This is a genomic window from Salegentibacter chungangensis (genome assembly GCF_042678405.1).
GTDB lineage: Bacteria > Bacteroidota > Bacteroidia > Flavobacteriales > Flavobacteriaceae > Salegentibacter_A > Salegentibacter_A chungangensis.
In genome coordinates this window covers 806447-864117 of the sequence record NZ_JBHTLI010000001.1, presented here as the reverse complement: position 1 = coordinate 864117, position 57671 = coordinate 806447, and the positions used below count along the sequence as shown (strand labels likewise).

The following is a 57671-nucleotide window of genomic DNA, read 5'->3' as shown; positions in this document are numbered from 1 at the left end:
TTCTTCAAGCCTTGAATCTTTAATTTTGGGTCCATTATTGGAAATAATCATTAATCCATCCGCATAATCAATTACTATTTCCGGTTTTTCCTGAGACCTCAACCAATAGATGGCGTTATTAATAACGTTAACGAACACAGGAAGAATTACGGACTCAAAAGAAAATATTTGGGAATCCAAAAAAGACTGTGTAGTAGTAAATTTTATCTTTTCATCCCTAAATGATTCCTCAAAGAAATTATTTAAATACTCTTTTATTTCATCCCCGCTTATATATCTTTTTGTTCTTCTAGATCTTCTATAGAGTGGATTTAAAGATTGATATTTTGTATCTAAATGCTCAAACGAGTTTTTTAAATATTTAAAATGTTTACGAGCATCTTTGGAATCCTTTAAATAAGTTGAAATTTCAGAAATAGATGTATTAAGCTGACTATACATTGAGTTCAGCTCATGATTAATGATTTCTACAGCAATCCCCAATTGAGCAAGATCTTTAAAGTCTCCCAATTCTTGTAAAGCTTTTTCATATCTATCTTTATAAAACCCAATCAATGCATCATCATCAATTTCAAAGTTCATTCTGAGAAGATGATCTGATTTCGCATCCAATAAATTTTGATATTTTCGACGTAAATCATTAAAAGCGGTTTCCAAATTGAATAAACTATCTTGAATATTTTTTCGAGATACCTTTTTAGGGAGATTGTTTTCATATACCTCAAAAAGCATTTCACTATAACTATTTTGAGTAGAAATAAATTCCTTATCAATATGATCGAAGGCTTTTTTTAGATTCTGCTTACTATTTTCAGTTATTTCACTAAGAAGGTCTTTATAACTCTCAAACTTATTTCTATATTCTTCTAGTAATTTCCCCTCCTCTATTCTTCCTAAAGCATTAGTCCTTAATGAATCTACATCTTCCAAATTTTTACCAAAATCATCATAAAGCTCTTCAAGTTTTTCAAATTTCTCTCTTTCCCTTGAATTCATCTTGAACCTTTTTGGTTCTTGGGGTTTAGTGTTTCTGAATTCGGCAATAAGTTGATCAATTTTTCTAAATTCCGCTTTTATATTCTGGTAAGGAACTTCTGCAGAATTTAATGTTTGATCTAAAGAAGATGAAACATCACTCAATTCTTTTTTTATCGATTTTAATTTCTCGGGTAAATTCTGGAGGTACTGTTTGAATTTTTTTCTTTCCTTTTTTACTAGTTCTTGTTCCTCTTTTTCTGAAGCTTTTAAATCCTTTAGTTTTTCAAGCTGACTCTTCTTTATAGGTTGATTTGCATCTGTTTGAAAATATTCCTTAGCTAAGTCAAGAAATAATCCTTGAAGATGAATTTTAAAATCTCTAAAGGCAGAATTATTTATGAAACCTTCCCTTCCTGCCTTATCCTTTAATTTCCAGTTTTTTTGACGAGTTAAACCTATATAACCAAACATTCTTCGGTAACTAAAAAAATAAAACCCAGCACTTTTGGATCTTCTTTCTTCAAATTGTAGAAAATCATTATTTGGCCTTCCATAAGGTAAAACTCTTAAATCATCTCTGTAGATATATAAACCTCCAAAAGATCTTAATTTATCGTCATAATATTTAAAAACTTCATCTTCTAGAATCGATTGGTTTTTTCCTGGAACATAGCCTAATTTAATTTTAAATGATCCGTAAGAGGTTTTTTGATTAGCTGGTTTATTCGGGCGATATTTATAGTCTGAAATTGTTTCATTATAAATTCTTATGTTACCAGTAAAAGTTCCATATTCATCAACTTTACCATCAATTAAGTGATCACAATTATCAAAATCATCGTTTGAAAAAAAGGCATTGCTACTTATAAAATCTCTTGATCCAGTTTTATCCTTAATAAGAAATGAGGTTGATATAGGCGCATCTTCAACTTTATATTTAAATTCATTGTAAAACCCTACAAGTCCTGTTCTAATATCTTCTACAGTCTCAATATCTTCGTCATCAGCATTATTTCTTTTATCACTCCAATTTTTTAATAACTGGAATTGCTCATCAGGCTCAAAAATTATGAATTTAGTCCCATGAATATTTTCTTTATCCCCCAATAAGGGTTCTACCAACTCTTCTCTAAAAAAATTTGGCAATTCTATGCTTCCAGTACTTTGGACGATTGATTTTTTTAGATCAATCTGATCAACCCAAAGCTCATCCTTTCTTTTCTGCTCCTCTTTGTCGTCCGAATAGAAATTTGATAGAAATTCCTCTTTAAGTAGTTTTAACTCAGTTAGAAAATCCTCCTTTTTATCAATTGAAGCAAGAGGAATAACAACATCTTCCAAAAATAAATTATAGTTTTCCAATATTCTCCAGTCAAAATATAAGGCTTGTAATGGATGTCCTTTTTTCTTACTGAGCATTAGCATTGGTGAACCTAGATAAGAAACAGACAGCCTGCCTATACCCTTTTCTCCCATTACAGGCCGAGGAGCTTTCCATAGAGTTTCTTCTCCCTTTTCGATTTTTGTATCTCTAGATTTGAAATCGGTTCCTAGTATTAGCCACTTATTTTGAATATCGGATCGAGACATTCCCTTTCCATCATCAGCAATGGTCAGAAAAGGGCTGGTAACGTCTTCATAACCTTGAGTATATAAAACAGAGTTTAAGTTATCAGCATATGCATCATAGCCATTTTTCCAAAGTTCACTTATAGCTGTAGGCAAATCCGCAATTTGTCCTTTTCCTAATAAATCAACTGCTCTTGCTTTGGTTCTAAACTGCATTCAAATGATTTTGTTTTATGGATAATCCAATTCTTTTGGAGTATTCAGGAGGGACGGCATTTCCTATAATTCTTGCTGTATCTGCTATAGTTGTAGTTCTAAAATTGTAATCTCGAGGAAATGTTTGTAATACGGCTCCTTCTCTTAAAGACAAAGCTCTATCTTCTTCCGGATGTGCAAATCTACCGCAGCTAATACTAAAAAATTTTGTTGTAATAGTAGAAGAAGGTTTATCCCAACGTAATCTTCCAAAGGTGTCTCGAAAACTATTATCTTTTCCTATAAAGCAATCCAATTGTAGTTCCGGGTCATCGGCGAAATCAAAACGGTTACCCCCATCATGTCTAACTCTGCGAACTCTCCTTAAATTCAGATCATTTAAACCGGCTGTCGTATTCATATAATCTTTAGGATCCTTATGTCCAGCACATAGTATGGGAAAGCCATTATCGGGACCTATAAATTCTCTTAAAGTAGGATTGGTTTTGCAAGCCTCCGGTTCAATAACCTTTCTATTAACACGATTGGCAATTAAGGTAAATCTTTTTCTAGATTGAGGCACACCATATTCATTAACATTATGAACATTAGCATGCACTTTATAACCATTCTTTTTCAACCAGTTTATAAAACCGGATAATTTACTCTTCTTTTTGTTTTTTAAAATTCCAGGAACATTTTCAACCACGACATATCCAGGATTGAAATGCTTTACAAAACGATGGAATTCGGTAAGAAGGTTTTTAGTTTTTTCAGCTTTCTCCTTATCTGTTCTTATAGTACTCCAGAACTGACAAGGGGTACAGCCAATCAAAATTAAATCGTCATCATCCTTTTTTAAGCCTTTTTCTTTTAACTGTTCTTCAAGTTCCTGTTCTTTCAATTCAAAAACATCAGCTTCTATGAATTCAGCATTTATATTAGCTTCATAGGTTTCTTTGCATTTCGGATCATTGTCGATCCCAGCTAATATGTCGACCCCAGCTGTTTGCATTCCGTAACTCATTCCACCTCCGGAACAAAAAAAATCAACTGCTTTTAGTCTTCTGTTATTAGTATTCACTTATGATTTGGATAGTTTTTTAAAAATCAAAAATATAAATATAAACTTACAATCTGCTTATTCAAGCTTCTATTAGTCTCAAATCCTAAAAATATCCTTTGTAAGATACAGGAGTATATTGACAAATATTTTGGAGCCCTCCATTTTTAGTAAAGACTTTCGGTTGTTTTTCAAAATCAAAGATTCGATACAAATAATAGTTCATTGAATTTCTATTCGAAAATTCAAATTCATTTTTTGAAAAGAAAAAAGGAGTCTTTATCCCCAATTTGGTAGTTTTCACTTCTATGTATTTATCTTCTCCATTAACGGTCTTGGATAATATATCAAATCCGGCTCCATCGCCTTCATCTTTTGAAATCCATCTTATTTTATCTGCCAGGTCTTTTTTCCCTTGTCTAGTTAGATCCCATTTTTCATAGTTACAAACTAACTCTTCCCCTAAATACCCTAATTTGGCATTATATTGTTCTCGTTTCAAATAGTTTATTTTTATAGGCCTTTTTGTATAGTGAGAAATCGGTTCTTTAACCTCTTCATATTCCGGCGGTGGTACTAACATTTTATCAAAATCCGGATTTTTGTTTAATGGTGTATGTCTGTCAGCGTAGTCTTTAAATGTATTTTCGATTTTAACTTCTCCTCGAAGGTATTCAATAACTTTCTCATCGAGAAGTTGCTGATAGTTTTGCCTTGGCAAATATCCTTTTATATAGGGCAATCCTAAGTTCATTAGTGCCGCGCTTATATTTTGATGTTTGAACTCAATAGCACCTTCGGATCGCGCTGGTAATAAAGGAAGTAAACTTCGGCGATATTCGGTTTTGCTATATGGCTGATTAATTAAATCCTTTTTCAGCATTTCGAAATAAACGGGAATTATCAGATCAACTTCCGATTCCGACCAGTGGCTCATAGGCTAAGCTTTGAAAAATAAATTTAGTCAAAAAAAATCCTAATCACCAAATCCACTTTTTAACACTCCTCTCTCCTCTTCCTATTCAATAATTTTCTAATTTTGGAATATATCCAATTAAAAGGAATTATTCCAAATAATGAATACTACAAAGTCTATAATTCATCTGGATCTGGATGCTTTTTTTGTCTCGGCAGAGAGGCGTGAAGACTCCCGGCTAAAAGACAAACCGCTTATTGTGGGCGGGCTTGGCGACCGCGGGGTGGTAGCCGCCTGCAGCTATGAGACCCGCACTCACGGGGTGCGCTCGGGAATGGCGATGAAAGTGGCCCGGCAGCTCTGTCCGCAGGCCATCGTCATTAAGGGGGATGCCTCTACCTACACCAGGCTCTCCCACGAGGTGACCGAGATCATCAGGGAACGGGTCCCTATTTTTGAAAAGGCCAGTGTCGATGAGTTTTACGCCGATCTTACCGGGATGGACAGGTTCTTCGGGATCAATAAATTCGCCCTCGAACTTCAGGAGCATATTGTAAGGGAGACGCGGCTGCCTATTTCCTTCGGACTTTCCCAAAACAAGATCGTCTCGAAGATCGCCACCGGAGAAGGGAAGCCCAACGCCCAAAAGATCATCGTGGCGGGTACCGAAAGAGGTTTCCTTGCCCCGCTCACGGTGAACAAGATCCCTATGATCGGGACCAAGACCTTTCAGAAACTGCTGAACCTGGGGGTGAGAAGAATAGAGACCATTCAGAAAATGCCGGTGGAAGTGCTGGAGAACGTACTGGGTAAGAACGGGCGCACCATCTGGAAAAGGGCTCACGGGATAGATAATCCGCCTATCATCCCTTTTCACGAACGGAAATCGGTCTCTACCGAGCGTACCTTTAACCGGGATACCATAGATATGCTGCGGCTGCACGCCACCCTGGTAGCGATGGCCGAAAGTCTGGCCTACCAGCTGCGCCGGGGCAATAAGCTTACCTCGGTGGTGAGCGTAAAGATCAGGTATTCCGATTTCCAGACCCAAAGCAAACAGGCAAAGATCCCGTACACCAGCGCCGATCATATCCTGATCCCCAAGGTGGAAGAACTTTTTAAACAGCTCTACAGCCGCCGGCTGCTCATAAGGCTGATAGGAGTGCGTTTCAGCGGACTCGTGGGCGGGCATTACCAGATCAACCTCTTTGATGATTCTGAAGAGATGCTGAACCTCTACAATTCGCTGGATAAGATCAAGAACCGTTTTGGCGAGCATAGTGTGATGCGTGCGGTAACGCTGGGCACCAAGACCATAGGGCGGATGGGAAATCCCTTTAACGGGGAGCCGCCAATAGTACTGGCACACAGGAAACAGTAAACAGTTAGCAATGAGCAGTGGTCAATAAACAATTAACCGGATAAGTTCAGGGTGACGAAAACGAGCTCCTTCCCGGCATTATCAGGGGTGAAAGTATTGAAATTAAAAAAGAGATGTATCTAAACTGCCACACTTACTACTCTTTGCGCTACGGAACCTTTCCGGCAGCAGAGCTGTGCAGCCTTGCGAAAGAGAACGGGGTAGACCGTTTCGCGATCACCGATATCAACAATACCTCGGCCTGCCTGGAATTCATCAGGATCACCAAAAAGACCTCCATCCGCCCGCTGGTGGGGACAGACTTCAGGAATGGCGTCCATCAGCAATATGTGGGAATCGCCAAAAACAACAGGGGCTTCAGAAACCTCAATGAGCACCTTTCCAAACATCTGCATAGCGGAAAGAAGTTTGACGCCGATGCTCCTCCCCTTTTGGATTGCTTCATCATTTATCCGTTTAAGGAAGTAAGCCTCCGGAAAAAGACCAATTTTGGCAGCAATGAGTTTATAGGCGTTTCCGCAGAAGATCTTCGTAAACTAAAATTCTCAACATACCGGAAACTGCGGGACAAACTGGTGGTGCTGCAACCCGTGAGTTTCAGGAATAAAAGAGATTATAATGCCCATCGCCTGCTTCGGGCCATAGATAACAACACCCTGCTCAGTAAGCTTCCGGAAAGCGAACAGGGATCTTTTGCGCATAAAATGCTGCATATCGACAAGCTGAAAGAAGAGTTCCGGGAGTTTCCCCACATCCTCAGCAACACACAAGAGCTGATGGATGCCTGCCACACAGACTTTGAGTTCGGCAAAGGCCGGAACCGGAATTTAAAGGTACTTTCTGAAAATGAAGAGAATGACATAAAAAGGCTTAAACAGCTTTGCGCTGACAATCTGCCCAAACGTTACCCGAAAGCCGGGAAAAAGGTACGGGAACGTATAGATAAGGAACTTTCGGCCATCATCAGCCTTGGTTTTGTGTCTTATTTCCTTATCAACTATGAGATCATCAGCTATGCAAGGTCACAAAACTATCCCTTTGTAGGCCGGGGAAGCGGTGCCAACTCCATTATCGCTTACATCATAGGCATCACCAATGTAGATCCCATAGAGCTCGATCTTTATTTTGAACGCTTTATAAACGCCAACAGGAAATCCCCTCCCGATTTTGATATCGATTTTTCCTGGAAAGACCGCAACGATGTGACCAGGTATATTTTCGAGACCTACAAAAACACGGCGCTTATGGGTACCTATGTCACCTTTAAACGCAAAGCGGTTGCCCGGGAACTGGGAAAGGTATTCGGACTGCCCAAAGAGAATATCGACAAGCTTTCAGCCGGGTTCTTTCGTTATGAAGACCTGGACCACCTGGAGAAACTGGTGCTGCAGTACAGCAGGCTCATCGAGGGGTTCCCCAATTACCTGAGCGTGCATTCGGGAGGGATCCTGATCCTTAATGACTCGGTGTTCAACTATGCCGGGACTTTTCTTCCGCCTAAAGGATTTCAAACCATACAGATAGATATGAATATCGCGGAAGAGGTGGGCATCCATAAATTCGATATTCTTGCCCAGCGCGGACTCTCCAAAATAACCGATACCATAGCGCTAATTAAGCAGAATCAGCCCGGTGCTGAAGTCGAGGATATTGAAAACATACGGGCCTTCAAGGAAGATCCCGGCATCAACAATTTGCTGAAAACGGGGGACTGTATGGGCGTTTTCTATGTGGAATCGCCGGCAATGCGCGGGCTGCTCACCAAACTGCAAACCGATAATTATATGAACCTGGTTGCGGCAAGTTCTATTATCCGCCCCGGCATTTCCAGCGGCGGAATGAAGGAGGAGTATATAAAGCGCCACCGCGACCCCGAACGCCGGAAGCAGGCCCATCCCGTGATGTATGAAATTATGCCCGACACCTACGGCGTGATGGTCTATCAGGAAGATGTGATGAAGGTCGCGCACCGGTTCGCAGATTTAAGCTTTGATGACGCCGATGTGTTGAGGCGGGGAATGAGCGGGAAGAAGACTTCCGGGAACCAGATGCAAAAGATCGAAGATAAGTTCAGGGAAAACTGTCGGAAAAAGGGCTATCCCGAACCGCTTATCACCGAAGTCTGGGACCAGATCTCTTCTTTTGCGGGCTATGCCTTCCCCAAGGGGCATTCAGCCTCTTATGCCGTGGAAAGCTACCAGAGCCTGTACCTTAAAAAATATTTCCCCTTAGAATTTATGGTGGCGGCACTCAATAACGGGGGTGGATTTTATAATGTGGAGACCTATATCCAGGAGATCAGGCATTGCGGCGGGAAGATCCACGCGCCCTGTATCAATAAAAGCGACCACCCCAATATGATCTATGGCAGGGATGTTTACCTTGGCCTGGGCTATCTGAAAGAGCTGGAAGCCAGAGTGATTCAACAGATCCTGGAAAACCGGCAGTTCTTCGGGCCCTTCAGTTCTTTAGACGATTTTCTGGACCGCATTTATATCTCTATAGAGCAGCTGAGCATCCTCCTTAGGATAAACGCTTTCAGGTTTACCGGGCTGGACAAATATCATTTGCTCTGGAAGGCTTCTTTCAGGCTGAACAAAAGCAAGCCAAAAACCAACCAGGCGGTGCTTTTTAAGACCCCACAGCGGGATTTTGAACTCCCCGAATTCGAATTCTCAAAACTGGTGGAGGCCTACGACCAGATGGAGCTCCTGGGCTTCCCCCTATGCAGCCATTTCGACCTGTTGAAAGAACCGATGAAAGACTCGGTGAAGGCCAGGGATCTTAAAGAACACATCGGGAAAGATGTGGAGATCTACGGGAACCTCATCACCGCCAAAAAGACCGGGACGGTGAATAATAAGTATATGTATTTCGGGACTTTTTATGATGCGGAAGGCGAGATCTTTGACACCGTACATTTCCCTTATGTAGCCGAAAAATATCCGTTAAGGAGCAAAGGAATTTACCTGTGTCACGGCACGGTGGTGAACGATCTTGATTATATATCCATCAGCATTAAATGGATCTCAAGGCAGCATACCTCGGAAGACCCGCGCCTGGCGGAGCCTGGATTCAAAATGAAAAATGCAGAATAATTATTCGGCCTTGATCACGATAGGCATCTTGAAAACCGTAGATACCGGGATCCCTCTCTTGCTGGCCGGATAGATCTTTGGAAGCGAATCTATGCTTTGTTTAAGCCATATTTTAATGTCAGGCAACTGCCTGGTCACCGTAGAGTCTACCTTAACCGAATCGATCACCGGCCGGCCCTCTTTACTGATCTCCAGGTAAAGATAAAGCGTATCGTCTATGCTCTCGGTCACCACGGGTTGCTGGGCAGCCAGGTAAGCATAAATATTCTCGGCCACCTTGGTCGCAAAACAATCTTTAGCAGCGGGAAGTTCTGTTTCGTTCTTGCAATCTTCAAAAGCAGGATATTCATCTACTTCTTTCCAGTTCAGGGATTTTGACTCCTGGTCGAAAACTTCTTCTGAAGATATTTTTTTTGTCTCAAAATTGCAGGAAGCAAGCAGCAATACTAAAACAGGAAGTAGAATTTTTTTCATTCATTCGGGACTTTCGGTCTCCAAAAATAGTGAAATTAAGCAGCTTAGGAAAAAAAGTGGAAATTAAAAGAAAGACCCGCGGCTAATTCTCAGTAAAGGAATTGCGAAGAGGTGAAAAAGCAAAAGCCGAAGTCCAGGCTTCGGCTTTAAGTACGGCGATAAATAGTAAATTCAGTAAATAATTCTACTCGCCATTTTTAAACACGATTGGTAAACTGTACATAACGCTTACCTTCTGGCCGTTCTGCTCGCCGGGCTGCATTTGCGGTAAAGCGTTAACCACCCTTTCCGCCTCTTCTGCCAGCTGAGGAACGGCAGCCCGCGATGCCAAATCCGTAATATTACCCTGTTCGTCTATCCTGAATTTTACAACCACCCTGTTCACTCCGGGCTTTGCATAAGCTTTCATTCCTTTAACATCAAAATTGCTGTTCACGAATCCTGAAATTTTATCGCTCATACATTTCTTTTGAGCCTCATTGGATTTCAGTTGTTCACAACCGGGAAACAATGGCACCTGGTCTATGGCCGCAAAAGGAAATGCCCCGTTATCCATCTGCTGCACAGGGGCCGGTGGTGGTGCCGGCTCTGCACCCCTAAGGATCTTATCTTCCAGGCTGTTCATCTCCTCGTTCACCATTTCCTTATAGTATTCCTTCTGTTCTTCAGAGAAGTCGGCCCGGCTGTCTATAGAGTTTATCAGGTTCTCATACTGATCACTCTGCGAAGAATTTTCAGGCTCCTGAACCGGCTTTTCTTCAGAACAGGCCACGTAGGTGAGCATAATGAGCATCACCGGTACGAGGATAAGGTACTTGAATTTTGAAATTGCTTTGGATCTTGATTTTTGTAACATAAGTATTCGTTTTTTGATTAATGAATGATTAAAAAATTGATTGATGAATGAAATATTCCGGGTACTGAAGCTTGTATTCAGCAATTGCTGAAAATAAGCCTTCTTCTCGGTGGTCTTTACCACATCGGCATCGGCGATGAACTCGTGCACCGTGGCAATTCGTGACTGGTAGAGATACACCAGCGGGTTGAACCAGAAAATTATCTTCAGAACCTCAAAATAGACCAGGTCCAGGCTGTGTTTTTGCCTTACGTGCACCATTTCGTGAGAGAGGATCTGCCTGGCTTCTTCTTCTCCCAGCTGGTCCCCCAGGAAAACGGTATTATAAAAGGTACAGGCTATTCGGGAAGACGGAATCCTGACGATCCTGACCTGCTTCCCTTCGGCATTTTTGCCAAGACTAAAAAGCTTCTTTAAGCCGAGGTATTTTCTGAAGAAAAAGAGCAAACTCACAAAAAAACCTGCCGTATAGACACCCAGCCATAAACTGAAGGGAAAGCCTGTAGGCTCTCCTGTTCCGGCAACCGGTTCCATTGCCTGCCCCAGGTAAACTGTGGGCAGCATTACCCGGGTATCTTCCGGCACCATAGTTCCCAGGCTTTCAAATTTTAGCAGGGGTAACAGCATTGCCAGAACCGGGGTGACCAGTAAATACCAACGGTTGTAACTAAAAAAAGTCTCTTTTTTCAAAAGCAGCTCATAGATGAGCAAGAACCCCAGCTGAAATAAGATGAAATGTAAAATATACTGTAGCATTACGAATCTTTTTTGTTGATCTCCTTCAGGATGGCTTCAAGATCTTTGGTATCCATCTCGTTCTTCTTCATAAAAAAGGAAAGCATGCTTTTAAAAGAGCCATTGAAGTAGTTATTTATGAGCTTGTTCATACTCTGATTGCTATAAGCCTCTTTTTCCACCAGCGGAAAGTAGATATACCCTTTCCCTTTTTTCCTGTGATCTACAAATTCCTTCGTTTCCAGAATTCTTACAATGGTAGAAACCGTATTATACGCCGGCTTCGGTTCAGGCATTACTTCTATGATCCCTGCAACATTGGCTTCTCTCAGATCCCAAAGGATATGCATGATCTCCTCTTCGGCCTTAGTGAGTTGTTTTATTTCTATTTGATCTCCCATAATTCAGTCTTATTCAGGAGCTAATTTAAACTAAATATTTAGTTTAAACTAATTTTTTAGTTAATAATGTTTTTCCGCCCCGGGAAAACGAGGCTTCGTCAGGCCCGAAAGTTTCTTTATATTTCAGATATGGAAATACTCATTTTTTGTCTTGCCGCTTTTTTAGTCATCTTAGGAATTATAGGAAGCATATTGCCGGTATTACCGGGAGTACCGCTTAGCTGGGCGGGACTATTGGTGCTGTATTTTATCCCCGGACTCCCTACCGATTATTGGTTTTTAGGTATCACTCTGATTATAGCAGCGCTTATTTATATCCTTAATCTTTTTATCCCGGCTATGGGTACAAAACGTTACGGGGGGAGTCGAAAAGGAATGATAGGCGCAACCTTAGGCCTGGTAATAGGTTTGCTAACCCCAATTCCCTTCGGAATTATTATCGGCACCTTTCTGGGAGCTTTTATCGGAGAGATCATTAACCGAAGTGACTCAAAATCGGCGGTCAAAGCAGCCTTCGGTTCCTTTGTAGGATTGCTGGCATCAAGTTTTATGGAATTCCTGGTGGCCTTCGCCTTCCTGCTTCTGTTCGTTTATAAAGCCTGGGAATACCACCTGATCATTTTCTAAAAAATAAGCCCGCCGTATAAGGGCAGGCTTAAAACCGGGAATCCGAATAAGAAACTCCTGAATATTGTTTGGGGCGACAAATTCAGACTAATGAGACCTCAATATGGCTTTGCGCTTTTTAAGCTGTATTTCCAGTTCGGAGACCGTCTTTTTTGCGGCCAGTTCGAAATTGTTTTCTTTAGATTGTGCAAACAGTTTTGGACCCGGTGCACTTAATTCAATTTCGCATATTTTTCCATTTCCGGCAGGATCATTCTCGAGCTTAAAAAAAACATCCGCATTAATAATCCACCCGTATTTATCGGCTAATTTGTTAAGTTTTTCAGAGACGTATTGTGACATTGCCTCGCTGGTGGGCATTTTCACATATTGAATATTTGAGGTCATATGTATATATTTTGAATTATACCTCAAAGGTACTTCCAAGCCCCGGTTTTAAATATGAGCAATATCATATGAATGAGTCTTTATTCCCTTTAAATTTAAAGGAATAACCAAAAACAAAAGGATGATGAAAAGTTTAAATCTGATCTTATTGATCACCGGATTTTTCCTGCTTCTGAGCTGTGAAATGGAAAAAAAAGTAAACGGAATACCTACCGAAGCTGAGGACCGTGCCGAGCTTTATGAGGAAATTATCAATAATGAAGAGTATTTCATTGAATTTATGGATCAAATGCACGAGAATCAGGGTGCTATGATGAACATGAGACAACACCGGGGAATGATGGATTCTATGATGGGAGGAAAAGGAATGCGAAATTTTATGGAACGGCCTAAAATGCGCAGAAATATGATGAATATGATGATGGATGATACCACCGCAATGAGCGATATGCTGCAAATGATGAAAAAGCGGGAAATGATGAATGAGGAATGTGAACAGATGTTAAGAAAAAGAATGCGTGAAAAAGGTACAATGACCGATACCACTAAGGCTTCTAATTAGTATGTGATAATTTCGGGACAGAATTTTTATGAAATCTATCGATTTTAAATTTATATTCTGTCCCGGAACCCTCACGAAGTCTTTAAACTTCACTGAGTTTTATTGACCACATTGGCCAGTTGTTCACTGTCTATAACCATCTCGGTTATCTTAAATACTTCTTTCTTATTCTTACGGAAGCTTTTGATAAAGGCAGCGATCTTATCTTCCAGGCTTTCGTGCTCAATCCTGAATGCCTTGGTATCGGCACTGTCCTTATCTTCCAGAAGTTTTCCTATGGCAGATAAATGTAGTTTCACCTGTTTCAAAAGATCTTTACAAACGGCCTGAGATGCCCTTATATTCTTCACGATATTCTCAACGGCCTCAAGATTGTCATCCCGGGTGATCCAGATAAAATATTTATCAATAAGCCGTTTCTGAAACAACAGGTCATTTTTATAAAATTCAAGATCCTGTTTCCAGTGGCTGGTAAGCACATAAAGTTCTTCCAGGTTAGCTTCCTTAATATATGCACCTTTCGGTCTTTCTCTAAAAACGCTCATAACCCAATTCATTAAAATTAATACCTAAAAGTACTTTTAAAGCCGGCCGAAAAAAATGATTTCAGTCAGTTCCCCCTCGTTTATTGGCTCTGGTTAAATTTCATATAAAAACACAACCGTAAGTTACTGAATTACAATAAATTTAAGTAATTTAAAGCTTCCCCCATTCTTCTTTCCTGAAATTTTCCTGCTTAGGTTCATTATAATCCTTCTCAATCGCACATTTATGGAAAAAGAGATCATTATTGCTCTGAAAAAAGTAAATCTATACGGCTTCTTAGCGGTTCCGGAAAACGCTAAAGGAATAGTCCTTTTCTCTCACGGAAGCGGAAGCAGCCGATACAGTGTAAGGAACAATCAGGTAGCAGACTTCTTAAGAAAGAACGGGCTGGCAACCCTGTTATTTGACCTGCTTACCATAGAGGAAGATAAGATCTACGAAAACCGGTTCGACATCAGCCTTCTTACAAAACGCCTAATCGCGGTCACCAGGTGGCTTAAAAACAGGGATGATACCAAAGATCTTTTACCGGGATATTTTGGCTCGAGTACCGGAGCCGCTTCAGCCCTAAGGGCCGCAGCAAAAATGGGAGAGGAAATCAGGGCTGTGGTTTCACGAGGCGGAAGGCCCGATCTGGCCGAAGAGGATCTTTCCGCTGTAACAGCGCCCACTTTGCTTATAGTTGGCGGAGAAGATCTTGCTGTGATAACCCTCAATGAGATTGCACTGAAGGAGCTTACCTGTGAAAAGGAATTGAAAATCATTCCCGGGGCCACACATTTATTCGAAGAACCTGGAAAACTTGAAGAAGTTTCACAACTGGCATTAGACTGGTTCCAAAGAAACCTTAGATAAAATGTTTGAGAACAGAAAACAAGCAGGGAAACAGCTTGCCGAAGCACTAAGCAAGTACAAAGGTAAAGACGCAGTGGTGCTGGCTATTCCGAGAGGCGGATTACCTCTGGGGGCAATCATTGCCAAATCTTTACATGCACCTCTGGATGTGGTCCTGACCAAAAAAATAGGTCATCCGGGCAATAAAGAATATGCTATTGGGGCAGTGAGCCTGGAAGACATCTATCTTACAGGTCGCGGTGAAGCCTCTCAGGAGTATATTGAAAAAGAGACCGAAAGGATTAGAGAACTGTTAAAAACCAGGGATGAACATTATCACGGAAAATTCAGGGCAAAAGACCTGAAAGGCAAAGTAGTGATCATCACAGATGACGGGATTGCTACCGGGAGCACCATCCTGGCAACAGTAGAGTTCGCCGCAGCCAAAACTCCCGCAGCAATTGTAGTGGCCGTTCCTGTTGCTCCGCCAGACAGTATTGAAAATCTCTGGAGCAATAAGAATGTAGATGATGTGATCTGCCTGCAGACGCCCTATAATTTCTATGCCGTGGGGCAGTTTTACAAAGACTTTCAGGCTGTTTCAGATGAAGAAGCAATAAGGATTCTGGAAGAGGCCAATAAAGATTAAGCTCTGCCAATAAAAAAACCGCTTTAATGGCGGTTTTTTAAATGAAAATCATCATATCAATTAATAGAAGTTTCCGTTTTCATCTGTTTTTACCCAAATACGTTTACCTCCGTTTTCAAGCCGAAGTCTGTATTTTTTCTTGGCCCCTTCATCGGCCTCATAATTCACAAGATAGACATCCTTGGAAATTGACCATTTTGGATATTTACTCGCAACAGCTTTTGTCACGGTCTTAGGAAGGGCAACATCCTTAAATCTTTCAACGGTTTTCAAAAGATTGCCTTCCTGATCGTAGGCTGCAAGAATTCTTCCTTCAGGAATATAGAACGAGATCTGATAAAGATCATAGTCATCCTGATAATAAGCTGAATTCTTTACATCAAATTTTGCTACCTCTTCCCTTAACATCTTTACGGGAACAGATACTTCCTGAGCATTGGTTTTATCCAGGTACTTATAATCGGCAACTTTAATTCTAACTTCCGATAATTCTTCAACTTGGGGTTCCTGAGCCCAAACTTGCATACCTAACCCCAAAACCAGCAAACTAAGCATTAACTTTTTCATGACTTTATATTTTGGTTTACCGTAATTTTTTTAATTACACTCTAAAGTACTGAATCAAAGATTTTTAAAAAATGATTTATATCAGTTTGAAATTACGGCAATTCCCTACTGCTCCATAAGTTTCTCCCAAGTATATATCCTGATAATTCTCATTTTATTAGAAGGCCGCATAACCTAAATTTAGGTTCTGTAAATCCCGAATCTCTTAATTACAACCACTTTTAAATTTAGTTATAATCCTTAATACCGAATATCATGGAAAGGTTAAAAGACAAGGTCGCCATCATCACCGGGGGAGCCGGAGGAATAGGAAAGGCCACAGCCCGCATTTTTCTTAATGAAGGAGCCTGGGTTCTCTTGGTAGACAAAAATGAAAAAGATCTGAAAGAGGTCGAAAAGGAAATGAAAAGCCCTAAGCTTGCAATAATAGCGGCAGATGTCTCCAATGCCGAAGACACCGAAAAATATATACGCACCTGTCTTTTAAAGTTCAGCAGGATAGATATCTTTTTTATGAACGCAGGTATAGAAGGCGTATTTAGTCCAATAGCCGGTTATCCTGAAAAGGAATTTGACAGGGTTATTGCTGTTAACCTTAAAGGAGTCTGGCTGGGATGCCAGCTTGGGATTCCAAAAATGACTCCCGGTGGCAGTGCCATTATCACCAGTTCTGTTGCCGGGCTTAAAGGCTTTAGCGGTCTGGGGGCATATGTTGCCAGTAAACATGGGGTTACCGGTCTAATGCGTACAGCTGCCTTAGAATATGCCGACAAAAAGATAAGGGTGAACAGTATTCACCCGGGCCCGGTAGATAACCGGATGATGCGTTCCATCGAATCGCAGATCTCCCCCGATGAACCCGGTGATGCCCAACAAAATTTCACCAATATGGTTCCATTTAAACGCTACGCCGAATCTGTTGAAGTTGGAGAACTTGCGCTGTTCCTTGCTTCAGACGAGAGCAAGTATATTACCGGAACTACCCAGGTTATAGATGGAGGTATGAGCATTGTGTAATCAGACCGTTCCTCCCAATCTTTTAATGAGCTGGGTAAGCAGAAGGGATCCAAGGCCAAACAAAGCCACAAGGAAAATTTCATTTATAGTAAGCGGAACCAGGGAAAGCACTTCCCTCATTACAGGGATATTATATGACAATACGATCACAACCATAGAAAATACAATTGCCGCCCAAACCCAACGATTCCGGGTTACTTCATTTCTGAAAAAAGACTCATTTCTGGCAGGAACATTAAAGACGTTTAACAGCTGCCCGAGAATCAGGGTGTAAAAAGCCATATTGTTCACCTCAGTCTCCGGAAGACCAAGGTAACTTTCGGCATAGATACTAATACCTATAACGGCTGCCGTGATTCCAACGCCGTAGATCACCGTAGACCTCCACAACCTTTTGGTTACTATGGGCTCTTTGGGGTTTCTGGGGGGCTGCTCCATCACTCCTTTTTCCCCTTTCCCCATTCCCAGCGCCAGGGCGGGAAAGACATCGGTCACCAGGTTAAGAAAGAGGATCTGAAGAGGTAAAAGCGGTAGCGGAAGGTTGGATATGGATGCTGCTGCCACCGAAATAATCTCGGCAAGGTTGCAGGACAAAAGGTAGACCACGAATTGCCTGATATTGCCAAATATGGTACGCCCTTGGCGTATGGCCAGTTCTGTAGAAGTAAATTTATCATCCATCAGGATCACATCCGCCACTTCTTTAGCGGCCTCCGTACCTCTGATCCCCATTGCGATTCCTATATCGGCCTTTTTCAAGGCAGGAGCATCGTTTACACCATCTCCAAGCATTCCCACTATAGCATTGTTTTTCTGGTAAAAGCCTACAAGGTCCAGCTTTTGCTTAGGGGTCATCCGTGCGAAGATTCCGGCTTCCAGTAATTGTTTAGTCCTTTCAGGGCTTAGATTCGAAAGATCCTTAAGGTCTTTCCCGTGAATAACCTGGCTTTCGCCATCATTCTCCTTCAGCATCCCTATCTCTTCCCCTATCTTCCTTGCGGTATCAGGATGGTCTCCGGTGATCATCACCACCTTAATTCCTGCATCGTTGTAAGTTTCTATGGCCGCTCTGATGTCTTTTCGCGGAGGATCTAAAAAACCTGTTATACCAATAAAAACCAGGTCTTCTATCAATCTGTCAAAATCAGGTTTCTCTTTGGTTAAACGGTAAGCAAAAGCAAGGACCCTCATTCCTTCTCCGGCTATTTCATCTGCTTTTTCCTTCCAGTACCCTTTATTGGCAAATGTCTTTACCCCGTCTTCACGAAGTTCAAATTCACAGGAATCGAGCAGGCTCTCCAATGCTCCTTTAACACACACAATAAAACCTTCTTCATCTTTATTAAGAGTAGCCATCCTCTTATGTTCTGCATCAAAAGGGATCTCAACGAGCTTAGGGTGCTTTTCCCGGATCTGATTAATCTTGAAATTTTCATTTTCAGCATACTCCAAAAGAGCAATCTCTATGGCATCACCGTTCATTTTCTCCTCAGAAACCTTACTGTTATTGCACAGTACCCCCACGTGGATGAACTTCTGAAAGGCTTTACTTTCCCTTATTTCCTCTGGTAAATTCCCATTGTCTGCTTCTCCTAGGTTAACCTCAAGGTCTGCAAAAACAAGATTATGGACAGACATCCGGTTTTCGGTAAGGGTTCCCGTCTTGTCGGTACAAATGATCCCGGTTTCCCCAAGGGTCTGTACGGCCTCGAGTTTCTTTATCACGACTTTTCTCCTGGAAAGTTTGAGCATTCCGCGAGCCAGAGAAATAGTGGCCACTATAGGCAGGCCTTCAGGAATGGCAGCAACGGCAAGCGCTATTCCGGTCTTAACCATCAAAATAAGATCTTTCCCCTGCAGGTAACCGCTAACAGCAATAAGCCCGGCAAGGATTAGCGTTAACCAGATAAGCCACTGACTAAGCTTACTAAGCTTTTTTTCCAATGGCGTGCTTTCCTTATCGGCTTCCCGGGTAAGGCTGCTTATCTGCCCAATATTACTGTGATCTCCCGTGGCAGTCACTACCGCTTTCCCGCTTCCGCGGGTTACAATGGTCCCCTTAAAAACCATATTCCCCCTATCTGCCAGGGGAGTGTTTTCCGGAAGCTTCTCTACTGTCTTTTCCACCTGATTGCTTTCCCCGGTAAGTATAGACTCTTTAAGCGCCAGGCTTTGGCTTTCAACCACACGGGCGTCTGCCGGAACCACATCTCCGGCTTCCAGGATAATAATATCGCCGGGAACCACGAAAAAAACGTTCAGATATGTTTCCTTCCCGTCCCGAACAACCTGCGCAAGGTTTTGTACCAGCTTCTGAAGCGCCTCTACCGACCTCAACGCCTGCCATTCCATGTAAAATCCTATAAGAGCAGTAATAAGGATAACCACCAGAACGGCAAAGCCCTCCAGCCAGTCCTGAAAGACAAAGGCCAGGATCATTGCCACCCCCAGAATATAGATCACGGGATCCAGAAATTGCTCCAGAAAAATATGCCATACGCTCTTTGGTTTTGCCCGCTTCAGCCTGTTCTCTCCAAACTCCTCCAGCCTTTTTCGTGCTTCTTCTGAAGACAGCCCACTACGCACATTACTTCCCAAGTTAGAAATAACTTCTTCCGGAGATATATGATGCACCTCTTTAAGCATAATACAAAGGGATTACTGGGTTATTTCTTTTGAGTTTCAGCTTTTTTGGTATTCTCAATTCCTTTGAGAAAAGCATCGGGGTTAAAAGAAATACTATCTATCCCCGAGTTCACCAGGAAGGAAGCAAAATCGGGGAAATCGCTGGGTGCCTGTCCGCACAAACCGATCTTCTTTCCGGCCTTATTGGCCTTTTCTATGGCCAGGGCGATCATTTTTTTTGCTGCAGCGTTATTTTCATCAAAAATAGAAGAAATCAATTCCGAGTCCCGGTCAACCCCAAGGGTGAGTTGTGTTAGGTCATTAGAGCCTATGGAGAATCCGTCAAAGATCCTGGCGAATTCTTCCAGAAGGATCACATTAGAAGGGATCTCTACCATCATATAGACCTCCAGACCATTCTCTCCTCTTTTCAAACCGAAGCTTTCCATAGTTTCAAGAACCTTCTTTCCCTCCTCCAGGGTACGGCAAAACGGGATCATTACCTTGATGTTGGTAAGCCCCATCTCATCCCTTAGTCTTTTAATGGCTTTACACTCCAGCGCAAAGCCTTCCTTATACAGCGCACTGTAATATCTGGACGCTCCCCGGAAACCCAGCATAGGATTTTCCTCCTGCGGCTCGAACTGAATTCCACCTATGAGGTTAGCATATTCATTGGTCTTAAAATCGCTAAGACGAAGGATCACTTCTTCGGGATAAAAAGCGGCTGCCATAAGCGCAACCCCTTGTGCCAGCCGGTCAATAAAATATTCCTGCTTATCAGGATAGAATTCGGTAAGTTCTTCAATGGTCTTTTTTACAAGCTCATCATGAATTTCATCAAATTTCACCAACGCCATAGGATGGATCTTTACCAAGTGCGTGATGATGAACTCCATTCGCAAGAGGCCAATTCCCTTATGCGGATAAAAGGACAACTGAAAAGCCCTTTCAGGATCTGAAAGTATGAACTTCATTTCGGTCTTTGGAAGGTCGATCTTGCCGAGATCTATCTCGGTTTTATCGAATTTAAGTTCACCGCGGTATACCAGGCCTGTTCCTCCGCCGGCACAGGAGGGGGTAATCACGTCTCCGTCTTTAATATTGCGGGTTGCGGTATGACAGCCTACCACTGCCGGTACTCCCAGTTCCCGGGCAACTATGGCTGCGTGACTGGTGCGGCCACCCTTGTCGGTAATTACAGCACCTACTTTTTTGAGCAGAGGATCCCAGTCCGGGCTCGTGGTTTCGGTGACCAGAATATCCCCTTCTTTCAGCTTTCCGGCATCCCTTGGGGAGTCCAGCAGCCTTGCTGTGCCTGTTGCGATACCTGAACCTATGGCATTTCCCGAAGCAAGGATCTCACTTTTTTCCCTAAGCTTATATTCATAAAAAACATTAGCTCTTTTCGCGTGGTGAACGGTTTCCGGCCTGGCCTGGGTGATATAGAGTTTATCGCTGATTCCGTCTTTAGCCCATTCTATATCCATAGGCTTGCCATAATGTCTTTCTATCTCCATAGCCCACTTTGCCAGGGTTAATATTTCCTGAGTGCTTAGAACAAATTCGTCCTGCTTTGCAATGGGGGTGTCTATATTAACCGTTGCCGAATGCCCGTGAGACTCGGCATAAACCATAGTCTTTTCCTTACTTCCAAGTTTCTTCTGAATCACCGCGTTCTTTCCCTTTTCCAGGGTAGGTTTAAAAACATAGAATTCGTCAGGGTTCACCGCCCCCTGAACAATATTCTCACCGAGCCCCCAAACCCCGGAGAGGTGAATAATATTAGTAAATCCGGACTCCGGCTCAAGGGTAAAACCTATGCCCGAACAGCCCTGATCTGCCCTCACCATTTTTTGCACACCCACCGAAAGTGCGACCTCTTCGTACTTAAAACCCTTATCTTCCCTGTATTTTACAGCCCTGTCCGTATAAAGAGAAGCAAAGCAGTTTTTTACTGCTTCCAGCAGGGCTTTTTCTCCACGTACATTAAGAAATGTATCGTGTTGGCCTGCAAAACTGGCCTGCGGAAGGTCTTCAGCCGTAGCACTGCTTCGCACGGCTACCTCTATTTCTTTAGTCTTCCCAAGTTCTTTATAGGCCCGCAGTATTTCAGATATAAACTCTTCTGAAAATATCGCTTCTTTGATAAGCTGTCTTGCTCGAGCCCCAATTTGTCCGAGATTGGAATATGTTTTCCTGTCAAGCTCTTTCAGCAAAGACTTTAATTCTTCATCAATTTCGTTCTCCTTCAAAAAGTTTCGGAAAGCAACAGAAGTAGTGGCGAATCCATCGGGAACCCGCACCCCTTCCGCAGAAAGCTCATTGAACATTTCGCCCAGGGAAGCATTCTTACCTCCCACTTCAGGGATATCCTGAATACTGATTTCCTTGAATTTCCTGACCAATGCTTCCATTCTTTCCTTTTTATTTTAATACATCAATAACTGATAGCCCATATTCAGTAAAAACATTCCGGTAAGGAAAAGCAGCACATACAGGACCTGTATATATTGCACCTTAATTACCTGTAGCTTGGAGGTGGTCCTTCCGGGAAAAATAAAAAGGGCTAGACCTATAAACAAAGACAGCCACCCTAAAGCGGTAATAATAAACCTCCAGTCGGGCTCCCAGATATTATGAAAAAGAACACTGAGAAGACCGACGACAATGGCTAAAAAGGATGCAAGGATGAGAAATTTCTGGTCGCGGAGATCTTCAAAGATCTGTTTGATACGTACCGGATTAAAGCTCAGTATGAAGAAGAAGATGAGCAGGTACCAACCCCAGAATTTCGCTAAAAATAATGATGCTTCCATCAGGAAATGATTTTTACAGGTCTGTCTTTCAAATTTAAAGGCTCCCATCCTTTTTAAATATGATAAATATCATAAGCAAAAGCTTCATTTTCAGCTGGTTTTAACTAAAACAAGTGGCTATATTCAAACTATTCCCTGCCTTGATTTTACTCTGGTTTCTGACAGCCTGTATAGGGTCTATGCCGTAGTGATCGGGATACTGGATAAGAACCTTGTGAAAGAAGACCAAATTGTTAAGGAAGGTACTCCTTTACTGCAGATCATCAGGACCAGCCCTAAGCTGAACATGGAAAATGCAAGACTTGCCCTGGAACCGACAAAGGAAAAAAGCCTCGGTGATCTCCGGGTGTAAAAAAATAAAGAGTAGCCATTGCCAGGGCACTAATTAACAACTCCACTATAATTATGGACGACGGCCGCACAGGAAACCTTGACAGTCATAATTCTGAAGATGTACTCAAGATTTCTTAAGCAATTAAGCGAAGAACAGCACTTATCACTTCTGGTGGTAACCCACGACAAGAATTATGTAAATAAAACGAACAGGATCATCGAAATGGAAGACGGCAGAACTATGTGCCTTTAGTTTAGAAATATGGCCGATTTACATTAAATTCGAGGTTGGTCACTTCCAGCTCCAGCCAGTTAAAACTGCCCTCGGGTAATTCCCAGGTTACCTTACACCTTGATGGAAGATGTATTCCGGAGAAAGTCGAAAACTCAAGGATTTCTGTCTTCCAGGGGATTTTTTTTGATCCTTTGGAAGCTCCATAATAGCGATCGGTTTCAAAAGACTTTAATTCGCCATTTTCCGAAAACCTGAAAATCCCTTCTACAGTTTCTTCTTCAGAAGTGAGATAAGCCTTTACTGAAGTTTTATCCAACTGTTCCCATCTTACATATTCGTACAAAGCCGCCTGCGGAAACCAGCACATTTCGGCCAGGAACCGCTGCAGTGCTCCTGAATTCAGTTTAGGATCGTTCTTTTTATTTACAATACTGAATACAGAAAACAACCTGACCAGCATCTTGCCCCTGCCATTTTTTAACAGGTCCCGGCCTTCAAAATAGAGAAACGGGTTACTCTGAACCCGGCTAACCCAGATAAAGCAGGGCTTTTTAGCATCAAAATACTGCACCGCTCTAAAGTCCATCCATTTCCCTTCGGGCTTGAGCCTCATCTCGCCTCTTTGTTTAAGTCTTACCGAAGTGACTTCCGGTTGGTTAATCACACCCGAATTATACAGCCATTTTCTTATGATTTCAGGCAGGCTTTCCAGATCTTTCTCCTTTATTTTTCCTGCTGAAGGGTTGGAAAGTCTTCTGCACAACCCGGCTATTTCTTTCTGCACTTTTTTATTGAACTGATATTTACCCAGTGCAGGCACACTTGCTATTAGAATAACCAGGTTGATAAGGGTGGCCCATTTATTCTCATCCCAGGTTATAAAGATCAATACCTGGGAAACGACCACTGCAAGGATTGAATATACCGGCCACCATTCTTTTCGGATAAAATAGGCCAGCAGTGCGATGGAGAAAAGCGTCCCGGTAAAAAGCCATAAAATGGAAATGGGTTCGGACAGGTTTTCCAAAAACCCATCGACAAAATTATCCCCTATTTCCATTATTCTTGGTGTGGCCTGAATTTCCATATAATTCGGTTTTTTGAGCTTTATGATGTTCTAGAAAGTTTTTGAAAGCGCCATCCCTAAGGAAAAGTAATTAAATTTATCCTCTAAGGAAACACTTTGGTAATGCAGTCCCGGCTGAAGGTAAAACGCATTACCCAGGTGTATGCTAAAACCTGCTTCGGCCTGCCAGCCCAGTTTATGACCTGAATCCCCGACCCTGGTATTGTCCTGTTGTTCAATTTCGAGATGCTTGTATACGGCCCCTCCTCCAATAAGGTAAGAAACCTGTCCTTTTAAGGGGTGGATGAACCTAAGGCCAAGGCTGTATCCTGTCTCTTCAAGATCTACAGCCCCCGCCTCCTCAAAATCGGCGGTTTTAAAAAGTCTCCATTCCCAGCCTCCATAAGCAGAAACATAAGGTAAAACGATATATGCCAGATTCACTTCAAAGCCAAAACCTGTATTCACCTCATTCCCCTGGTATTGCCCTATCGGAAAATGAACCCCTGGCCTGAACCTTGCCTGCCAGTGATTTTGAGCCACTGCGGAAAAGCCTGAAAGTATCAGGATAAAAATGACCAATATGGGCTTATAGATATTCATTCGATTCAGTTTAACATATCAGGCCTTTTGTGGGGAAGTCAACAAGAGATACTGCTTACTTCGCCTCCTCCTGGTGTATTATGAATAACGGCACCCTGGTGGTATAGATGATCTTTGAGACAGCCGATCCAAAGAGAAACCTTTCCAAAAATTCTTCTCTTTTTACCGGAAGTACGTTGATCTCTATTCCGAGCACCTGCACCAGGCTGTTTATCGCTTCGGCCGTGGGCACATCCTTTACACAATGGTATTCCAGCTCAAAGTTTTTAAAAGCCCTTTCTATAAGGGACTTGTCCGGCGCCTCTTCTTTAGCTTCCTCCTCTCCTGCCTGCATTTTTAAAATATGCACCTTCATTTTAGGATCATCCATCAGCAGTTTAAAACTCCTGGCAAAGGCCTTATTAAACCTGGTGTTATAATCTATGGTAAAAAGGATCTTTTCGGGCTTTTCGAATTCTGAATTGATAGGAACCACCAGGATAGGGCTGTTCACCTTCCTGATCACTCTTAGGGTATGACTCCCGAAAATAGTCTCTTTTGCACCGGAGGCTCCGTCGGTTCCCATTACAATGAGCTCTATCTCATTAAGTTCTACCGCCTGGGCAATAGCATCGGTAAACTGGTCATAATCGGCAATTCCGTGAAAGGTGAAACGTTCCCCCGGAGAAAACACCTCCAGTTCTTTAATAAGATCGGTTAGTTTTTGTTTGTTCTCACTAACCAGGCTGTTATATACCGAGTCATCTGGCTTGGCCTGCATCAGGTCCTGAGTGGTATATTCCCAGGCTTTATAGATACTAAGCAGATAAAAAATACAGGTTTCTCCCTGGAAGAACTTCAGGGTATACCTAAGAGCATTTGCCGAACTCTCAGAAAAATCGACGGGGATCAATATCTTTCTCATAATCTGCCGGGTTTAGACTTTAAAGTTAATCCACAGGAAGGCCATTAAAAATGATCATTATCATATAAAGTTAGGGAAATAAAGACTTACAAGCCCAGAAACCAGGATAAAAGAAAAGGAGTAAGCAAAGCCGTAATGATCCCGTTAAGGCACATTGCCAACCCGCTGTAAACGCCAGGCAGCTTGCCTTCTTCAAATGCCCGGGCCGTACCGATTCCGTGAGCTGCAGTACCAAGGGCTGTTCCCAGAGCGACCTTTTCCTTAATACCCATAATTCTCAGAAATGCCGGCCCAAATGCATTCCCGAAGATTCCCACGGCTATCACTATACCGGCAGTAATTTCGGGAATACCCCCGGTAATTTTAGTGATCTCAATGGCTATTGGGGTCGTGACCGATTTAGCGGCTAAAGATTTTATAAGTAGTTCAGGAGCCTTGAACAGCATCAGAAGTAAAACGATACTTATAACTCCGCTTATACCCCCAAGCAACACGGCAAAAAGAAATGGCTTCAGATTTTGCTTTATCTCTTCATATTTCTCGTAGAAAAACACCCCCAGTGCCACCACCGAAGGCCCCAAAAAGAAACTGATATATTTCCCGCCACGGTTATAATCTTTAAATTCTATATCAAAGAGCAACAGAAAGATAATAATGAAAGTAATGGAAATCAGAACCGGGTTTAGCAGGAGGTAGTTCCATTTCCTTTTCAGCCTTTTTGCCAGAAAATAAAGGAGAATGGTAAGAAATACACCAAATATGGGTAACTGAAAAAACGCCGTCATTGCTTCCCGAATTTTTCCATAATTATCGCCGAAATATAGAGCGTCAGCAAACTGCTTAAAATCACTCCTCCCGCAATTGGCAGCCAGTATTCAGCAATAACATCATAATAAGACATAAGCCCAACCCCATACGGAATAAAGAATAAGGCCAGGTATTTAATAAGTTTATCCGAAGCCGGCTTCACATCTTCCAGCTTAATGATTTTTAACCTAAGTGCTGCAAAAATGAGGAACATTCCCAGGATATTCCCTGCGATTGGAATCTGAAAAAGATACCGCAGGAGTTCACCGGCTATCAGGAAACCGAAAATATAGAGCAGGGCTTTAAGCATAGATATTTATTCGTAGAGGTTCTTAATATCGGCAGCGTGTAATTCCTCAAAAAATTCGGCAATAAGCGAGGTAGAAGCTTCAAAGAACTTCCGGCCTTTTTCAGGAGTTGCTGCCTTGGGATTTCCAACCCCCGTATCTTTGGTCACTTTAGTCCATTCCCTCTGGGCGCTTACCCAGCCGTCCTTTAATCCTTTCAGTTTAAAGCCTTTTGCGCTTCCGTCCCCGGCTTCTTCCAAGGGTAATACGAGTTCAGGCTCCAGGTGCATCATCGCCGCCGTTTCCAGTTCTCCGGCGTGATCGCCGGGCTCCTTAAAATAAGGCTCAGCATCGGTCACCTGCCACCAGTTAAGGCTGCAAACAAAGATTCCCGGATACTCCAGGCTAAGCTCCCTGATCATTTGTTTAAAATTATTCCCGCCGTGGGCATTAACGAGCACCAGTTTATCTATCCCGTGCTTATCCAGCACCTGCACAACATCTTTCAAAACCGCATACTGAGTGCTTGGGTTCATATTCATACACAACTTCACTTCCATCTGTCCGGTATTCACTCCAAAAGGGATCGTAGGAAGAACGATAGGCCTGGCATTCTTCTCCCAGGCTTTCCCTGCTGCGGCTATCGCGGCTTCTTCCGCCAGAAAATTATCTGTAGCGTAAGGCAGGTGATAGTTATGGGCTTCGGTGGCGCCCCAGGGAAGCACGGCAAAACTGTAATCTTCATCTTTTACCTGTTTCCAGTTGGTCTCTGCCAACACATAGGGTCTGATCTCTTTTTTCATAAAATTGGTGTTTTCGGCATTCGGCTATAAATTTAATGAAGTTGAAAAGATTTAGAGGTACCGATTAATAATCCTATTTTTGCGAAAACCTTATAGTTTATGCTGGATTTTGTTATAGTTGGAGCTGCACAGGCCGGATTATCGATGGCTTATTACCTCAAAAAAATGGGGAAAGACTATCTGGTTGTGGATAAAGAAGCTGAAGTTGGCGCTTCCTGGCTTAATCGCTGGGACTCCCTGAAACTCTTCACTCCTTCGGAATTCAACAATCTGCCCGGATTGGAATTTCCTGCTCCCAAAGGGCATTACCCGACAAAGGAGGAGGTAGCCGGTTACTTCAAATCTTACGCCAGCAACTTCGGGATCCCGATACAATTCAACACCTTTATTGAAAATATATCCAGAAAAGACGGGTATTTTATCCTGAAAAGCCCCGAAGGAGAATTTAAGGCTAAGAATGTGGTAATCGCCACCGGGCCCTTCCATATCCCATACACCCCGCCTTTTGCGAAAAAGATCAATTCCGATATTTTTCAGATCCACAGTAATTATTATAAAAATCCGGGGCAGCTGGAAGAAGGCCCTGCGATGGTTGTAGGTGCCGGAGATTCCGGGTTCCAGATCCTTGATGAAGTCTCGGAAACAGACCGTAAGGTCTATTTTTCAGGAGCCACAGACGTAAAGGTGCTGCCACAGGAGATCCTTGGAAAAACCTTATGGTGGTGGTTCACCAAAACGGGTTTTTTAAGTTTTAGCCGGGATACATGGCTGGGCAGGAAGATCAGCAAGTCAAGACAACCCATTATCGGGACCGATGTACCTGAAATTCTTGACCGGGATAATGTAACTCCCGTGGGCAAGACCAAAAATGCCAGTGAAGCAGAAGTCGTCACTGAAAAGAAAAAACTTACCGATCTTAAAAATATCATCTGGGCCACCGGTTACCGCCCGAATTTTGAATGGATAGAGGGTCTTGAGCTCACCAAGGACGGTTACCCCAAACATCACCGAGGGGTTAGCAGCATAGACGGATTGTATTTTATAGGTTTACCCTGGCTGCACACCCGCGGCTCGGCCACCCTTGGAGGCATAAAAAAGGATGCCGAATATCTCGCAAATTATATCGAAAACAACTGAATTTCGATTCGGCCGCTGAATTAACATTTGTTTATAAGCCACGATTAGTACAGGCCTTGCTTATTTTTTAATTTCATCTTTTAGTAGCGACCTTAAATAAAGATGAAAGAAGAGCCTAAGTCACATTTTATCAAAACCCCTTTCGGAATCCCCTTTTCGGGATGGAAGACCATTATTTTAAGGCTGAAAGATCAGCTTAACAGGGATAATACGTCAATAGTCTCCGCCGGAGTGGCCTTTTACTCTTTTCTCGCTATCTTCCCTGCTATCATAGCACTTGTTTCCATTTACGGACTCGCGGTTTCTCCTGAACAGATCGAATCTCAGCTCACCAGGCTTTCGGCAATGATGCCCCAACAGGCTTTTGAGATCCTGAAAGGACGGCTGGAAAACCTCCTCGAAACTTCAGGGAAGACATTGGGCTGGGGAATGATCGCCGGACTGCTATTTAGTATCTGGAGTGCCAGCAGAGGTACAAAATCGATGTTCACCGGGGTGAACATTGCCTATGACACCGGTGACAACCGCAGCTTTTTGAAACAGAATGCGCTCACCCTTGTATTTACTTTTGGCGCCATCATCCTGGTTATTTTAAGTATGGCCCTCATCGTTGCATTCCCCAGCTTTATACACCGTTTTGGTCTTCCCGATAATATTGAAGCCCTTTTTACCTGGCTGCGATGGGTAATCTTAGGTATAATCCTCATCTTTTCCATCAGTCTTTTATATAAACTGGCTCCTGCCAGGCCCAATCCTAAATTCAGATGGATTTTCTTCGGGGCGGCACTCTCTACCGTCTTATGGCTCCTGGTCTCCTGGGCATTTTCATTTTATGTCAAAAATTTCAGCACTTATGGGGAGATCTACGGTTCCATTTCAGCGGTGGTGGTTTTAATGCTCTGGCTGTTTATTACCAGCTTCATCATTCTTCTTGGAGCCGAACTGAACTCTGAGATAGAAAAATATACCGGTAACCACTGGAGCATAGACCAACGCGAAGATAAATCGAAGTCCTGGCTGGACGATGATTAAATAATTCTCACCGGCCTCATTAAATCACTTTCTGATACAGGCTGCTTCCCCCTCCGCACAGGGTCATTTCCCCCAAATCCTCAACACATCACCCCGGAAACCAACAATTCCTTTTATTTTTAACATATTCTGTAATTTATTTTATATAAATTGCTAATAGCTTTATAGATAAATATTATAGAAGGCCGTTTTTATTCAATTGTTTAAAATCAAAGGTTTTGAAAAAGTTACCCTACATAGTCCTCTTTTTAACTCTAATTTCCTTCCCGGAATATCTACGGGCTCAAACCTATTATCAGACTACAGATGCTTACGTAAGTTTTTATTCCTCGGCACCGGTGGAAGATATTCAGGCCGAATCTGAACAAGGTGTGTCAGTTGTTAATATCAAAACAGGAGAAATTTCCTTTCAGGTAAGAATCCGAAGTTTTGACTTTCCCAAGGAACTGATGGAAGAGCATTTCAATGAAAATTATATGGAAAGTGCCAAATACCCGAAGGCCATCTTCAAAGGAAAGGCTGCAGAGCCAATAAATAAATCTTCAGGGAATCAGGACATTGTGTTTGAAGGTGTTTTTAGTGTTCACGGAGTAGAACAAAAAAGAAAGATCCCGGCGACCATAAAATTCAATGGTGATCAAATGCTCCTAAAAAGTAAATTTAATGTCGCGGTTAAAGATCACGATATAAAAATACCCCGCCTGCTATGGCAAAATATAGCCGAAGTTATTGAAGTGACCGTAAATGCAAACTTTAAATCGATAGACTAATGAGAAAACCACTACTTTTTTGTTTAACGGTAATATTTCTTTCCTCTTCGCTGTTGGCTCAGGATATAGATTCCATAATGCAGGGGCTGGATAATCAGACCGAAAACCGCAGCATTATAGCCACATTCAAAAGCCCAAAACTGGTATTGTTACAAACCAATGAGACACAGAAAAAGAACGATCTCGCATTCTGGGTAGGACACCGGTTCGGAGATATCGGAGGAGAATTCGGAAGTTCCCATACGCTTTACGGGCTTGATGTAGCCACAGATCTGTACCTGGGCTTCGATTATGGGATCACCGATGAACTTACGGTAGGTATAGGAAGAAGCAAATTCAACGAATCTTATAATGCCCTCGTCAAATACCGGCTCCTGCAGCAACAGGAAGACCAGATGCCGGTAGCGGTAACCTTATTTGGGCAGAGCAGCTGGATCACCAGGGAACCTTTCAGCAATAACGAATTTGAAAGCGAAGGGGACCGAATATCTCATTTTTTCCAGGCGATCATCGCAAGGAAGTTTTCTCCCGGTTTTTCATTTATGATCAGCCCCGGATTTCTATTCCGGCCTGAAGCTCAGGTAACTGATCCTGAAGACAGTGACAACCTGTTTGTTGTGGGGCTTGGCGGCAGGCTCAAAATCACCAAAAGGTTTTCCTTAATTGCCGATTACACCATCGTAAACGGACTTAGCAGGCCGGACGATCTGCAGACCGAATACCATAACCCACTGGGAATTGGGCTTGAAATTGAGACCGGAGGCCACGTTTTCAGTCTTAATTTCCAGAATTCCCGCTATATCACCGCCAACAATTTTATCCCTAACACTCAGAAATCCTGGGATGACGGCGGGGTTAGATTCGGTTTTGCCATCTCCCGTAATTTTTACCTGGGACCAAAAAGAGAACAGATACAAGAAGAAAATTAATATTTAAACCTAATCTTATGAAACGCAAACAATTCATTAAATCGGTTGGGCAGGGAGTGATTATTGCCTGTGCCGGTGGCTGCTTAACGCAGTGCAGCTCGGGAGATGACGGAGGTGGCGGAGGCGGAACCAACAATCCGCCACCATCGGGAACAAATGTAAGTGTAAGTTTATCCAGCATTCCCAATGTAGGAGACCAGACTACAAAAAGCGGGGTTCTCTTTATCAGGATTACTGAAGGAGATTCCACCAGTGCCTTTATTGCTACAGAAGCGCTTTGCCCTCACCAGGGAGGTCAGCTGGTATGGCTTGAGGACGATGAGATCATAGAGTGTCAACTGCATTTCTCCCAATATGAACCCGATGGAGATGTAATTCGGGGGCCACAGAATGCTGCCGGTAACACCAGGGAGCTTAAAGTTTACAGTACCAGTATATCCAGCGGAAATATTACCGCCACCACCAGTTAAGATAACAATGAGCAGAATTGATGCCCTGCACAAAGTAGCAGGCAGATCTTTTATGCCCAGACTTTTTACTATCTATTTTCTGTAACTTCTGCCCTTCCATTCAAATTCGCCAGTAAAAGCTTTGAAAGCTACCAATACGGAAAAGAAGGGATATACCAAGCTGCTCCAGAAATAATTGCGCATCAGAAGTTCTCTTCGGAAGAATTTTGACGCGCTGAAAAGCAAAACAAAGTCGGCATTGAACTTTATCAGGAAAAGTACCATTACCGGCTTATAAGGCATCAACTTGAATAGTACCGCAAACGCACCTGTTATTAAAAACAGGTTCATAAGGACCACTATGGTCCCGGCAATTTTAGAAAATTGATCGGTATATGCCGAAGCCTTTGCCGCCCAACGCATTCTCTGGTTTATGAGTCCTTTCAGGCTGCTTTGAGGCTTTGTAAAAACTACGGCCTTTTTACTCTTTAAAAAGCTGATCTTCTTTCCCGATTTCTTAAACTTCTGAAGCAAAAATACGTCATCTCCGCTGGCGATCTCGTCATTTCCGTTAAACCCGCTGGCTTCCACAAAAGCCGATTTTTTATAACAGAGATTGGCCCCGTTGCACATAAAGGCCTTTCCAATCCCGTAAGCGCCGAAACCGGTGGCCTGCAGGCTTAAAAAATCCATCTCCTCAAAAGCCTCGAAAAGTTTTTGCTTCCTGCCAGACTGGGTTATACCCACTGGTCCGGCAATTAATTCCGGCTCCTCTTTAATTACCTCCTCATTAAAGCACTGAAGCCAGTGCTCCGGAACTATACAGTCGGCATCTGTGGTCACGATATATTCAAATCCTGATCGTTGTATTGCCACGGAAAGCGCGTCCTTTTTCGGGGAATTTGACAATCGTATATTTTGAAGAATCTCGACACTGATCTCCGGGTGATCTTCGATGAAGTTTCTACAGATCTCTTCCGATGCATCTTCAGATTCATCGTTTACCAGGAGGATTTCAAAAAGGGCTTCCGGGTATTTAATTTCAGTTATAGAATTCAGCAATCCAGGGAGGTTTTCAGCTTCATTTCTGAAAGGAATAATGACCGAAAAGCCTGTCCTTGCTTCGGAATGGTCTGTTTCATTTTCCTTCACCCTGTTCCACCCGTATATAAGGGCAGCAATAAGGGCCAGGTAACAAATTCCAATCAGGACAAAGAGAAAAACCATTGCAAGCTGTTGTCAAATTTAAGCCGGGACAAAGCAGAATTACGTAGCTTTGTGAAGCTGAGCCAAATTAAGTAAATTTTGACAGCACACACCCCGAAAACTTCGAATTTGAAAAGCGAAAGAATCATTTTAGGCATAGATCCCGGAACTACGATTATGGGTTTTGGGCTGATTAAGATTGAAAATAAAAAGATGAAGTTTATACAATTAAACGAACTTCAGCTTAAGAAATACGACGATCACTATGTGAAACTGAAGCTCATCTTTGAAAGGACCATCGAGCTTATAGACACTTACCACCCCGATGAGATCGCCATCGAGGCTCCCTTTTTCGGGAAGAACGTACAATCTATGCTAAAACTTGGCAGAGCCCAGGGGGTGGCAATGGCCGCCGGGCTTTCAAGAGAAATCCCGATCACCGAATACCTGCCTAAAAAGATCAAGATGGCAATAACCGGGAACGGGAATGCCAGCAAGGAGCAGGTGGCGAAAATGCTTCAAAGTCTGCTGAATTTGAAAAGTCTTCCAAAAAATCTCGACTCAACTGACGGACTGGCTGCAGCAGTTTGCCATTTCTATAACTCCGGCCGGGTTGAAACCGGAAAAAGTTATAGTGGGTGGGCTTCTTTTGTAAAACAGAACCCGGGAAAAATCAAATAAACAAGCATCATTGCTTATTGATAATTGTTAAGTGTTTATTGATCTATGAGCGGAATTTATATCCATATCCCTTTTTGCAAGCAGGCTTGCCATTACTGCGATTTTCATTTCTCCACTTCGGTGAAAAAGAAAGGGCTGCTGGTGGAGATGCTTTGCCGGGAACTGGAATTGCGAAAAAATGAGCTACCGGAAAAGGAGATCAGGACCATCTATTTTGGCGGCGGAACTCCCAGCCTGCTCGAAGCCGGTGAACTTGCAAAGATCTTCAGGACTATTTTCGAGAATTATGAGGTTACCGAAGATGCCGAGATCACTTTGGAAGCTAATCCCGACGATCTTTCTGAAGAGAAGATAGAGATCCTGGCAGCATCAAAGATCAATCGCCTGAGTATTGGCGTGCAGTCTTTTTTCGAGGAAGACCTGAAGCTGATGAACAGGGCGCATAATTCCGGAGAAGCCCTGGAAAGCATCAAATTGGCCAAACAGTATTTCGATAATATTTCCATAGATCTCATTTACGGGATCCCGGGAATGGACAGCGAACGCTGGAAAGAGAATCTTCAAACCACCCTGGAACTGGGAATCCCGCACGTTTCAAGCTACGCCCTTACCGTAGAACCTAATACCGCACTTAAGAAATTCATAGAGAAAGGAAAGATAAAACCGGTAGACGATGCTATGGCAAAGGTTCATTTCGAGATCCTTACCGAAACCCTTAAAAGTGCAGGTTTTGAGCATTATGAATTCTCCAATTTCGGGAAACCGGGATATTTTTCACAAAACAATACCGCCTACTGGCTGGGGAAAGCTTATTTAGGGATCGGCCCTTCAGCCCACTCCTACGACGGGATTTCGAGAAAATGGAATATCAGCAATAATCCGTTATACATCAAGGCTCTCGAAAGTAATGAACTTCCGCTGGAAACCGAAGAACTTTCCAATACCGACAGGTATAATGAATATGTAATGATCAGGTTGCGAACAAAATTCGGGGTTTCCATAGAAGAAGTCCGGGAAAAATTCGGGGCGAAATACAAAAAATATCTTCTGGAAAATGCGGAGATCCTTCTTGAAAAAGAACTCCTGAAAAACGAGAATGAGATCCTTCACGTAACCGAAAAAGGAAAGTTTCTTAGTGACGGCATTGCGGCAGATCTTTTCTTTTTAGAGGAATAGGCCTTTTTTCTTATTTTAGGTGCCTCTATGACCGCAGAAATTAAACATCAGGATAAGACCTACAAAATAGACCTCTCAAAGCCGCTGGATATTTCCATCGGGCTAAGAGGAGACCATAAAAACCCCGTTGCCTGGTACCTGCAACACCCCGAGATAAAACCCGTTCAGGACGGAGATTTTATAGGGAAAGTGAGCGAAGGCGCCTCGGTGAACTTCAATAATATCTTTTTTAATCCGCACGCTCACGGTACACATACCGAGTGCGTGGGCCATATCAGCAAAGAATTCCAGAGCATCAACCAGATCCTGAAAACTTTCTTTTTTACAGCTAAGCTGATCTCGGTGGAGCCGGAAAAGATCGGAGATGACCTGGTGATCACCGAAAAACTGCTGAAAGAGAAATTCGATAAAGACGAAACGGAAGCCCTTATCATAAGATGTCTTCCGAATTATATCGAGAAAAGGACTAAAAAACACTCGCATTCCAACTGGCCTTACCTGGAAGAAAGTGCCGCTAAATACATCAGGGAATGCGGGATCAAACACCTGCTTATCGACCAGCCTTCAGTAGACAAGGAAAAGGATGATGGAAAACTGCTTGCCCACAAGGCCTTCTGGAACTACCCTAAAAATACCAGAACCGAGGCAACAATTACGGAATTGATTTTTGTGCCGAATTCGGTTGAAGACGGCAACTATATCCTGAACCTCCAGATCGCTTCTTTCGAGAACGATGCCACCCCTTCAAAACCTGTTCTCTATAAAATCATCTAGAATGAAGCTCAGCTTAAAACTGGAAGAATTAGCGATGTTCCTGCTGGGGCTTTTGGCCTTCAACCAGCTGGAGTATTCCTGGTGGTGGTTCATAGGCCTGTTCTTCGCTCCTGACATAGGAGCATTGGGGTACCTCATCAACAATAGAACCGGAGCTTTTACTTACAACTTATTCCATCATAAAGCTATAGCTATTGGAATATGGTTTACGGGCCTGTACCTCACAAACCCGCCATTACAATTAATAGGCGTAATTTTGTTTTCACATTCGGCTTTTGATCGTATTTTAGGCTATGGCCTCAAATATGAACAAGGCTTTAAATTCACACATCTGGGAGAAATCGGAAAATAACTATGGAACTTCTGTTTATTGGTCTCGCCGCAGGCGCGATTATAGCTTACTTTTTATTCGCAAGATTCAACAAAGACCGCTCGAGATTAAAGACCAGCGAACAATCGGTGGTATTAATGGACAAGATCAAGAGCGTGTGCAAATTCATTACCGTTGAAGGCGATTTTTCAGAAATATATCATTACGAAAACCTCAAAGAAAAATACCTGAGTCTTTTCCTCGGAAAGAAAAAGGCCATTATCCTCATCAATGCCAAGGCGCATATCGGCTTCGACCTCAGCAAGATCAAAATGGAAAGCGATAATGATTCCAAACGAATCATCCTTACCAATTTCCCGCAGCCGGAATTGCTTACCGTGGAAACCGATTTTAAATATTACGACAAGAGAGAAGGCTGGGCCAATCCTTTCACCACTTCAGACCTAACCGATATAAGCCGCGATGCGAAAAAACACATCGTAGATAAGATCCCTGAGAGCGGACTTTTTGAAAAGGCGAAGAAAGAGGCGCTGGACACAATTCTGCTTATGGAAAAGATTGTGGAAACCATCGGCTGGAAACTGGACTATACGGCCCTTACCCTGGAAAGAGAGGAAGAAAAGCCCAAGATCGAAAAGGAATAATGGACATTGAAAGCTTCAGAAATTACTGCATTCAAAAGAAAGGAGTGACCGAAGAACTACCCTTTGGCCCCGATAATCTCGTCTTCAAGGTGATGGGAAAGATGTTCAGTATCGCTTCCCTGGATGAGGTTCCGCTGAGGGTCAACCTGAAATGCGACCCGGAAAGGGCTATCGAGCTAAGGGAAGAATATGAAGAAAATATACTTCCGGGGTACCATATGAACAAACAGCACTGGAATACCCTTGTCCTGGATGGCAGGCTGGACCCCAAGCTTGTCCTCGAACTCATCAATCACTCTTATGAGTTAGTGGTAAAGAGCCTCCCAAAAAAATTACAGAAAGAACTGGAGAATTTATAATGAAAGAAATACTCGATTTTTACCTGAAAAAGAAAAAAGAACACGAGCAGCTGCTGGCTGGAATCTCCAGAAAGCTCCTGTTTTCCAGCCTCCTGAGGCTGATATTATTCCTGGCGATTTGCTACGGGATCTATTTCTTCTGGGGCAATACGAACATTATCGTCCCCATAATCATTGGCGGGATCGCGCTGTTCCTTTTCCTGGTTTCTCGTCACAGCGACCTGAAAGACCAGAGCAACAAGCAAAAAGAACTCATAAGGCTTAACGAGCTGGAGATCGACCTGCTTAAAACCAGAAATTTCAGGGACCTTCCGGATGGGGAGGAATTTGAAGACCCCATGCATCCATATAGCGAAGATATCGACCTTTTTGGACCAGGTTCCTTTTTCCAATATCTGAACCGTACCGGGTTGCACGAAGGTAAAACCAGGCTGGCCGGGATCCTAACGGAAAACAGCATAGACGAAATTGAGAAGAAACAGGCGGTCGTAAAAGAGCTGGCGACCAAACCGGGATGGAGACAAGAATTCACTGCCATTGCAGGGCTGGTTAAAACCGAAACTGCTTCAGCTACTGTTCTCGACTGGTTTAAGAACTATAAGAGCTTTGTTCCGAAGCTAATGAAGTGGCTACCCTGGGCATTCACGGGAATTTCAGTCCTGGCCATCGCGGCTTACAGCTTCGACTTCATTAAGGGAATTCATTTGTTACTTTGGTTCCTCACGGGCCTACTGGTCACAGGGATCTTTATTAAAAAGATCAACCTGCTTTCAGAGAGCGTGAGCAAGATCCAGGATACTTTTCATCAATATCACCAATTGCTGGCCTTGTTGGAAAAGGAAGATTTCTCTTCAGAAATTCTGAAAGAAAACCAGCAGCTCATCAGGTCTGAAGACAAAAAGGCTTCGGCAATTTTTAAGAAATTCTCCAAGGCCATAGACGACCTGGATCAGAGAAATAATATGCTTTTCGGGATATTTGGCAACGGTTTTCTGCTCTGGGACCTGAGACAAAGTTACAAGCTTGAAAAATGGATCTCCCGATACAGACAAAATGTGGAGAACTGGTTTAAGGTGATAGAGTATACCGATTCCCATAACAGTCTGGGAAATTTCGCCTTTAACCATCCCGCTTATGTCTTTCCGGAGATTAATGACGAAAAACTGGGGATTTCAGCTAAACAACTGGGCCACCCCCTGCTGGATCCTGAGAAAAGAGTGGCTAATGATTTCAGCATCAGCAATCAGGAATTCTTTATTATTACCGGAGCGAATATGGCCGGAAAAAGTACATTTTTAAGAACCGTTTCCCTTCAGATCTTAATGAGCAATGTTGGTCTGCCGGTATGTGCTGAAGAATGCACCTACACCCCTATAAAGCTCATCACGAGTATGCGAACCAGTGATTCCCTAAGCGATGACGAATCCTATTTCTTCTCTGAATTAAAAAGACTGAAATTCATTGTAGACGAGATCAAAACCGACAGGTATTTCATCATCCTGGACGAGATCCTGAAAGGGACCAACAGCACCGATAAGGCCAGCGGTTCTAAAAAGTTTGTTCGCAAACTGGTAAGATCCAATTCCACAGGTATCATCGCCACGCACGACCTGAGTCTTTGCGAGATCACCTCAGAATTACCTCAAGTTAAAAATCATTATTTTGATGCCGAGATCATAAATGATGAGCTGAATTTTGATTATAAATTCAAGGACGGCATCTGCCATAATATGAATGCTTCATTCCTGCTAAGGAAGATGGAGATCGTAGACGATTAAAATATGGATTCATTAACACAAATAGTACTGGGAGCAGCGGTTGGAGAAGCCGTACTTGGAAAAAAGGTTGGGAACAAAGCTATGCTTTACGGGGCCATTGCCGGCACCATTCCAGATCTCGACAGTTTTGCCGGATATTTCACAGATACTATTTCAGCTATTGAAATTCACAGGGGCTTCACGCATTCCATTGTATTTTCAGTTCTCTTTGCGCCGGTCTTTGGCTGGCTCATCTCAAAGATCGAAAGGAAATCGGCGGCTACCTGGAAGAACTGGTCGTGGCTGATGTTCTGGGGCCTCTTCACCCATCCCCTGCTGGATGCACACACCACCTGGGGCACCCAGCTGTTCTGGCCCCTGGACCTGAGACTGGCGTACAAGAATATCTTTGTGATCGACCCGCTTTACACGCTTCCGTTTATGGTGTTTCTGATCCTGGCGATGCGCCAGAAACGCACATCGGAAAAGCGACGAAAATATAACAATCTTGGTCTCATCATCAGCAGTATTTATCTCCTGGTGATCACCCCTGCCCTGAAGGCCTATACCTATTTCAAATTTTCCGATGCCCTGGAAGAACAAAAGATCGAGTATTCCCGAATTGACACAAGGCCAAGTCCTTTCAACACCATCCTCTGGTCTGCTAATGTGGAAACCGAAGACAGCTACCTGATAGGAGATTATTCCATCTTTGACACCAAGCCCATAAGTTTTGAATCCTACCCGAAGAACCGGCAGCTGTTGGCCGGGTTGGAGGATAAAAGGAATATCCAGCGCATCATAGATATTTCCCAGGGCTGGTATACAATAGCCGAACAAAACGATCAGCTTTACTTCAACGACCTGCGTTTTGGATTGCTCGACCCAAATGCTGAAGACCCGCATTTCACCTTCAGTTATAAACTGATAGAAAAGGATGGTGAGGTTAACATCGAGGAGCGAAAAAGAACACGCGGAGCCGCAGAGAAACTACTTGCCGATCTTGGCAAACGAATTCTCGGAAATTAATATGCTGCTTTTCTCTGAAGCTTAGAACCGGTTAGACTATCTTTGCAGCCTTAAATCACCCAACGATGACCATTGAAGAAAAACTAAGAGAGCGCAGCGATTCGGTTTGTGAACTATGTGCCGCTACCGATAATCTTAAAATATATGAAGTGCAGGAGTCCCCGGTGGAAGCTGAAGAAGCAAGTATTTTAATTTGCAACACCTGTTCAGAACAAATTGAGGATCCGGAAAAGACAGAGCCTAACCACTGGCGTTGTCTTAATGATGCTATGTGGAGCACGGTTCCGGCGGTTCAGGTAATGGCGTGGAGAATGCTGGACAGAATGAAAGCCGAAGGCTGGCCCCAAGACCTGCTGGATATAATGTATATGGACGACGAACTGAAAGCCTGGGCCACAGCAGCAAAAAAAGAAGCAGAAAACAAGGTGATTCATAAAGACAGCAATGGCGCCGTAATAGAAGCCGGAGACAGCGTGGTTTTAATAAAGGACCTTAATGTAAAAGGCTCCAGCTTGGTAGCAAAAAGAGGCACCGCCGTGCGCAGGGTTTCCCTGGTACACGATAATGCAGAACAAATAGAAGGAAAGGTTGAAGGCCAGCAGATCGTGATCCTTACCAGGTTTGTGAAAAAGGTCTAAACTCTTTCTATTTCCTTCTGACCTCAGCCTGAACTTGTTTCAGGATCTTTATTTTTATAGTTGTATCTTTAATTATGAAGCACAGCTATGTTTACATATTGACCAATAAGTTACGAGAGTCGCTTTACATAGGCGTAACCTCAGACCTGAAACAACGCGTTTTAAAGCATAAACAGAATAAAGGCTCCTTTTTTTCAAGGAAAAACAGGTTAAGCGTACTGCTCTATTTTGAGAAATTTCCGGAGGCCCATCAGGCTATCGGCAGAAAAAAGATCCTGAAAAACTGGCACGAAGAGTGGAAATGGAACCTTATAAAATCTCAAAACCCCAATTATAAAGATCTTTTCGAAGATATTTAAAGAAGCGGAAACAAGTTCGGCTTGACGTAAAAAGAAAAAAGCGCGGCAATTTGCCGCGCTTTTACTTTATAATAAATTTTGAAAATTTACATTTCAGCTTCTGCCATTTCTTCTTTTTCAGCTTTCTTCTCTTCAGTTAAAAAGCTGTGATCTTTTGCATAATTCAGCATTTGCTCTTCGAAAGTGGAAGGCTGAGTTACCTTAATAGAAACGATCTCTCCGTTCTCATCCATTTCAGGAACAAGTACAGGATTTACAAATCCGCTGTAAGGAGCCGACTTGAATTTCTCATTTCTTTCAAGAACTTCTTTGTGAAGATCCTGATCTACCTTCACCCCGTAATTCTCTACAAGGTTTTTGGCTGCCTCAAAATCACCTTCAGATTTAATTCTTTGTGTTTCCTTAAGCAATTCTCCAAAAAGCTCTCTTAGTTTCTGATAGTCTTTAATATCATAATAAGTCTTACCATCTTTCTGCACCTTTTCGATCACTCCTTCTTCTTTACCTTTCTCGAAAACCCAGGCGCTAACCCACTGACGGTTTCTCATATGAGCTTCCTCGATATCTGCTCCCTGCTCAATTCTTACCAGTTGCGTCATTAACCCGTTACGGATATAATCGTTATAAGCAGCCTTTCCAAGCTTTTCAACATCATCGGTAAGGCCAAGTTCTTCCAGTTTTGGATCCATCAGGTAGTAGAGACCTACAAGGTCTGCACGACCTTCTTCCAGAGTTGAAGCATAACTTTTAAGAGTTTCCTTGGTGGTTCCTACTCCAGGGTTCAACTGGCCTGAAGCGTGACCCACCACTTCGTGAAGGGCTGTATGAAGCTTATCTGCCTCTTTCCCGTATTCTTCAGAAAGAGCGATCTCTTCCTCATCGTGAGCAAATTCTTTCAGCTTATCAGAACCACCGGCATTTTCATAGGCATTGATAATATTTCCGAGAGAAACCGATTTACTTCCGTGAGCCTTTCTTATCCAGCTGGAATTAGGCAGGTTAACCCCGATAGGAGTACTTGGAGAGGCATCTCCGGCTTCCCCGGCTACGATCACTGTTTTATAAGTTACCCCAACAACCGAGTCTTTCTTATGATCATCCATAATTGGCGAGTTATCCTCGAACCACTGAACGTTCTTCTCTACCACGCTCATCTTTTCAGACATATCAAAATCCTTGATCTGAACGATAGTTTCATAAGAACCGGTATATCCCATTGGGTCGTTATATACTTCTATAAAACTGTTGATATAATCTATATTCCCTTCGGTAGCTTCTACCCAGGCAACATTATACTCGTCCCAGGTCTGAAGATCCCCGGTCTTATAGTACTCAATAAGAAGTCCAAGTGCATTTGCCTGTTTTTCATTTTCGGCAACACCTTTAGCTTTCTCAAGCCAAGAAACGATCTCATCTATGGCATCACCATAAAGTCCGCCACTTTTGTATACTTTCTCAACTAACTCACCATTCTCCTTAACCAGTTTCGTGTTAATTCCGAAAGCAAGAGGCTTCTCCGGATTTGGAGATTTTTTTGCCGCATAGAAGTTTGATACCTCTTCGGCAGTTATCCCTTCTCCGTAAAAATTAACAGCTGATCCTTCCACAAGACCTTTTGACTCATCAAGATTCACCTTTTTCATATCCTTATCGTTGAAGATCACTTCAAAAGGCTCTCCGCTTAGCTCAGTATTAGTTGCTTCAAGCAGAGAATTGAAATATTCTTTGCTAAACCCCGGCTTTAACTTGTCGTTCGAATAATGGTGATGAATTCCGTTAGAGAACCACACTCTTTTCAGGTAAGTCTCAAAAGCCTGCCAGTCTTCGGAAGATTTATCACCTTCATAATTGGTGTAAATTTTCTCCAGAGCTTCCCGGATCTCAAGATTGTGCTTGTAATTCTGGTCCCACATAATATCACGACCGGCAAGTCCGGCCTGAGTGAGATAGTAAACCAGCTTTTGTTCTTTAAGACTTAAATTTTCCCATCCCGGGATTTGATAACGCAGGATCTTGAGATCGGCAAATTCGTCTACTTTATAATTGAAATCTTCAGGAGAAGTCATCTCCTTCTCTGCAAGGTCCTTAGAATCCTTGTCTTTCTGGTCACAGGACGTAAATGTAAGTGCCAGTGCCAGCAAAAAAATACTTAATAAATGTTTCATTTTTATAAATTTGAGATGACCAAAGTTAATAATAAAGGACATCAGTTTTGAAAAAATCTGATGCCCTTTTTATTGACGCGCAGCAAGCTATGTTTTTTCAGCCTCCAGACTGAAAGTTATTTACTCATCTCTGTAAAATATTTATAGAACCACGGAATGGTCTCTATTCCTTTCAGGTAGTTCCAAACTCCAAAATGCTCGTTAGGTGAGTGGATGGCATCGGTATCCAGACCAAAGCCCATTAAGATAATCTTACTCTTCAGTTCTTTCTCAAACAAAGAAACAATTGGAATACTTCCACCGCTTCGCTGCGGAATTGGCGTTTTCCCAAAGGTCTCTTCATAAGCCTTGCTTGCCGCCTGATAACCTACATTGTCTATAGGGGTGACATATCCCTGCCCCCCGTGATGTGGTTTCACCTCTACGCTAACCGCATCTGGCGCAATACTTTCAAAATGTTCTTTAAACAGCCTGGTGATCTCTTTCCAGTCCTGATTTGGAACCAGTCTCATCGAGATCTTCGCAAAGGCTTTGGCCGGAAGTACGGTTTTGGCTCCTTCCCCAATATATCCGCCCCAGATCCCGTTAACATCAAGAGTTGGCCTGATAGAAGCCCGCTCTGTGGTTGTGAATCCGGCTTCTCCATAGGTGTCTTTAATTCCGAGCTTTTTCCTGTATTCTTCTTCGCTAAAAGGAGCTTCAGCCATTTTCTTGCGTTCTTCTTCTCCCAGTTCCTCCACTTTATCATAGAATCCGGGTATGCTGATATGATTATTCCCATCGGTTAAAGAAGCGATCATTTTAGACAGAATATTGATCGGGTTGGCAACGGCCCCTCCGTAAAGCCCGGAATGCAGGTCACGATTAGGCCCGGTAACCTCTACCTCTACATAAGAAAGTCCTCGCAGGCCGGTAGTAATAGAAGGAGTGTCTTTGCTGATCATTCCCGTATCTGAAATGAGGATAACATCATTAGCAAGCTTCTCTTTATTATTCTCGATGAACCAGCCAAGGTGTTCGCTTCCTACCTCTTCTTCCCCTTCTATCATAAACTTCACGTTACAAGGCAGCTCATCATTTTTGGTCATAAATTCCAGCGCCTTTACGTGCATATACATCTGGCCTTTATCATCACAGGCTCCCCTCGCATAGATCGCACCTTCAGGATGAATTTCGGTCTCTTTAATAACCGGTTCGAATGGTGGTGAATTCCAAAGATCGAGTGGGTCCGGCGGCTGCACATCGTAATGCCCGTAAACCAGAACGGTAGGCAGGTCTTTATCTATAATTTTTTCTCCGTATACCACGGGGTGTCCCGGTGTCTCACAAATTTCTGCTTTATCACAGCCTGCCGCCAGCAATTGTTCTTTCACGGCTTCCGCAGTGGTGAGCATATCGTTTTTATACGCCGGATCGGCACTAATGGAAGGAATTTTAAGCAGGTCTATCAACTCATTCAGGAACCTGTCTTTATTCTCTTCAACGTATTTTTTGCTGTCCTTCATTCTCTGATTTTTGATTTTTTATAAAGGTAAAAAGATTTTTTTTGCTGAGCTGTTTGTAAATTGAAAGTATTGTGTATATTTGCATCCGCGTTACAGAAATAACGCACTAAATATTGAAATGCGGGCGTGGTGGAATTGGTAGACACGCTAGACTTAGGATCTAGTGCCGAGAGGTGTGAGAGTTCGAGTCTCTCCGCCCGCACCAGGAAAAAGCTTCAGAGAAATCTGAAGCTTTTTTTGTTTTTCAGAGCCTCTAATTACCTAAAAAAGTCCCTCATTCTGAAGGACTTTCCGGGGCTTATGCCTTTACACACCAGCCAGCAATTCAATATTCTTACAAATACTAATTATTCTCCACATTAAGCGTGTCTTTTTCCTGCATATCGGCGATACTCATTAACCTGATCTGCCATCCTAAACTGTCGTTCTTTGCTCTTTCCCAGATTACCGTATAGGTTCCCTTCACTTCCAGGCTATCATTATCTTTATACACATGGGTATAAGTCCCCGCCTCGTACGCGATTTGATCAGCGGCATTCTTTTTTAATGAGTTAATTTCCAGATCTTTCATTATTGCGGCACCGCCATCTATCCAGGCCATCACACTGTCTTTTTGAACCGCCCTTCCGTTATGAAGCAACACGGCATTTTTGGCGGTAAGATCCTTTATTCCCTTCGCGTCATTATTATTCCACGCGCTGATCCAGTCTTTCATCACCTGATCCGGCTTGCGAACCTCCACCATCTCTTTTTTTTCTTCAGCTTCTTCCTCCTTTACTTCCTGACAGGATACAAAGATCATCAATGCCATTAATGGCAATAGTTTTAATAGTTTCATCGGTTAATATTTTTAATTATTAATCTAATTTATCTATTAGGAACCACGCCACTAAAATTTTAACCGAATTTTAGATAAAATACTGATTTTTAGTGATAAAAAACCACATTCATCAATCTGCTACAAATAAAAAATGATAAAGATTAAGAACGATTCGTGAAACAAAAACTCTTGGCAATAGATTAGCTTCCTGCTATTTTAAATCTGTAAAAAATTATTTTCCTCATTTTCTTGAGCTCTAAAGTCTCGAACCTGCTGTGTTTCTGTAAAATTCAAATTTTGAATCCGCCAGAAAAAAACCTAGACGACTGATTTATAAATATTTATTCTTAAATTAACATAGGAAATCTTACTGAGATCCTGTGAGCCCGTATTTCCGAAGCGGTCTTTTTTCTTTCGAATATTAACCATTAAAACATATAGCTTATGAAAACTATATTATTTTGGATTTTGCTGGCCCCTTTTCTGGTTTTTTCACAATCGGACCAATCAAATGAGAATGAAGAGTACCTCGTGGTAGGCACAACGGTATTCGCACCTAAGCCAGGTCATATGGACGACTTTAAGCAAGGAATGAAGGCACACAACGAACAGTTTCACAACGGCGGCGACTGGGGCGTGAGGATCTATAACATTATGAATGGCCCAAATACAGATAAAATGATGGCTGTAATGGGACCTTTCCAATGGAGCACTCTTGATAAACCAAGGGAGAATGCTGAAGCGCACAGTGAAGATTGGGACAAAAACGTAGTCCCTTATATGCAGGAGGATTTAAACTCCACCTACTGGCGTTTTCATCACGACCTCTCCAATTTCCCTCCAAATTTTGATGTGAACAAACTTGAGATCGTAATGTTCGACATAAACAGAATGGAAGGAGAACGAATGAAGAAAGAGCTGGCTAAGGTCACTAAGGTATTTAAGGAGAAGTATCCTGATATGCCCTATGGAATTTATACCAACGAATTTGCGGCAACCAATGATGGACGGGATATGGCCATTGCTTATTTCTTCGACCACTTTAAGTGGCTAAGCAAAGACTTCAAGTTCAAGGAAAATTACAATGCTGTACACGGCGAAGGAACCTACGATAAATTTATGCAAGAATGGAAAGATATCACCGCCGGAGCCCAGACCGAAATCTGGGTGTTTAATCAGGCCCTAAGCGGAATAGGAAGCCAGGTTACTACCGGCAGCAGAGTTGAAGAATAGATTGATTAACGAACCGACATAAAGCCGACTTTAAAAAGGTCGGCTTTTTTATGCTTCAATTTTGGAATTCACCCCCAACAGACAATGTTAATCTTTTTATAAATTCACAACAGAACACCCCGTAAAATATGAATATCTTACTTTAAAAATTCTATTTAAGACTTTTTTACCACTATAAGGGCTTGAAAAATAGATAATTATCATTAACTTAATTCTCTGACTTTTCAAGAAACTGCCCCCGGAAATCAGGAAGTATTAGCAAAAATAACTAACCAAAATTTACTTTTATGAGATCCCTATTACTGTGGGTATTCCTGATTCCGATCGTGGCAATATCCCAAAACACTGACCAAGAAAGTGAAGTAGACAATCAGGAGTATGTTGTCTTTGAAAATGTTCTTCTCACTCCAAATCCGGAGCACCTCAAACAATTTGAAGAAGGCCTTGCGGCTCATAACAAGCAGTATCATGCAGAAGGGCCTTTTGGCGCCAGAGTATACTTTATTGCCAGCGGGCCAAATTCAGGCAGATACATATGGTCTATGGGGCCCCTGCCCTGGAGCGCATTCGATAAGCGCCCCCATGATAAGCAGGGCCACGATGCAGATTGGCGTGATAATGTAGCAGCTTACATCCTGCCGGAATCTGATCAGATCTACTGGCGCTCTCACCCCGATTTATCGAACTTCAGCCAGGATTTCAAAATTGATAAGTTACTGGTAGATATGTACGATGTAAATCGTTATAAAGAAGCTGATGTGATCAAATCGATGGAAAAGGCAACCAAGGTGATGCAGGAGAAATTTCCTGAGCTTACGTATGGGGTATATACCAACGAATTACCAAATTCAAAAGATGGCAGAGACCTGGCAATGGTATTCTTTTTTGAAGAAATGGCCTGGATGGGAAAAGACCCCCAATTTATAAAGGCATACGAAGAAGTGAACGGGGAAGGAAGTTTTCAAAGCTTCATAAGAGAATGGGGAGAGATCACTTCCGGAAAACAAAGTGAGATTTGGATTTACCAGCCTGAACTTAGTGGCCTGAGTGCCGAAGTACAGACAGAATAAAGACTGTAGATTTGTTTGAATTAGCCAAAATTCCAGACAAACACGTGCCCGGATTTGAATAAAATTCGGGCACGTTGCATTTATCATTTTTCAAAGAGCAAAAGAAATAATTTGTAACTTGTTGATAGACAAAGCTAACCCTTGAAATTATGAGAATCCTCCTTTCTGCCATCCTTATTCTCACTTTTAACCTGCCTGCTTTCGCCCAGGATTGTGCCTGCTGTACAGATTCTCATAAAGCCTTCGATTTTTGGGTGGGAGATTGGGAGGTCTATGACACAAAGGGAAATAAAATTGGTGAAAACAGCATTAAGAAACTTGAGAAAGATTGCATTATAAGCGAACATTGGCGTGGCGCAAAGGGAACCACCGGCAGAAGTTATAATTATTACAATTCACAGGATGGTACCTGGAACCAGGTATGGATAGACAGCCAGGGACAAAATCTTGTTTTAAAAGGAAAAGCTGAAGAAAATAGAATGTTGCTTAAAAGTGAACTCACTAAAGGAAAGGACGGAACGGAATACTACAACAGGATTACCTGGACAAAAAATTCAGACGAAAGTGTGATCCAGTTATGGGAAACTCTCAGCAAAGAAGGAAAGGTAATCAAAGAACTATTTAAGGGCATCTATAAAAAAGCCAAATAAGGCTTGAATATTCTCCCCCGGTATCTGCTGTCCTAACTAAGTTTAGAACTTTAAAAAAATTCAAAAATGGAGTATAGTGTGAAAGCAGGGATCTTCGATCTCGACGGGGTCATCACCAAAACCGCCAGGCAGCACGCCAAAGCCTGGAAGCGGATGTTCGATGAATATAACGAGGAAAGAGAAGATAGCGGGAAGGAACCGTTTAAAAGTTTCTCCATAGAAGAAGATTACCCTAAGTATGTAGATGGTATCCCGAGATATGACGGTGTGCGTGAATTTCTTAGATCCCGGAATATTGATCTCCCTAAAGGCTCTCCCGATGACGACCCACACAGGGAGACTATTTGCGGGCTTGGGAACCGAAAGAACCGACTCCTTCTGGAAATTATTAAAGATGAAGGCGTAGAAGTTTTCAGGAAAAATATAAACCAGATCAAGCAATGGAAAGCCGATGGCCTTAGAATAGCTGTTATATCCTCCAGTAAGAACTGCAGGCAAATTTTACAGTCTACGGGACTCGAAGATATGTTTGAGGCCCGTGTAGATGGCGTTGTTTCCCAGGAAAGAAATATCAAAGGCAAACCCGAACCCGATATATTCCTTGAAGCCGCCAAAGAATTGGGTGTATCTCCGGAAGAAGCGATGATAGTTGAAGATGCAATTGCCGGAACGCAGGCAGGAAAAAAAGGAAACTTCAAGCTGGTAACAGGAATTATTAATGGCGCAACTAAAGAAGAACTGCTGCAGAACGGAGCTGACATAGCTGTTAATAGTCTTGAAGAGGTAAATCTGAAAATAAAGAACCTAAGATCTCCTGCAGCACTCCCTTCAGCTGTTAAAAACATCGAACAGTTAAAATCGCGTTTCAAAGAGCACAAACCTCTTTTTTTTCTTGATTTTGACGGCACTCTTGCCCCCATTGTCACGCATCACCAGGATGCAGCGATGGATCCGGAAATGAAAAATATTGTTGAAAAACTGGCATCGGAATATAAGATCGCTGTAATAAGCGGTCGCGGCCTAAGCGATGTGAAAAAACGGGTGGGCCTTGAGAACATCTATTACGCCGGCAGCCACGGTTTTGAAATTTCGGGTCCCGGCAACTTCAGCAAAGACAATGAAGAAGCCAAAAAGATCCTTCCGGTATTCGAAAAAACAGAGCCTGTTCTTAAGGAACGACTTAAGCATATCCAGGGTGTGGAATTCGAAAGAAAAAAATTCACCTTAGCTATTCATTACCGCCAGGCTGCAGGGTCTGCCGAAGAGGAAGTCCATCGTATTACCGAGGAGGTTTTAGCCAAGCACAAGCAGCTAAAAATAGGAGAAGGCAAAAAGGTTATTGAAATAAGGCCCAATCTGGAATGGGATAAAGGGAAAGCCGTAGAAATCCTTAAAATGAAAATAGGCAATTCAGAGACCGCAGCATACTCGGTTTATATTGGTGACGATGTGACCGATGAAGATGCCTTCGAAACTTTAGAAAATGGGCTTGGGATCCTTGTAGGTGACCACGGCAAAGAAACCTATGCCGATTTCCGGCTGAAGGATGTTGAAGAAGTGAAAGAATTTTTAAGCAAACTCTTATAAAGTGGAAAGCTGGAAACTTGTCTACAAGGGGTACAACCCCGGGGAAGAAAAGCTCCGGGAGGCTCTTTGCTGTCTGGGTAATGGTTATTTCACGACCCGGGGTGCAATGGAAGGGGTTCCTGCCGATGAGCATCACTACCCGGGAACTTACCTTGCCGGCGGCTACAACAGGCTGGAATCTGAAATTTCAGGAAAGATCATAGAGAATGAAGACCTGGTAAACTGGCCCGACTGGACTGTTCTCAGGTTCAAACCGGAGAATGGGGAATGGTTTCATCCAGATCAGGTTGAAATTCTCGAATATGAGCAGGTACTTGATCTTAAGGAAGGTTTGCTTTCAAGAAAGATCCGGTTTAAGGATGATAAACAACGTGAATCTGAATTACTGAGCAACCGCCTCATATGTATGGGAAACCGTCATATTGCCGCAATTGAATGGAAACTGACCCCCATAAACTGGTCAGGAAAGATAAAGGTACATTCAGCATTAGATGCCTCGGTTACCAATAAGGGGGTGAAACGATACAGCGAGCTGAACGGAAAACACCTGAAGCTTATTGCAAAGGGCAAATTTGAAGAAGACGGCATCTTTATAAAGGTGATGACCAATCAATCTGAAATTGTGATGGCTCAGGCAGCAAGAACAAATCTTTGTTTTGATTCCTATGACACCCCCATAGAAAGAACCACTGTTGAAAAAGAAGAATATATAGCCCAGGAACTCGAATTTGTTGCTCAGGAAAACAAAAGCATTATTGTAGAGAAGATCGTAAGCATCTATACTTCCAAAGATTTTGCGATTTCGGAGCCCGTTTTCGAAGCGAAAAAGGATGTGAGAAGGATTCCGCATTTTTTAGCTTTAAAGAACAGACACCGCCCTGTTTGGGAAGACCTCTGGAAACAAAGCGATGTCAACCTGGTAGCCGATGAAGTTGAAGATCAGTTGTTGCTTCGGCTGCATATCTTTCACCTGATGCAAACCTATAGTCACAACAGTATCGATACCGATGCCGGAATCCCGGCGAGAGGATGGCACGGAGAAGCTTACAGGGGTCATATTTTCTGGGACGAACTTTTTATCCTGCCTTTGTTTACCATTCGGGCGCCTGAGCTGACCCGCTCTCTGCTTATGTACCGTTATCGCAGGTTGGGGGAAGCAAGGGTCGCGGCTGCCCGGGAAGGCTATAAAGGAGCGATGTTTCCCTGGCAAAGTGGCAGCAATGGCCGGGAAGAAAGCCAGGTAATACACCTTAACCCCCAGTCAGGAAGATGGATTCCGGACAACACCTATCTTCAGCGTCATATTAACTCGGCTGTAGCATATAACATCTGGCAGTATTTTGAAACCACGGGAGACCTGGAGTTTCTTTCATTTTACGGTGCCGAAGTACTCATTGAGATAGCAAAATTCTGGGCCAGTAAAGCCACTTACAACGAAGAAAGGCAACGTTATGAGATACATAAGGTGGTAGGACCCGACGAATATCATACTTCGCTTCCCGGTTCTGAGGAACCTGGTTTAAAGAATAATGCCTACACCAACCTGATGGTGGTGTGGAGCCTCATACATGCCCTGAAAGCACTGGAAAGACTGGATGCTCAACGCCGCGAAAGCCTGATGCTGCAACTGGAAATTGACAAAGAAGACACTGATCGTTGGGAAAATATAAGCCGGAAAATGTTCATCCCTTTAGTGGAAGACAATAAGATCATAGAGCAATACGAAGGTTTTCACCAGCTTCAGGACCTGGACTGGGAGAAATACCATAACCAATATGGCGACATTCTTCGCTTAGACAGGATACTGGAAAAGGAAGGTGACCAGGTAAACCGCTATAAGGCGGTGAAACAGGCTGATGTTATTATGCTCTTCTATCTTTTTTCGGCTGAAGAGTTAACAGACCTGTTCACCCGTTTGGGTTATGATTTTGACCCTGCCCAACAGATTCCGATGAATATAAATTATTACCAGGATATTACCGCGCACGGCTCCACCCTCAGCAAACTGGTGGATTCCTGGGTTTATGCCCGTTCCAGGAGGGACAAATCCTGGCACGACTTTAAAAGTGCACTTTTCAGCGATTTTAAAGATGTACAGGGTGGCACCACCCCTGAAGGGATCCATCTTGGTGCAATGGCAGGCACAATAGACCTCATTCAGCGTTGTTATACAGGCCTGGAATTCAAAAAGGATGCCTTGCATTTTAATCCGCAGTTACCCGAAAATGTAAAGAATGTAAAATTCAGGCTTCGTTATCTTAATTACTGGCTTCAGATAGAACTTACTCCAAACAAGCTTCAGCTTATAAGCCAGGGCGACTGGGATGGCGGAATCAACATCAATGTAAAAGACAAAGCTTTCACCCTCAAAAAAGGAGAAGAGAAAACCATAGAATTTTAGAAAAATTATTCTCCTGTACTTTCCAGTCGAATGGCATTTATCGAGAAAGTTTGATTACCCACTGCTTTTATTTCAAGTAAACCTTCGGCTTCAAGGAATATCGTCTGTTCAGTTTTATGAAATTTCTCCATTTTAACGACACTTATTTCTTTTCCATTCACGCTAAGCTGAAATTTTCCAAGATAGGTATCGTTCTTTTTTCCCTCTTTACTTAATTCGTATGCCAGGGTCTTGTCTTTTCCCAGGTTAGCAAATAGTAATTTAAGCCTATAGCTTCCTTCCGGCAACTGAAACTTCAGGCTTTTCACTCCTGTGATCCCCGTCTGATATAAAGGTTCATCGGCTGTATCCCGAATATTGGTACTGCTTTTCACCTTTTTTGTTTCTCCTCCGGTTTCCAGAATTCCGGCAGCCTCCGCAGGAATCCAGATCTCTCCGTCTTCTGCCATATAACTGAAGTTTGCCCCGAAATTTATAGAAAGACTTTCAGTATCTGTAAGATCAGGACGTCTCCAGAAGAGCTTCAGGGAATCCTGTAAAACGCCATCTTCATTATAAACCTTTAGCACATTCTCCCCTTGTTGGAGTTTAACTGTTTTCGTAATGATTCCATTTTCAGGCTTTGCTTCAGCAATTTGCCGGCCGTTCAATTCAAGTATGACCTCTTGGTTTGAAATGACCCTGAACTTCTTTTCAGGGGAATTGCTGATATGGGCCGGCAGGTCCCGGTAAAACCGCGAGAATTTTTCCTCCGGTCGCAACACCGCTTTGTACCAATACCAGATATTCTTGGGGCTGCGGTCGTAATTCACCAGGCCTTTCTGATTCACGTGTGGTTTGGTATCTCCGCGAAATTCAGATCCGAAATCGGCAAAATTCCAGGCCGTCATCCCTATCACAAAATCCCTTTCTAAAACCTGTTCCAAATAACCCTGATGGTAAGTCAGCTGATATTCTTCGGTAAAATCGAATTTTTCAGGAGTATCAGAATGCAGCCTCACATCGGCTCCTACCCCATATTCGGAAATTATAAGCGGCCGGTTTGGAAACTTCTCTTGTTCTTTATCAAGGAATCCTCCCAGATCCTCAATCTCACCTTCATACCAGCCATAATATAGATTCCACCCCAGCACCATAGGAATTTCCGTGATCCCGGTCCGGTTATAGATCTGGTTTCCGTGAATTGCCATCACGGTAATATGATTCGGTGCCATTCTTCGGGTAAGCTCCTCTAAGGTCTTAGCCAGCTTCAAAGTATGGTCTATAATAGCTGTTCTTTTTTGCTCATCATCCTCATCAAAAACCATCCTGATAAAGATCTCGTTCATATAACCAATAAACACAAAGGAAGGATGGTTGTAATTTTGGGCTATATGTTCCTTTTGCATTTCCACAGAATGTTCTTTGTAAGCCTCATAATCGGCTGTGGCAGGAACCTTATTCACCACCGGAGCTTCAGACCATAAAATAAGGCCAAGACTATCTGCCGCCTTGTATATTTCCTCAGCCTGCGGGTAATGTGCCAGCCTGAGGAAGTTAGCACCTATCTCCTTTATCTTGGTCATATCCTGAAGTTGCTTTTCTATTGGCACGGCATTACCAAGACCTTCCCAATCCTGGTGCCGGTTCACTCCCAGCAGCTTCAATGGCTTTCCGTTTAATTTGAATCCCCCGGCAGTTGCCTCGAATTTCCTGAAACCCGTTTTATGTTCGTAGATATCCTTGATTTTTCCTTCCCTGTCAATAAGCTCAAGCTTTACGGAATACAGGTTAGGATCTTCAGGCGACCAGAGCCGGGGTGCTTTTACCGGAATTTCGAGCTTATATGCGCTTTCAGACTTCTTTTCGCCGAAGTAGATCTCTTCCCCGTCGGGGTTTGTAAGGCTAATCTTTAATGAAAATTTTTCCTTTTCAGGATTCTCAACTTTGGCAGTGATCTTCAGCCTGGCTCCTGAATTTTCATTCAAAAAAGGGTCTATCCTCACCTCATCGGTTCCGTAATTTTTGGCAAAGTGTAGTTTGCTCTCTTCTACAAGCATCACTTTGCGGTACATCCCGCCGTAAAATGTGAAATCTGCATCCAGCGGAGGAACAGTCTCATCGTGAGCATTGTCCAGTTCAACACGAATTTTATTTTTTCCCGGCTTCAGCTTTTTACTAATATCAAACTGAAAGGCCGTATAGCCCCCGTAATGCTGTCCCACAAATTCATTGTTTACAAAGACCTCCGCCACCTGGTTCGCTCCTTTAAATTTCAAAAAATAAACTTTTGAGGTATCCCGTATGTCAATTGTAGTGGTATAGACTCCCTTTCCACGCCAGTACCCGGGTTCATCATCAAAGGCATCTTCAGCATTCCAGGTATGGGGAATATGAACTTCCCTGCTCAGGCTATCTTTTTCTGAATAAAAACTCCAGGTATTCAACTCGGTGTTTTGTGCAAGCAGCTGGCCGGTAACAAAAAGAAAAAGGACTAAAATTCTATACATATGCAGAAATCAGATTTAAACCGGAAAGTAAGGAAATTCCCGGAAAAAAGGAGTGCCAATAAAGACAAGCTCCTCAAGGTCGAAATAGGAAAATAATTGCACTTTGGGCATTTCTCGACTAATTAAATTAACTTCCGAAAAAATTAGACAGAAAGCCCTTAAAATTTCAGCCTATGCAAGAACTCGCCGATTTGGTTATGCCGCTTTCCATTGGTATCATAATGTTCGGGATAGGCCTGGAATTACGCTTTAAAGACTTCAGAAGGGTTTTCTTCTACCCTAAATCGGTGATCATTGGGCTGGCAAGCCAGATCATATTACTGCCCTTAACAGCGCTGGTCCTGGTCTATTTCTGGCCTATAGATCCAGTTTACAAAGTGGGGATTATGCTTATTGCTGCCTGTCCCGGCGGTACGGCTTCCAACCTGGTCGCGAAGGTTTTAAAAGGAAGGGTTCCGCTTTCAATTACACTCACCGCCTTCAACAGTTTCCTTATCCTTTTTACCATTCCCTTTGTGGTCACTTTAAGCTTTGATCTGTTTGCACAGGAGAGTCAGCAGGTAGACTTAGGATTCTGGGAGACTATGAAAGAGATCCTGCTCACCGTTGTTTTTCCGGTATTAGGTGGTATTGCCGTAAGTGAAATGGTTTCGGATAAAACCAGGGAGAGCTTTCACAAGCCTCTCAACTATATTCTCCCAGGAATTATGCTCCTGGCATTCATTATTGTGGTCTTTTTCGACAATTCCAACCAGGACATCAGGTATCTCGAAAATGCTCATTTGCTGATCCCTTTGATCATCCTGAATATTTTAACGATGCTCATCGGTTTCTTTACGGCTCAGAAACTAAAGTTAAAACACAAAACTGCCTACACCATAGCCATTGAAATGGGACTTCAGAACAGTGTGCTGGCGCTTTATATAAGCAATGAACTTTTAAGCAATGACAAGCTAAGCCTTATCGCAATCCTTTACAGTAGTTTTTCACTTCTCAGCACTTTCGGGATCGCTCTTTTCTTAAAACAATACGGAACAAAAACAGCCACTGAAAATTAACTGCCGGATTATCTTTTAGAAAAGGAAATTAGTATTTTTAATTGGCTGAACCCGATCTTCCAAAAAAGTTCAAAAAATCCTGCATCTTTTTGGAGCTTTTTGAGTCCTGTTTAAAACAAGGTTTAAAACAGAAGAGTTTCGGAAACAATTCAGCCTAAGATATTATGGAAAACAAGGAAAGACAACTTAATAAGTATAAGGATATTTCAGAGGTATGGCTCGATTATAAAGATGCCCTCAGGAACTATATTTTCAAGTTTGTAAAAGACGAAGACACTGCCAACGGGCTCTCTCACGAGGTACTTATGAAGGTCTACTCATCTTGTTGTTCCGGAAGAGGGATCAGGAACGTTCGTTCCTGGCTGTTCCAGATAGCCTATAATACCTGTATGGATTATTTTAAAAAGCGGAAAAAGACCACCGAAATGCCTAAGGACATCAGGCAGGAAGATGAAGACCTGCTTTATAAAGAGGCCGGAGAGTTCATTGCTCCCCTTATTGGTTTACTGCCTGAAAAGTACAGAAGACCCCTGGAAATGTCTGATATTAAGGGACTCAAACAACAAGAAGTAGCAGATGCCCTGGGCCTGACTCTAACCGCCACCAAAAGCAGGATTCAGCGTGGCAGAAAAATGCTGAAAGAAAAGATCACCGATTGCTTTCATATAGAAGTAGACAGGAACGGGAACCTTACCGCCTTTAATATTAAAGGCACCTGCCCGCCCCTGCAGGAACATGTAAAAAATCTTGAAAATCCTGCATCTTTTTGAACCCGGAGCAGTCCTGATAATGAGTCTTTTAGGAATCTCTAAAATCATTATTATGGATTGTTCAAAAAATGTAAAACCAACCCGGAAAGCCAGTTCCGTTTCCCGGAAAATTGAAGATAAATTGCGAAAACATTTACCGAAACTCAATAAATATTGGGTGCTGTATAAAGTTTAAAGCATATTTGACTCATTTCGAATTTCGACACTTTCAGGTCCTGAAAAATATTTCAGGACCTTTAATATTTTAAAAAGTTCCCTGTCTATCTTTAAGGAGCAGTGAGGAAAACCACAAAAATCAAGAACATGAAAGCACTGACATTCTCAAAATTCGGAGGCCCCGAAGTAATGGAATATATAGATATGCCCGATCCCGAACCGGAAAATGGAGAGGTATTGGTAGAGATGAAGGCTATTGGCCTTAATTATGCCGATATATACAGAAGGAAAGGCAACTATCATCTGGAGGGAGAACCGCCATTCCTGGCGGGTTATGAAGGTGCCGGGATCATCAGACAAAGCAATTCAGAGAACTTCAGGGTCGGAGACCGGGTTGGACTGGCCGATGTCCCCCATACCAATGCAGAACTGGTGGTGGCCCCCGAAGAGAAACTGATCCCTCTTCCCAAAGGCATCACGTTTCAGAACGCTGCAGGCATATTATTGCAGGGGCTAACCGCGCAATATCTTGCCGAAGCCAGTTACCCCATTAAAGAAAATGACCTGGTTGTTGTACATGCCGCTGCCGGTGGGGTGGGTCAGGTCCTTACCCAGCTCGCAAAAATCAGGAAAGCCAGGGTGATCGGGTTAAGCCGTAAACCGGAAAAACTGAAAATTATTTCGGAGAGCGCAGACTATGCCGTGCTTCTTGACAACCACTGGAAAGAAGAGGTGATGAAGATCAGTAACAACGCAGGAGCGGATGCCGTTTACGACAGCGTGGGGGTTACGCTCAAAGACTCTATGGAAGTTACCAAAGAACGCGGAACCACTATTTTCTATGGAATGAGTGGCGGAGATCCGGACCCGGTTGACCCGAGGTACCTTATGGACCGCAGTCTCAGCCTAACCGGTGGCGATCTTTGGGGGCACATTAAAACTGCAGAGGATAGACGGGAAAAAGCAGGCAGGTTGTTCAGCCTGTTGAAAAAAGGAGAATTAAAGCTCAAAGAACCGGTGATCTTTAAACTTGAAGAAGGACGAAAAGCACACGAATACCTGGAATGGGGAAAAAGTTCAGGAAAAGTAATTCTTATTCCTTAACGGATAAGTTTATACAAAAAAGGGCATCCCGCGGGATGCCCTTTTTTTACCAGTT

55 protein-coding genes and 1 tRNA gene (1 of these 56 cut by a window edge) are annotated in these 57671 nt (G+C 42.8%); 33 read left to right on the top strand and 23 right to left on the bottom strand.

Going from position 1 to position 57671, the window contains the following annotated elements:
- From ACFQ3Q_RS03895 to ACFQ3Q_RS03885, 3 genes are all read right to left on the bottom strand, one after another.
- Window positions 1–2763: the 5' portion of an ATP-binding protein gene (locus ACFQ3Q_RS03895; RefSeq protein ID WP_380743114.1), read on the bottom strand. The gene continues 168 nt to the left of window position 1, outside the view; the window shows 2763 of its 2931 coding nt (coding positions 1–2763); the start codon lies at window positions 2761–2763; the stop codon falls past the left edge of the window.
- On the bottom strand, window positions 2753–3826 hold the full coding sequence (locus tag ACFQ3Q_RS03890; protein ID WP_380743111.1) for a DNA cytosine methyltransferase: 1074 nt from the start codon (window positions 3824–3826) through the stop codon (window positions 2753–2755). Before ACFQ3Q_RS03890 ends, ACFQ3Q_RS03895 begins: the two co-directional genes overlap by 11 nt.
- Before the next feature lie 85 nt (window positions 3827–3911).
- Complete coding sequence (locus ACFQ3Q_RS03885) at window positions 3912–4742, bottom strand: DUF3883 domain-containing protein (protein WP_380743109.1); 831 nt, start codon at window positions 4740–4742, stop codon at window positions 3912–3914.
- A gap of 139 nt (window positions 4743–4881) precedes the next feature.
- On the opposite strand from ACFQ3Q_RS03885, the gene dinB reads away from it, so the two are divergent.
- Window positions 4882–6102: a DNA polymerase IV gene (gene dinB / locus ACFQ3Q_RS03880; RefSeq protein WP_380743106.1), complete on the top strand. Its 1221-nt coding sequence runs from the start codon at window positions 4882–4884 to the stop codon at window positions 6100–6102.
- Between the two features lie 113 nt (window positions 6103–6215).
- Window positions 6216–9200, top strand: coding sequence for a DNA polymerase III subunit alpha (locus ACFQ3Q_RS03875; protein ID WP_380743104.1), 2985 nt, complete (start codon window positions 6216–6218; stop codon window positions 9198–9200).
- Here ACFQ3Q_RS03875 and ACFQ3Q_RS03870 read toward each other — a convergent pair whose 3' ends face one another.
- The 3 genes from ACFQ3Q_RS03870 to ACFQ3Q_RS03860 form a co-directional block, all read right to left on the bottom strand.
- Window positions 9201–9674 (bottom strand): hypothetical protein, encoded by a 474-nt coding sequence (locus ACFQ3Q_RS03870; protein ID WP_380743102.1) that lies wholly within the window; start codon window positions 9672–9674, stop codon window positions 9201–9203.
- 184 nt (window positions 9675–9858) lie between these two features.
- Window positions 9859–11286 carry a M56 family metallopeptidase gene (locus ACFQ3Q_RS03865; protein ID WP_380743100.1) on the bottom strand — a complete coding sequence of 476 codons (1428 nt, stop codon included), beginning with the start codon at window positions 11284–11286 and terminating at the stop codon, window positions 9859–9861.
- Window positions 11286–11648: a BlaI/MecI/CopY family transcriptional regulator gene (locus ACFQ3Q_RS03860; RefSeq protein WP_380745586.1), complete on the bottom strand. Its 363-nt coding sequence runs from the start codon at window positions 11646–11648 to the stop codon at window positions 11286–11288. The genes ACFQ3Q_RS03865 and ACFQ3Q_RS03860 overlap by 1 nt, the downstream gene beginning before the upstream one ends.
- Before the next feature lie 147 nt (window positions 11649–11795).
- On the opposite strand from ACFQ3Q_RS03860, the gene ACFQ3Q_RS03855 reads away from it, so the two are divergent.
- Window positions 11796–12293 carry a DUF456 domain-containing protein gene (locus tag ACFQ3Q_RS03855; protein WP_380743098.1) on the top strand — a complete coding sequence of 166 codons (498 nt, stop codon included), beginning with the start codon at window positions 11796–11798 and terminating at the stop codon, window positions 12291–12293.
- Between the two features lie 87 nt (window positions 12294–12380).
- Here the strand turns inward: ACFQ3Q_RS03855 and ACFQ3Q_RS03850 are convergent, their stop codons facing one another.
- On the bottom strand, window positions 12381–12680 hold the full coding sequence (locus tag ACFQ3Q_RS03850; RefSeq protein ID WP_380743096.1) for an HPF/RaiA family ribosome-associated protein: 300 nt from the start codon (window positions 12678–12680) through the stop codon (window positions 12381–12383).
- Between the two features lie 124 nt (window positions 12681–12804).
- Here ACFQ3Q_RS03850 and ACFQ3Q_RS03845 point away from each other — a divergent pair, with 124 nt between their 5' ends.
- Entirely contained in the window at window positions 12805–13242 is a 438-nt protein-coding gene (locus ACFQ3Q_RS03845; protein ID WP_380743094.1) for a hypothetical protein, read from the top strand.
- A gap of 89 nt (window positions 13243–13331) precedes the next feature.
- Here the strand turns inward: ACFQ3Q_RS03845 and ACFQ3Q_RS03840 are convergent, their stop codons facing one another.
- A complete protein-coding gene (locus tag ACFQ3Q_RS03840) occupies window positions 13332–13787 on the bottom strand; it encodes a hypothetical protein (protein ID WP_380743092.1) in 456 nt (151 codons plus the stop codon).
- A gap of 226 nt (window positions 13788–14013) precedes the next feature.
- Here ACFQ3Q_RS03840 and ACFQ3Q_RS03835 point away from each other — a divergent pair, with 226 nt between their 5' ends.
- Both ACFQ3Q_RS03835 and ACFQ3Q_RS03830 read left to right on the top strand, forming a co-directional pair.
- Entirely contained in the window at window positions 14014–14643 is a 630-nt protein-coding gene (locus ACFQ3Q_RS03835) for a dienelactone hydrolase family protein (RefSeq protein ID WP_380743090.1), read from the top strand.
- A gap of 1 nt (window position 14644) precedes the next feature.
- Window positions 14645–15271, top strand: coding sequence for a phosphoribosyltransferase (locus tag ACFQ3Q_RS03830; protein ID WP_380743088.1), 627 nt, complete (start codon window positions 14645–14647; stop codon window positions 15269–15271).
- A 60-nt stretch (window positions 15272–15331) separates the two neighbouring features.
- Here the strand turns inward: ACFQ3Q_RS03830 and ACFQ3Q_RS03825 are convergent, their stop codons facing one another.
- Window positions 15332–15838 (bottom strand): nicotinate-nucleotide adenylyltransferase, encoded by a 507-nt coding sequence (locus tag ACFQ3Q_RS03825; RefSeq protein WP_380743087.1) that lies wholly within the window; start codon window positions 15836–15838, stop codon window positions 15332–15334.
- Window positions 15839–16093: 255 nt separating this feature from the next.
- On the opposite strand from ACFQ3Q_RS03825, the gene ACFQ3Q_RS03820 reads away from it, so the two are divergent.
- Entirely contained in the window at window positions 16094–16855 is a 762-nt protein-coding gene (locus ACFQ3Q_RS03820) for an SDR family NAD(P)-dependent oxidoreductase (RefSeq protein WP_380743085.1), read from the top strand.
- Here the strand turns inward: ACFQ3Q_RS03820 and ACFQ3Q_RS03815 are convergent, their stop codons facing one another.
- Genes ACFQ3Q_RS03815 through ACFQ3Q_RS03805 form a run of 3 tightly spaced genes read right to left on the bottom strand, consistent with a single transcriptional unit; the run spans window position 16856 to window position 22299 of the window.
- Window positions 16856–19501 carry a cation-translocating P-type ATPase gene (locus tag ACFQ3Q_RS03815; RefSeq protein WP_380743084.1) on the bottom strand — a complete coding sequence of 882 codons (2646 nt, stop codon included), beginning with the start codon at window positions 19499–19501 and terminating at the stop codon, window positions 16856–16858.
- A gap of 20 nt (window positions 19502–19521) precedes the next feature.
- Complete coding sequence (gene ppsA, locus ACFQ3Q_RS03810) at window positions 19522–21897, bottom strand: phosphoenolpyruvate synthase (RefSeq protein WP_380743082.1); 2376 nt, start codon at window positions 21895–21897, stop codon at window positions 19522–19524.
- Between the two features lie 15 nt (window positions 21898–21912).
- The gene (locus ACFQ3Q_RS03805) at window positions 21913–22299 is read right to left on the bottom strand and encodes a hypothetical protein (protein WP_380743080.1); all 387 of its coding nucleotides are present in this window, start codon (window positions 22297–22299) and stop codon (window positions 21913–21915) included.
- Window positions 22300–22513: 214 nt separating this feature from the next.
- Between ACFQ3Q_RS03805 and ACFQ3Q_RS03800 the strand changes: the two genes are divergently transcribed.
- Both ACFQ3Q_RS03800 and ACFQ3Q_RS03795 read left to right on the top strand, forming a co-directional pair.
- Window positions 22514–22651 carry a hypothetical protein gene (locus ACFQ3Q_RS03800; RefSeq protein ID WP_380743079.1) on the top strand — a complete coding sequence of 46 codons (138 nt, stop codon included), beginning with the start codon at window positions 22514–22516 and terminating at the stop codon, window positions 22649–22651.
- Between the two features lie 99 nt (window positions 22652–22750).
- Complete coding sequence (locus ACFQ3Q_RS03795) at window positions 22751–22885, top strand: hypothetical protein (RefSeq protein ID WP_380743077.1); 135 nt, start codon at window positions 22751–22753, stop codon at window positions 22883–22885.
- Window position 22886: 1 nt separating this feature from the next.
- Here ACFQ3Q_RS03795 and ACFQ3Q_RS03790 read toward each other — a convergent pair whose 3' ends face one another.
- The 6 genes from ACFQ3Q_RS03790 to ACFQ3Q_RS03765 form a co-directional block, all read right to left on the bottom strand.
- Window positions 22887–23954: a DUF6544 family protein gene (locus ACFQ3Q_RS03790; protein ID WP_380743075.1), complete on the bottom strand. Its 1068-nt coding sequence runs from the start codon at window positions 23952–23954 to the stop codon at window positions 22887–22889.
- A gap of 30 nt (window positions 23955–23984) precedes the next feature.
- Window positions 23985–24536 (bottom strand): outer membrane beta-barrel protein, encoded by a 552-nt coding sequence (locus tag ACFQ3Q_RS03785; RefSeq protein ID WP_380743074.1) that lies wholly within the window; start codon window positions 24534–24536, stop codon window positions 23985–23987.
- Window positions 24537–24591: 55 nt separating this feature from the next.
- Complete coding sequence (locus ACFQ3Q_RS03780) at window positions 24592–25440, bottom strand: universal stress protein (protein WP_380743072.1); 849 nt, start codon at window positions 25438–25440, stop codon at window positions 24592–24594.
- An 86-nt stretch (window positions 25441–25526) separates the two neighbouring features.
- Window positions 25527–26225, bottom strand: a complete 699-nt coding sequence (locus tag ACFQ3Q_RS03775) for an LrgB family protein (protein WP_380743070.1) — start codon at window positions 26223–26225, stop codon at window positions 25527–25529.
- Complete coding sequence (locus ACFQ3Q_RS03770; RefSeq protein WP_380743068.1) at window positions 26222–26557, bottom strand: CidA/LrgA family protein; 336 nt, start codon at window positions 26555–26557, stop codon at window positions 26222–26224. The genes ACFQ3Q_RS03775 and ACFQ3Q_RS03770 overlap by 4 nt, the downstream gene beginning before the upstream one ends.
- A 6-nt stretch (window positions 26558–26563) precedes the next feature.
- Window positions 26564–27337, bottom strand: coding sequence for a creatininase family protein (locus ACFQ3Q_RS03765; RefSeq protein ID WP_380743066.1), 774 nt, complete (start codon window positions 27335–27337; stop codon window positions 26564–26566).
- A 99-nt stretch (window positions 27338–27436) separates the two neighbouring features.
- Between ACFQ3Q_RS03765 and ACFQ3Q_RS03760 the strand changes: the two genes are divergently transcribed.
- From ACFQ3Q_RS03760 to ACFQ3Q_RS03740, 5 genes are all read left to right on the top strand, one after another.
- Window positions 27437–28474, top strand: coding sequence for a flavin-containing monooxygenase (locus ACFQ3Q_RS03760; RefSeq protein ID WP_380743064.1), 1038 nt, complete (start codon window positions 27437–27439; stop codon window positions 28472–28474).
- A 102-nt stretch (window positions 28475–28576) separates the two neighbouring features.
- Window positions 28577–29506: a YihY/virulence factor BrkB family protein gene (locus ACFQ3Q_RS03755; RefSeq protein ID WP_380743062.1), complete on the top strand. Its 930-nt coding sequence runs from the start codon at window positions 28577–28579 to the stop codon at window positions 29504–29506.
- Between the two features lie 218 nt (window positions 29507–29724).
- Entirely contained in the window at window positions 29725–30276 is a 552-nt protein-coding gene (locus ACFQ3Q_RS03750; protein WP_380743060.1) for a YceI family protein, read from the top strand.
- The gene (locus ACFQ3Q_RS03745) at window positions 30276–31205 is read left to right on the top strand and encodes a DUF5777 family beta-barrel protein (RefSeq protein ID WP_380743059.1); all 930 of its coding nucleotides are present in this window, start codon (window positions 30276–30278) and stop codon (window positions 31203–31205) included. Before ACFQ3Q_RS03750 ends, ACFQ3Q_RS03745 begins: the two co-directional genes overlap by 1 nt.
- Before the next feature lie 17 nt (window positions 31206–31222).
- On the top strand, window positions 31223–31675 hold the full coding sequence (locus ACFQ3Q_RS03740; protein ID WP_380743057.1) for a QcrA and Rieske domain-containing protein: 453 nt from the start codon (window positions 31223–31225) through the stop codon (window positions 31673–31675).
- Between the two features lie 72 nt (window positions 31676–31747).
- On the opposite strand, the gene ACFQ3Q_RS03735 is transcribed toward ACFQ3Q_RS03740, so the two are convergent.
- Window positions 31748–32881: a glycosyltransferase family 2 protein gene (locus ACFQ3Q_RS03735; protein ID WP_380743055.1), complete on the bottom strand. Its 1134-nt coding sequence runs from the start codon at window positions 32879–32881 to the stop codon at window positions 31748–31750.
- 108 nt (window positions 32882–32989) lie between these two features.
- Between ACFQ3Q_RS03735 and ruvC the strand changes: the two genes are divergently transcribed.
- The 10 genes from ruvC to ACFQ3Q_RS03685 all read left to right on the top strand — a co-directional run bounded on the left by ruvC (window position 32990) and on the right by ACFQ3Q_RS03685 (window position 40608).
- Window positions 32990–33541, top strand: coding sequence for a crossover junction endodeoxyribonuclease RuvC (gene ruvC / locus ACFQ3Q_RS03730; protein ID WP_380743053.1), 552 nt, complete (start codon window positions 32990–32992; stop codon window positions 33539–33541).
- A 45-nt stretch (window positions 33542–33586) separates the two neighbouring features.
- The gene (gene hemW / locus ACFQ3Q_RS03725; protein WP_380743051.1) at window positions 33587–34717 is read left to right on the top strand and encodes a radical SAM family heme chaperone HemW; all 1131 of its coding nucleotides are present in this window, start codon (window positions 33587–33589) and stop codon (window positions 34715–34717) included.
- A gap of 27 nt (window positions 34718–34744) precedes the next feature.
- Window positions 34745–35491: a cyclase family protein gene (locus tag ACFQ3Q_RS03720; RefSeq protein ID WP_380743049.1), complete on the top strand. Its 747-nt coding sequence runs from the start codon at window positions 34745–34747 to the stop codon at window positions 35489–35491.
- A 1-nt stretch (window position 35492) separates the two neighbouring features.
- Complete coding sequence (locus ACFQ3Q_RS03715) at window positions 35493–35843, top strand: DUF4260 domain-containing protein (RefSeq protein ID WP_380743047.1); 351 nt, start codon at window positions 35493–35495, stop codon at window positions 35841–35843.
- Window positions 35844–35845: 2 nt separating this feature from the next.
- A complete protein-coding gene (locus ACFQ3Q_RS03710) occupies window positions 35846–36466 on the top strand; it encodes a DUF4230 domain-containing protein (RefSeq protein WP_380743045.1) in 621 nt (206 codons plus the stop codon).
- Window positions 36466–36825: an MmcQ/YjbR family DNA-binding protein gene (locus ACFQ3Q_RS03705; RefSeq protein ID WP_380743043.1), complete on the top strand. Its 360-nt coding sequence runs from the start codon at window positions 36466–36468 to the stop codon at window positions 36823–36825. Before ACFQ3Q_RS03710 ends, ACFQ3Q_RS03705 begins: the two co-directional genes overlap by 1 nt.
- Window positions 36825–38603 (top strand): MutS-related protein, encoded by a 1779-nt coding sequence (locus tag ACFQ3Q_RS03700; protein WP_380743040.1) that lies wholly within the window; start codon window positions 36825–36827, stop codon window positions 38601–38603. Before ACFQ3Q_RS03705 ends, ACFQ3Q_RS03700 begins: the two co-directional genes overlap by 1 nt.
- Window positions 38604–38606: 3 nt before the next feature.
- Window positions 38607–39611, top strand: coding sequence for a metal-dependent hydrolase (locus ACFQ3Q_RS03695; protein ID WP_380743038.1), 1005 nt, complete (start codon window positions 38607–38609; stop codon window positions 39609–39611).
- A 65-nt stretch (window positions 39612–39676) separates the two neighbouring features.
- Entirely contained in the window at window positions 39677–40249 is a 573-nt protein-coding gene (locus ACFQ3Q_RS03690; protein ID WP_380743036.1) for a PhnA domain-containing protein, read from the top strand.
- Between the two features lie 74 nt (window positions 40250–40323).
- Complete coding sequence (locus ACFQ3Q_RS03685; RefSeq protein WP_380743034.1) at window positions 40324–40608, top strand: GIY-YIG nuclease family protein; 285 nt, start codon at window positions 40324–40326, stop codon at window positions 40606–40608.
- An 86-nt stretch (window positions 40609–40694) separates the two neighbouring features.
- On the opposite strand, the gene ACFQ3Q_RS03680 is transcribed toward ACFQ3Q_RS03685, so the two are convergent.
- Window positions 40695–42773 carry a dipeptidyl-peptidase 3 family protein gene (locus ACFQ3Q_RS03680; protein WP_380743032.1) on the bottom strand — a complete coding sequence of 693 codons (2079 nt, stop codon included), beginning with the start codon at window positions 42771–42773 and terminating at the stop codon, window positions 40695–40697.
- A gap of 116 nt (window positions 42774–42889) precedes the next feature.
- On the bottom strand, window positions 42890–44278 hold the full coding sequence (locus ACFQ3Q_RS03675) for a dipeptidase (protein WP_380743030.1): 1389 nt from the start codon (window positions 44276–44278) through the stop codon (window positions 42890–42892).
- Between the two features lie 120 nt (window positions 44279–44398).
- On the opposite strand from ACFQ3Q_RS03675, the gene ACFQ3Q_RS03670 reads away from it, so the two are divergent.
- Window positions 44399–44483 (top strand) — tRNA-Leu (locus tag ACFQ3Q_RS03670).
- A 138-nt stretch (window positions 44484–44621) separates the two neighbouring features.
- Here ACFQ3Q_RS03670 and ACFQ3Q_RS03665 read toward each other — a convergent pair.
- Window positions 44622–45116, bottom strand: coding sequence for a YybH family protein (locus ACFQ3Q_RS03665; RefSeq protein WP_380743027.1), 495 nt, complete (start codon window positions 45114–45116; stop codon window positions 44622–44624).
- 426 nt (window positions 45117–45542) lie between these two features.
- On the opposite strand from ACFQ3Q_RS03665, the gene ACFQ3Q_RS03660 reads away from it, so the two are divergent.
- From ACFQ3Q_RS03660 to ACFQ3Q_RS03640, 5 genes are all read left to right on the top strand, one after another.
- Window positions 45543–46331: a hypothetical protein gene (locus ACFQ3Q_RS03660; protein WP_380743024.1), complete on the top strand. Its 789-nt coding sequence runs from the start codon at window positions 45543–45545 to the stop codon at window positions 46329–46331.
- 287 nt (window positions 46332–46618) lie between these two features.
- Window positions 46619–47401: a hypothetical protein gene (locus ACFQ3Q_RS03655; RefSeq protein WP_380743021.1), complete on the top strand. Its 783-nt coding sequence runs from the start codon at window positions 46619–46621 to the stop codon at window positions 47399–47401.
- 149 nt (window positions 47402–47550) lie between these two features.
- Window positions 47551–48051: a hypothetical protein gene (locus ACFQ3Q_RS03650; protein ID WP_380743018.1), complete on the top strand. Its 501-nt coding sequence runs from the start codon at window positions 47551–47553 to the stop codon at window positions 48049–48051.
- A 66-nt stretch (window positions 48052–48117) separates the two neighbouring features.
- The gene (otsB, locus tag ACFQ3Q_RS03645) at window positions 48118–49638 is read left to right on the top strand and encodes a trehalose-phosphatase (protein ID WP_380743015.1); all 1521 of its coding nucleotides are present in this window, start codon (window positions 48118–48120) and stop codon (window positions 49636–49638) included.
- 1 nt (window position 49639) lies between these two features.
- Window positions 49640–52039 carry a glycoside hydrolase family 65 protein gene (locus tag ACFQ3Q_RS03640; protein ID WP_380743012.1) on the top strand — a complete coding sequence of 800 codons (2400 nt, stop codon included), beginning with the start codon at window positions 49640–49642 and terminating at the stop codon, window positions 52037–52039.
- A 5-nt stretch (window positions 52040–52044) separates the two neighbouring features.
- On the opposite strand, the gene ACFQ3Q_RS03635 is transcribed toward ACFQ3Q_RS03640, so the two are convergent.
- Complete coding sequence (locus tag ACFQ3Q_RS03635; RefSeq protein WP_380743009.1) at window positions 52045–54528, bottom strand: glycoside hydrolase family 2 TIM barrel-domain containing protein; 2484 nt, start codon at window positions 54526–54528, stop codon at window positions 52045–52047.
- Between the two features lie 173 nt (window positions 54529–54701).
- On the opposite strand from ACFQ3Q_RS03635, the gene ACFQ3Q_RS03630 reads away from it, so the two are divergent.
- From ACFQ3Q_RS03630 to ACFQ3Q_RS03620, 3 genes are all read left to right on the top strand, one after another.
- On the top strand, window positions 54702–55586 hold the full coding sequence (locus ACFQ3Q_RS03630) for a bile acid:sodium symporter family protein (RefSeq protein WP_380743007.1): 885 nt from the start codon (window positions 54702–54704) through the stop codon (window positions 55584–55586).
- A 164-nt stretch (window positions 55587–55750) separates the two neighbouring features.
- Window positions 55751–56356, top strand: a complete 606-nt coding sequence (locus ACFQ3Q_RS03625) for a sigma-70 family RNA polymerase sigma factor (RefSeq protein ID WP_380743004.1) — start codon at window positions 55751–55753, stop codon at window positions 56354–56356.
- A 303-nt stretch (window positions 56357–56659) separates the two neighbouring features.
- Complete coding sequence (locus ACFQ3Q_RS03620) at window positions 56660–57616, top strand: quinone oxidoreductase family protein (protein ID WP_380743002.1); 957 nt, start codon at window positions 56660–56662, stop codon at window positions 57614–57616.
- The last annotated feature ends 55 nt before the right edge of the window (window positions 57617–57671 follow it).

Bases quoted from the DNA above. Each gene is read 5' to 3' on its own strand.
- dinB (WP_380743106.1), top strand. From the start codon at position 4,882: ATGAATACTACAAAGTCTATAATTCATCTGGATCTGGATGCTTTTTTT.
- ACFQ3Q_RS03625 (WP_380743004.1), top strand. From the start codon at position 55,751: ATGGAAAACAAGGAAAGACAACTTAATAAGTATAAGGATATTTCAGAG.
- ACFQ3Q_RS03760 (WP_380743064.1), top strand. From the start codon at position 27,437: ATGCTGGATTTTGTTATAGTTGGAGCTGCACAGGCCGGATTATCGATG.
- ACFQ3Q_RS03630 (WP_380743007.1), top strand. From the start codon at position 54,702: ATGCAAGAACTCGCCGATTTGGTTATGCCGCTTTCCATTGGTATCATA.
- ACFQ3Q_RS03865 (WP_380743100.1), bottom strand. From the start codon at position 11,286: ATGCTACAGTATATTTTACATTTCATCTTATTTCAGCTGGGGTTCTTG.
- ACFQ3Q_RS03835 (WP_380743090.1), top strand. From the start codon at position 14,014: ATGGAAAAAGAGATCATTATTGCTCTGAAAAAAGTAAATCTATACGGC.
- ACFQ3Q_RS03870 (WP_380743102.1), bottom strand. From the start codon at position 9,674: ATGAAAAAAATTCTACTTCCTGTTTTAGTATTGCTGCTTGCTTCCTGC.
- ACFQ3Q_RS03785 (WP_380743074.1), bottom strand. From the start codon at position 24,536: ATGAATATCTATAAGCCCATATTGGTCATTTTTATCCTGATACTTTCA.
- ACFQ3Q_RS03740 (WP_380743057.1), top strand. From the start codon at position 31,223: ATGAAACGCAAACAATTCATTAAATCGGTTGGGCAGGGAGTGATTATT.
- hemW (WP_380743051.1), top strand. From the start codon at position 33,587: ATGAGCGGAATTTATATCCATATCCCTTTTTGCAAGCAGGCTTGCCAT.
- ACFQ3Q_RS03840 (WP_380743092.1), bottom strand. From the start codon at position 13,787: ATGAGCGTTTTTAGAGAAAGACCGAAAGGTGCATATATTAAGGAAGCT.
- ACFQ3Q_RS03795 (WP_380743077.1), top strand. From the start codon at position 22,751: ATGTACTCAAGATTTCTTAAGCAATTAAGCGAAGAACAGCACTTATCA.
- ACFQ3Q_RS03680 (WP_380743032.1), bottom strand. From the start codon at position 42,773: ATGAAACATTTATTAAGTATTTTTTTGCTGGCACTGGCACTTACATTT.
- otsB (WP_380743015.1), top strand. From the start codon at position 48,118: ATGGAGTATAGTGTGAAAGCAGGGATCTTCGATCTCGACGGGGTCATC.
- ACFQ3Q_RS03735 (WP_380743055.1), bottom strand. From the start codon at position 32,881: ATGGTTTTTCTCTTTGTCCTGATTGGAATTTGTTACCTGGCCCTTATT.
- ACFQ3Q_RS03790 (WP_380743075.1), bottom strand. From the start codon at position 23,954: ATGGAAATTCAGGCCACACCAAGAATAATGGAAATAGGGGATAATTTT.
- ACFQ3Q_RS03710 (WP_380743045.1), top strand. From the start codon at position 35,846: ATGGAACTTCTGTTTATTGGTCTCGCCGCAGGCGCGATTATAGCTTAC.
- ACFQ3Q_RS03715 (WP_380743047.1), top strand. From the start codon at position 35,493: ATGAAGCTCAGCTTAAAACTGGAAGAATTAGCGATGTTCCTGCTGGGG.
- ACFQ3Q_RS03650 (WP_380743018.1), top strand. From the start codon at position 47,551: ATGAGAATCCTCCTTTCTGCCATCCTTATTCTCACTTTTAACCTGCCT.
- ACFQ3Q_RS03705 (WP_380743043.1), top strand. From the start codon at position 36,466: ATGGACATTGAAAGCTTCAGAAATTACTGCATTCAAAAGAAAGGAGTG.
- ACFQ3Q_RS03780 (WP_380743072.1), bottom strand. From the start codon at position 25,440: ATGAGAAAGATATTGATCCCCGTCGATTTTTCTGAGAGTTCGGCAAAT.
- ACFQ3Q_RS03815 (WP_380743084.1), bottom strand. From the start codon at position 19,501: ATGCTTAAAGAGGTGCATCATATATCTCCGGAAGAAGTTATTTCTAAC.
- ACFQ3Q_RS03685 (WP_380743034.1), top strand. From the start codon at position 40,324: ATGAAGCACAGCTATGTTTACATATTGACCAATAAGTTACGAGAGTCG.
- ACFQ3Q_RS03675 (WP_380743030.1), bottom strand. From the start codon at position 44,278: ATGAAGGACAGCAAAAAATACGTTGAAGAGAATAAAGACAGGTTCCTG.
- ACFQ3Q_RS03765 (WP_380743066.1), bottom strand. From the start codon at position 27,337: ATGAAAAAAGAGATCAGACCCTATGTGTTGGCAGAGACCAACTGGAAA.
- ACFQ3Q_RS03745 (WP_380743059.1), top strand. From the start codon at position 30,276: ATGAGAAAACCACTACTTTTTTGTTTAACGGTAATATTTCTTTCCTCT.
- ACFQ3Q_RS03655 (WP_380743021.1), top strand. From the start codon at position 46,619: ATGAGATCCCTATTACTGTGGGTATTCCTGATTCCGATCGTGGCAATA.
- ACFQ3Q_RS03830 (WP_380743088.1), top strand. From the start codon at position 14,645: ATGTTTGAGAACAGAAAACAAGCAGGGAAACAGCTTGCCGAAGCACTA.
- ACFQ3Q_RS03660 (WP_380743024.1), top strand. From the start codon at position 45,543: ATGAAAACTATATTATTTTGGATTTTGCTGGCCCCTTTTCTGGTTTTT.
- ACFQ3Q_RS03620 (WP_380743002.1), top strand. From the start codon at position 56,660: ATGAAAGCACTGACATTCTCAAAATTCGGAGGCCCCGAAGTAATGGAA.
- ACFQ3Q_RS03665 (WP_380743027.1), bottom strand. From the start codon at position 45,116: ATGAAACTATTAAAACTATTGCCATTAATGGCATTGATGATCTTTGTA.
- ACFQ3Q_RS03885 (WP_380743109.1), bottom strand. From the start codon at position 4,742: ATGAGCCACTGGTCGGAATCGGAAGTTGATCTGATAATTCCCGTTTAT.
- ACFQ3Q_RS03845 (WP_380743094.1), top strand. From the start codon at position 12,805: ATGAAAAGTTTAAATCTGATCTTATTGATCACCGGATTTTTCCTGCTT.
- ACFQ3Q_RS03635 (WP_380743009.1), bottom strand. From the start codon at position 54,528: ATGTATAGAATTTTAGTCCTTTTTCTTTTTGTTACCGGCCAGCTGCTT.
- ACFQ3Q_RS03720 (WP_380743049.1), top strand. From the start codon at position 34,745: ATGACCGCAGAAATTAAACATCAGGATAAGACCTACAAAATAGACCTC.
- ACFQ3Q_RS03855 (WP_380743098.1), top strand. From the start codon at position 11,796: ATGGAAATACTCATTTTTTGTCTTGCCGCTTTTTTAGTCATCTTAGGA.
- ACFQ3Q_RS03820 (WP_380743085.1), top strand. From the start codon at position 16,094: ATGGAAAGGTTAAAAGACAAGGTCGCCATCATCACCGGGGGAGCCGGA.
- ppsA (WP_380743082.1), bottom strand. From the start codon at position 21,897: ATGGAAGCATTGGTCAGGAAATTCAAGGAAATCAGTATTCAGGATATC.
- ACFQ3Q_RS03695 (WP_380743038.1), top strand. From the start codon at position 38,607: ATGGATTCATTAACACAAATAGTACTGGGAGCAGCGGTTGGAGAAGCC.
- ACFQ3Q_RS03805 (WP_380743080.1), bottom strand. From the start codon at position 22,299: ATGGAAGCATCATTATTTTTAGCGAAATTCTGGGGTTGGTACCTGCTC.
- ACFQ3Q_RS03755 (WP_380743062.1), top strand. From the start codon at position 28,577: ATGAAAGAAGAGCCTAAGTCACATTTTATCAAAACCCCTTTCGGAATC.
- ACFQ3Q_RS03875 (WP_380743104.1), top strand. From the start codon at position 6,216: ATGTATCTAAACTGCCACACTTACTACTCTTTGCGCTACGGAACCTTT.
- ACFQ3Q_RS03775 (WP_380743070.1), bottom strand. From the start codon at position 26,225: ATGACGGCGTTTTTTCAGTTACCCATATTTGGTGTATTTCTTACCATT.
- ACFQ3Q_RS03850 (WP_380743096.1), bottom strand. From the start codon at position 12,680: ATGACCTCAAATATTCAATATGTGAAAATGCCCACCAGCGAGGCAATG.
- ACFQ3Q_RS03690 (WP_380743036.1), top strand. From the start codon at position 39,677: ATGACCATTGAAGAAAAACTAAGAGAGCGCAGCGATTCGGTTTGTGAA.
- ACFQ3Q_RS03770 (WP_380743068.1), bottom strand. From the start codon at position 26,557: ATGCTTAAAGCCCTGCTCTATATTTTCGGTTTCCTGATAGCCGGTGAA.
- ACFQ3Q_RS03700 (WP_380743040.1), top strand. From the start codon at position 36,825: ATGAAAGAAATACTCGATTTTTACCTGAAAAAGAAAAAAGAACACGAG.
- ACFQ3Q_RS03825 (WP_380743087.1), bottom strand. From the start codon at position 15,838: ATGAAAAAGTTAATGCTTAGTTTGCTGGTTTTGGGGTTAGGTATGCAA.